Annotated in this window: 44 protein-coding genes (1 of these 44 running past the window's edge); 15 read left to right on the top strand and 29 right to left on the bottom strand. The window is 34.3% G+C overall.

Annotated elements, in window-relative coordinates; genetic code table 11:
• From rpoC to AAYQ19_RS15825, 3 genes are all read left to right on the top strand, one after another.
• Positions 1-3,570, top strand: the 3' portion of a protein-coding gene (gene rpoC / locus AAYQ19_RS15835) for a DNA-directed RNA polymerase subunit beta' (protein ID WP_223710060.1). 738 nt of this gene lie to the left of the window's left edge; only the last 3,570 of its 4,308 coding nucleotides appear in the window; its start codon lies off the left edge, out of view; it ends in the stop codon at positions 3,568-3,570.
• Between the two features lie 10 nt (positions 3,571-3,580).
• The gene (locus AAYQ19_RS15830; protein WP_008466913.1) at positions 3,581-3,892 is read left to right on the top strand and encodes a DUF3467 domain-containing protein; all 312 of its coding nucleotides are present in this window, start codon (positions 3,581-3,583) and stop codon (positions 3,890-3,892) included.
• A 328-nt stretch (positions 3,893-4,220) separates the two neighbouring features.
• Positions 4,221-4,976: a hypothetical protein gene (locus tag AAYQ19_RS15825; protein WP_343537558.1), complete on the top strand. Its 756-nt coding sequence runs from the start codon at positions 4,221-4,223 to the stop codon at positions 4,974-4,976.
• A gap of 59 nt (positions 4,977-5,035) precedes the next feature.
• Here the strand turns inward: AAYQ19_RS15825 and AAYQ19_RS15820 are convergent, their stop codons facing one another.
• Together AAYQ19_RS15820 and AAYQ19_RS15815 are read right to left on the bottom strand one after the other, a co-directional pair.
• A complete protein-coding gene (locus AAYQ19_RS15820) occupies positions 5,036-6,628 on the bottom strand; it encodes a peptide chain release factor 3 (protein WP_343537557.1) in 1,593 nt (530 codons plus the stop codon).
• Between the two features lie 149 nt (positions 6,629-6,777).
• Positions 6,778-8,217, bottom strand: a complete 1,440-nt coding sequence (locus tag AAYQ19_RS15815) for an alpha-amylase (RefSeq protein WP_343537555.1) — start codon at positions 8,215-8,217, stop codon at positions 6,778-6,780.
• A gap of 516 nt (positions 8,218-8,733) precedes the next feature.
• On the opposite strand from AAYQ19_RS15815, the gene AAYQ19_RS15810 reads away from it, so the two are divergent.
• Together AAYQ19_RS15810 and AAYQ19_RS15805 are read left to right on the top strand one after the other, a co-directional pair.
• Positions 8,734-10,161, top strand: a complete 1,428-nt coding sequence (locus AAYQ19_RS15810) for a peptidylprolyl isomerase (protein WP_343537553.1) — start codon at positions 8,734-8,736, stop codon at positions 10,159-10,161.
• Between the two features lie 78 nt (positions 10,162-10,239).
• Positions 10,240-11,193, top strand: a complete 954-nt coding sequence (locus tag AAYQ19_RS15805) for an AAA family ATPase (RefSeq protein WP_343537552.1) — start codon at positions 10,240-10,242, stop codon at positions 11,191-11,193.
• A gap of 58 nt (positions 11,194-11,251) precedes the next feature.
• Here the strand turns inward: AAYQ19_RS15805 and xrtN are convergent, their stop codons facing one another.
• Both xrtN and AAYQ19_RS15795 read right to left on the bottom strand, forming a co-directional pair.
• Complete coding sequence (xrtN, locus tag AAYQ19_RS15800) at positions 11,252-12,478, bottom strand: exosortase N (RefSeq protein WP_343537551.1); 1,227 nt, start codon at positions 12,476-12,478, stop codon at positions 11,252-11,254.
• On the bottom strand, positions 12,479-14,971 hold the full coding sequence (locus tag AAYQ19_RS15795; protein ID WP_343537550.1) for an XrtN-dependent VIT domain-containing protein: 2,493 nt from the start codon (positions 14,969-14,971) through the stop codon (positions 12,479-12,481).
• 419 nt (positions 14,972-15,390) lie between these two features.
• Here AAYQ19_RS15795 and AAYQ19_RS15790 point away from each other — a divergent pair, with 419 nt between their 5' ends.
• Both AAYQ19_RS15790 and AAYQ19_RS15785 read left to right on the top strand, forming a co-directional pair.
• On the top strand, positions 15,391-18,162 hold the full coding sequence (locus tag AAYQ19_RS15790; RefSeq protein ID WP_343537549.1) for a bifunctional aconitate hydratase 2/2-methylisocitrate dehydratase: 2,772 nt from the start codon (positions 15,391-15,393) through the stop codon (positions 18,160-18,162).
• A gap of 124 nt (positions 18,163-18,286) precedes the next feature.
• Complete coding sequence (locus AAYQ19_RS15785) at positions 18,287-20,551, top strand: aconitate hydratase (protein ID WP_343537548.1); 2,265 nt, start codon at positions 18,287-18,289, stop codon at positions 20,549-20,551.
• A gap of 73 nt (positions 20,552-20,624) precedes the next feature.
• On the opposite strand, the gene AAYQ19_RS15780 is transcribed toward AAYQ19_RS15785, so the two are convergent.
• Positions 20,625-22,001, bottom strand: coding sequence for a Kelch repeat-containing protein (locus AAYQ19_RS15780; RefSeq protein ID WP_343537547.1), 1,377 nt, complete (start codon positions 21,999-22,001; stop codon positions 20,625-20,627).
• A gap of 202 nt (positions 22,002-22,203) precedes the next feature.
• Positions 22,204-23,577, bottom strand: a complete 1,374-nt coding sequence (locus tag AAYQ19_RS15775) for a Kelch repeat-containing protein (protein ID WP_343537546.1) — start codon at positions 23,575-23,577, stop codon at positions 22,204-22,206.
• A 242-nt stretch (positions 23,578-23,819) separates the two neighbouring features.
• Here AAYQ19_RS15775 and AAYQ19_RS15770 point away from each other — a divergent pair, with 242 nt between their 5' ends.
• Positions 23,820-24,995, top strand: a complete 1,176-nt coding sequence (locus AAYQ19_RS15770) for a C40 family peptidase (protein WP_343537545.1) — start codon at positions 23,820-23,822, stop codon at positions 24,993-24,995.
• On the opposite strand, the gene AAYQ19_RS15765 is transcribed toward AAYQ19_RS15770, so the two are convergent.
• From AAYQ19_RS15765 to AAYQ19_RS15740, 6 genes are all read right to left on the bottom strand, one after another.
• Entirely contained in the window at positions 24,982-25,386 is a 405-nt protein-coding gene (locus AAYQ19_RS15765; RefSeq protein ID WP_343537544.1) for a response regulator, read from the bottom strand. The genes AAYQ19_RS15770 and AAYQ19_RS15765 overlap by 14 nt on opposite strands.
• Complete coding sequence (locus AAYQ19_RS15760; protein ID WP_343537543.1) at positions 25,376-26,800, bottom strand: sensor histidine kinase; 1,425 nt, start codon at positions 26,798-26,800, stop codon at positions 25,376-25,378. The genes AAYQ19_RS15765 and AAYQ19_RS15760 overlap by 11 nt, the downstream gene beginning before the upstream one ends.
• Positions 26,801-27,417: 617 nt before the next feature.
• Positions 27,418-28,011 carry a DUF4240 domain-containing protein gene (locus tag AAYQ19_RS15755; RefSeq protein ID WP_343537542.1) on the bottom strand — a complete coding sequence of 198 codons (594 nt, stop codon included), beginning with the start codon at positions 28,009-28,011 and terminating at the stop codon, positions 27,418-27,420.
• 54 nt (positions 28,012-28,065) lie between these two features.
• Complete coding sequence (locus AAYQ19_RS15750; protein WP_343537541.1) at positions 28,066-28,404, bottom strand: hypothetical protein; 339 nt, start codon at positions 28,402-28,404, stop codon at positions 28,066-28,068.
• 234 nt (positions 28,405-28,638) lie between these two features.
• Positions 28,639-29,037, bottom strand: a complete 399-nt coding sequence (locus AAYQ19_RS15745; RefSeq protein ID WP_343537540.1) for a DUF5958 family protein — start codon at positions 29,035-29,037, stop codon at positions 28,639-28,641.
• Between the two features lie 150 nt (positions 29,038-29,187).
• Complete coding sequence (locus tag AAYQ19_RS15740; RefSeq protein ID WP_343537539.1) at positions 29,188-30,021, bottom strand: hypothetical protein; 834 nt, start codon at positions 30,019-30,021, stop codon at positions 29,188-29,190.
• A 415-nt stretch (positions 30,022-30,436) separates the two neighbouring features.
• Here AAYQ19_RS15740 and AAYQ19_RS15735 point away from each other — a divergent pair, with 415 nt between their 5' ends.
• Positions 30,437-31,846, top strand: coding sequence for an APC family permease (locus AAYQ19_RS15735; RefSeq protein ID WP_343537538.1), 1,410 nt, complete (start codon positions 30,437-30,439; stop codon positions 31,844-31,846).
• Positions 31,847-31,953: 107 nt separating this feature from the next.
• Here AAYQ19_RS15735 and AAYQ19_RS15730 read toward each other — a convergent pair whose 3' ends face one another.
• From AAYQ19_RS15730 to dinB, 6 genes are all read right to left on the bottom strand, one after another.
• Positions 31,954-32,355, bottom strand: a complete 402-nt coding sequence (locus AAYQ19_RS15730; protein WP_343537537.1) for an MFS transporter — start codon at positions 32,353-32,355, stop codon at positions 31,954-31,956.
• A 222-nt stretch (positions 32,356-32,577) separates the two neighbouring features.
• Entirely contained in the window at positions 32,578-33,039 is a 462-nt protein-coding gene (locus AAYQ19_RS15725) for a DUF1810 domain-containing protein (RefSeq protein WP_343537536.1), read from the bottom strand.
• A gap of 161 nt (positions 33,040-33,200) precedes the next feature.
• Positions 33,201-33,827: an alpha-ketoglutarate-dependent dioxygenase AlkB family protein gene (locus AAYQ19_RS15720; protein WP_343537535.1), complete on the bottom strand. Its 627-nt coding sequence runs from the start codon at positions 33,825-33,827 to the stop codon at positions 33,201-33,203.
• Between the two features lie 44 nt (positions 33,828-33,871).
• Positions 33,872-35,260: an exonuclease domain-containing protein gene (locus AAYQ19_RS15715; RefSeq protein WP_343537534.1), complete on the bottom strand. Its 1,389-nt coding sequence runs from the start codon at positions 35,258-35,260 to the stop codon at positions 33,872-33,874.
• A 148-nt stretch (positions 35,261-35,408) separates the two neighbouring features.
• On the bottom strand, positions 35,409-38,468 hold the full coding sequence (locus AAYQ19_RS15710; RefSeq protein WP_343537533.1) for a DNA polymerase III subunit alpha: 3,060 nt from the start codon (positions 38,466-38,468) through the stop codon (positions 35,409-35,411).
• A gap of 4 nt (positions 38,469-38,472) precedes the next feature.
• The gene (gene dinB, locus AAYQ19_RS15705; RefSeq protein ID WP_343537532.1) at positions 38,473-39,654 is read right to left on the bottom strand and encodes a DNA polymerase IV; all 1,182 of its coding nucleotides are present in this window, start codon (positions 39,652-39,654) and stop codon (positions 38,473-38,475) included.
• An 87-nt stretch (positions 39,655-39,741) separates the two neighbouring features.
• On the opposite strand from dinB, the gene AAYQ19_RS15700 reads away from it, so the two are divergent.
• From AAYQ19_RS15700 to AAYQ19_RS15685, 4 genes are read left to right on the top strand one after another with little or no spacing between them, the layout of a single operon-like run.
• Positions 39,742-40,515 carry an XRE family transcriptional regulator gene (locus AAYQ19_RS15700; protein ID WP_343537531.1) on the top strand — a complete coding sequence of 258 codons (774 nt, stop codon included), beginning with the start codon at positions 39,742-39,744 and terminating at the stop codon, positions 40,513-40,515.
• Positions 40,516-40,522: 7 nt separating this feature from the next.
• Positions 40,523-40,843, top strand: coding sequence for a hypothetical protein (locus tag AAYQ19_RS15695; protein ID WP_343537530.1), 321 nt, complete (start codon positions 40,523-40,525; stop codon positions 40,841-40,843).
• A gap of 12 nt (positions 40,844-40,855) precedes the next feature.
• Complete coding sequence (locus tag AAYQ19_RS15690; protein ID WP_343537529.1) at positions 40,856-41,368, top strand: hypothetical protein; 513 nt, start codon at positions 40,856-40,858, stop codon at positions 41,366-41,368.
• Entirely contained in the window at positions 41,365-41,814 is a 450-nt protein-coding gene (locus tag AAYQ19_RS15685; RefSeq protein WP_343537528.1) for a GNAT family N-acetyltransferase, read from the top strand. Before AAYQ19_RS15690 ends, AAYQ19_RS15685 begins: the two co-directional genes overlap by 4 nt.
• Positions 41,815-41,823: 9 nt before the next feature.
• On the opposite strand, the gene AAYQ19_RS15680 is transcribed toward AAYQ19_RS15685, so the two are convergent.
• From AAYQ19_RS15680 to AAYQ19_RS15630, 11 genes are all read right to left on the bottom strand, one after another.
• Entirely contained in the window at positions 41,824-42,345 is a 522-nt protein-coding gene (locus tag AAYQ19_RS15680) for a 3'-5' exonuclease (protein WP_343537527.1), read from the bottom strand.
• Positions 42,346-42,421: 76 nt separating this feature from the next.
• Entirely contained in the window at positions 42,422-43,183 is a 762-nt protein-coding gene (locus tag AAYQ19_RS15675; RefSeq protein ID WP_343537526.1) for a phosphatase PAP2 family protein, read from the bottom strand.
• Positions 43,184-43,359: 176 nt separating this feature from the next.
• Positions 43,360-45,075, bottom strand: coding sequence for a sensor histidine kinase (locus AAYQ19_RS15670; RefSeq protein WP_343537525.1), 1,716 nt, complete (start codon positions 45,073-45,075; stop codon positions 43,360-43,362).
• Between the two features lie 217 nt (positions 45,076-45,292).
• A complete protein-coding gene (locus AAYQ19_RS15665) occupies positions 45,293-46,417 on the bottom strand; it encodes a sensor protein KdpD (RefSeq protein ID WP_343537524.1) in 1,125 nt (374 codons plus the stop codon).
• Positions 46,418-46,497: 80 nt separating this feature from the next.
• The gene (locus AAYQ19_RS15660) at positions 46,498-47,574 is read right to left on the bottom strand and encodes a porin (protein ID WP_343537523.1); all 1,077 of its coding nucleotides are present in this window, start codon (positions 47,572-47,574) and stop codon (positions 46,498-46,500) included.
• A 450-nt stretch (positions 47,575-48,024) separates the two neighbouring features.
• Positions 48,025-48,576 carry a K(+)-transporting ATPase subunit C gene (locus tag AAYQ19_RS15655; protein WP_343537522.1) on the bottom strand — a complete coding sequence of 184 codons (552 nt, stop codon included), beginning with the start codon at positions 48,574-48,576 and terminating at the stop codon, positions 48,025-48,027.
• A gap of 132 nt (positions 48,577-48,708) precedes the next feature.
• Positions 48,709-50,766 carry a potassium-transporting ATPase subunit KdpB gene (kdpB, locus tag AAYQ19_RS15650; protein ID WP_343537521.1) on the bottom strand — a complete coding sequence of 686 codons (2,058 nt, stop codon included), beginning with the start codon at positions 50,764-50,766 and terminating at the stop codon, positions 48,709-48,711.
• Positions 50,767-50,964: 198 nt separating this feature from the next.
• Positions 50,965-52,686 (bottom strand): potassium-transporting ATPase subunit KdpA, encoded by a 1,722-nt coding sequence (kdpA, locus tag AAYQ19_RS15645; protein ID WP_343537520.1) that lies wholly within the window; start codon positions 52,684-52,686, stop codon positions 50,965-50,967.
• Between the two features lie 82 nt (positions 52,687-52,768).
• On the bottom strand, positions 52,769-52,846 hold the full coding sequence (kdpF, locus tag AAYQ19_RS15640) for a K(+)-transporting ATPase subunit F (RefSeq protein WP_343538074.1): 78 nt from the start codon (positions 52,844-52,846) through the stop codon (positions 52,769-52,771).
• Positions 52,847-53,020: 174 nt separating this feature from the next.
• Positions 53,021-53,302, bottom strand: a complete 282-nt coding sequence (locus AAYQ19_RS15635) for a DUF7674 family protein (protein WP_343537519.1) — start codon at positions 53,300-53,302, stop codon at positions 53,021-53,023.
• A gap of 294 nt (positions 53,303-53,596) precedes the next feature.
• Entirely contained in the window at positions 53,597-54,952 is a 1,356-nt protein-coding gene (locus AAYQ19_RS15630; protein WP_343537518.1) for a sigma-54-dependent transcriptional regulator, read from the bottom strand.
• A 168-nt stretch (positions 54,953-55,120) separates the two neighbouring features.
• Between AAYQ19_RS15630 and AAYQ19_RS15625 the strand changes: the two genes are divergently transcribed.
• On the top strand, positions 55,121-56,329 hold the full coding sequence (locus AAYQ19_RS15625) for a polysaccharide deacetylase family protein (protein ID WP_343537517.1): 1,209 nt from the start codon (positions 55,121-55,123) through the stop codon (positions 56,327-56,329).
• Between the two features lie 100 nt (positions 56,330-56,429).
• A complete protein-coding gene (locus AAYQ19_RS15620; RefSeq protein WP_343537516.1) occupies positions 56,430-57,434 on the top strand; it encodes an LLM class flavin-dependent oxidoreductase in 1,005 nt (334 codons plus the stop codon).
• Positions 57,435-57,671 lie beyond the last annotated feature (237 nt).

Raw genomic sequence — 57,671 nt, 5'->3', positions numbered from 1 at the left:
AACGAAAACCGCGAAAACCGTCCAGAATGGATGATTATGAAAGTGGTTCCAGTTATTCCACCAGAATTACGTCCGCTTGTGCCACTTGATGGAGGTCGTTTTGCAACTTCAGATTTGAACGATTTATATCGTCGTGTAATCATCCGTAACAACCGTTTGAAAAGATTAATGGAGATTAAAGCTCCAGAAGTTATCTTAAGAAACGAGAAACGTATGTTACAAGAATCTGTAGATTCATTATTCGATAACACGCGTAAAGCTTCTGCTGTTAAAACAGAATCAAACAGACCATTAAAATCATTATCTGACTCGTTAAAAGGTAAACAAGGACGTTTCCGTCAAAACCTTTTAGGAAAACGTGTGGATTATTCTGCTCGTTCGGTAATCGTCGTTGGTCCAGAGTTAAAATTATATGAGTGTGGATTGCCAAAAGATATGGCATCTGAGTTATACAAACCATTCGTTATTCGTAAGTTGATCGAGAGAGGTATTGTAAAAACAGTAAAATCTGCTAAGAAAATCATTGACAAAAAAGAGCCTGTAGTTTGGGATATCCTTGAAAACGTAATTAAAGGACACCCAGTATTACTTAACCGTGCTCCTACTTTGCACAGACTTGGTATTCAAGCATTCCAACCAAAATTAATTGAAGGAAAAGCGATCCAGTTACACCCATTAGTATGTACGGCTTTCAACGCCGATTTCGATGGTGACCAGATGGCGGTTCACTTACCATTAGGACCAGAGGCTATTTTAGAGGCACAATTATTAATGTTGGCTTCTCACAATATCTTGAACCCTGCAAATGGTGCTCCAATTACTGTACCTTCTCAGGACATGGTCTTGGGTCTATATTATATGACCAAAGAGCGTATTTCTACAGAAGATCACAAAATTATTGGTCAAGATTTGACTTTCTACTCTGCTGAAGAAGTAAACATTGCATTAAACGAAGGAAGATTAGAATTGAATGCTCGTGTGAAAATCCGTGCAAAAGATTTTAATGACGCTGGAGAATTAGTGTACCAAATTATTCAAACAACTGCAGGACGTGTATTATTTAACGAAGTAGTACCTGAAGCAGCTGGATATATCAACGACGTATTGACTAAGAAAAACCTTAGAGATATTATCGGACACATTTTAAGTGTGACTGATGTACCTACAACGGCAGCTTTCTTGGATAATATGAAAGATATGGGTTATAAATTCGCATTTAGAGGAGGTTTATCATTCTCTTTAGGTGATATTAGAATTCCAGAACAAAAAACGAAGTTAATTGCAGATGCTAGAGAGCAAGTTGAAGGTATCTCAACTAACTATAACATGGGTCTTATTACAAATAACGAGCGTTACAACCAAGTTATTGACGTATGGACTTCAGCAAATGCTCAGTTAACAGAGTTAGCAATGAAAAATATTAGAGAAGACCAACAAGGTTTCAACTCTGTATATATGATGCTTGACTCTGGGGCGAGGGGTTCTAAGGAGCAGATTCGTCAGTTAACTGGTATGCGTGGTTTGATGGCTAAGCCTAAAAAATCTACTGCTGGTGGTGGTGAGATTATTGAAAACCCGATTCTTTCTAACTTTAAGGAAGGTCTTTCGATCCTTGAGTACTTCATTTCTACTCACGGTGCTCGTAAAGGTCTTGCGGATACGGCTCTTAAAACAGCCGATGCTGGTTACTTGACAAGAAGGCTTCATGACGTTTCTCAAGATGTTATTGTTAACATCGAAGATTGTGGAACTTTAAGAGGTGTTGAAGTTGCAGCGTTGAAGAAAAATGAGGAAATCGTTGAATCTTTAGGAGAGAGAATTTTAGGACGTGTTGCATTACAAGACGTTATCAATCCTCTTACTAACGAAGTAATGGTTAAATCTGGAGAGCAAATTACGGAATCAATTATGAGAACTATCGAAGCTTCTCCAATTGAGAAAGTAGAAGTTAGATCTCCATTAACTTGTGAAGCTTTAAAAGGTATTTGTGCTAAATGTTACGGTAGAAACTTAGCTACAGGTAAGATGACACAAAGAGGTGAAGCTGTCGGAGTTATTGCAGCTCAGTCTATTGGAGAGCCAGGTACACAGTTAACACTTCGTACGTTCCACGTTGGAGGGGTTGCTGGAGGTATCTCTGAGGAGTCTAGTATTGTTACAAGATTCGCTGGTAGACTTGAAATTGAAGATTTAAAAACAGTTAAAGGCGAAGATGGAGAAGGAAACTCTGTTGATATCGTAGTTTCTCGTTCAACTGAGTTAAAATTAGTTGATGAGAAAACTGGAATTGTTTTGAATACACATAACATTCCTTACGGATCTAGTATTTTTGTTAATGATGGAGATACTGTTGCTAAAGGAACTGTAATCTGTAAATGGGATCCATATAACGGTGTAATTGTTTCTGAGTTTACTGGTAAGATTGCTTACGAAGATTTAGAGCAAGGACAATCGTTCATGGTTGAGATCGATGAGCAGACTGGTTTCCAAGAGAAAGTAATTTCTGAGGCTAGAAACAAAAAATTAATCCCAACTTTATTGGTTTACGGTAAAGAAGGTGAATTGATTCGTTCTTACAACTTACCAGTAGGTGCACACTTAATGGTTGAAAATGGTGAGAAAATTAAAGCAGGTAAAGTATTAGTTAAGATTCCACGTCGTTCTTCTAAAGCGGGCGATATCACGGGAGGTCTTCCTAGAATTACTGAGTTGCTTGAGGCTCGTAACCCTTCAAACCCAGCGGTTGTATCTGAAATTGATGGTGTTGTATCTTTTGGAAAAATTAAGAGAGGTAACCGTGAGATTGTTATCGAGTCTAAATTTGGTGAGGTTAAAAAGTATTTAGTTAAACTTTCAAGCCAAATCTTAGTACAAGAAAATGACTTCGTAAGAGCGGGAGTTCCATTGTCTGATGGTGCAATTACGCCAGATGATATCTTAAGAATTCAAGGTCCAGCTGCTGTTCAACAGTACTTGGTAAATGAAATCCAAGAGGTTTACCGTTTACAAGGGGTAAAAATTAATGATAAACACTTCGAGGTGGTTATTCGTCAAATGATGCGTAAAGTAAGAGTTCAGGATCCAGGTGATACTTTATTCTTAGAAGACCAATTAATTCACACTAAAGATTTCATCGTTCAAAACGATAAATTATATGGTATGAAAGTGGTTGAAGATGCTGGAGATTCTTCAGTATTGAAACCAGGTCAGATTATTACGCCTCGTGAATTACGTGATGAAAACTCATTATTGAAGCGTACTGATAAAAATCTTGTTGTAGCAAGAGACGTAATCACTGCAACTGCAACGCCAGTTTTACAAGGTATTACAAGAGCTTCGTTACAAACTAAATCATTCATTTCTGCGGCTTCATTCCAGGAGACAACGAAAGTACTTAACGAAGCTGCAGTAGCTGGTAAAGTAGATGATCTAGAAGGATTGAAAGAAAATGTAATTGTTGGACACAGAATTCCTGCGGGAACTGGTATGAGAGAGTACGATAACACTATCGTAGGATCTAAAGACGATTACAACGAAATGATGGCTAATAAAGAAGAATACATTTATTAATTAGGAAACTATGAGTAATCCGAAACAACAACAAGAGCAAATTAATATTGAGTTAGACGAAACTGTCGCAGAAGGAATTTATTCTAATCTTGCGATTATAAATCACTCATCATCAGAGTTTGTTTTAGATTTTGTGAGCATTATGCCGGGTATTCCTAAAGCCAAGGTAAAGTCAAGAATTGTCTTGACACCACAACATGCTAAAAGATTATTGAGAGCAATAGGTGAAAATATCCACAGATTTGAAGCCGCTCATGGCGAAATCAAAGAAACGGAACAAGCACCAATTCCACTTAATTTTGGTCCTGCGGGACAAGCATAAATTTTAAAGCCCCATTTTTATGGGGCTTTTTTTATATTCTATTTGATTGTGCAGTTTATCCGATTTAATTTGTATTTCATCGACTAAATTTCTCCTTTAAAACAGATTCAAGTATTTTCGTGCAACCTAATTAGAAAAGATTTAATTTGGAATAATAACTCAGTAAGGTTGTCATTAATTCAAATAAAAAAAAGCGCTATATGAAATTATAGCGCTTTTTTTATAATAACTTAAGTAGATTTTTTGTTTTCTTCCCAACCTTTTCATGTAAAATGTACTCTATATAAGTAAAGTGATCTGTAAAAGATTTTTAACTTAAAGAAATATTATGAAAAAGAAATTCACCTTAGAAATAGCAAGTCCATGTTCTCAAAACTTTGATAAAATGATTCCTAATGCAAATGGCTCATTTTGTAATTCTTGTATGAAAAATGTAATTGATTTGAGTAAAAAAACGAATTCTGAGGTTGCCAGATTTATTTCTGAAAACAAAGACAGAAATATTTGCGCAAGATTAAAAACAACACAGCTAAAAGAGGAATTTCAATACAATGAAACATCAAAAATCAATAATTTAAAATATGCGGCTGTCGTAGCTTCTATTTTGTTAGCATCCAACATGACAGGACAAGAAAAAGTTACTGTTGAAACGGAAATTGGAGTTCCGCAACCAGCTAATTATATAGTTGGGAAAGTCGCAAACGTTCAAAACATAGCAGAGCAATCAATTATCATAAAAGGAAAATTATTGGAAGCAAAAACTAATAAGCCTTTTGATAGAAAAATATTTTCTCATTTAACACTATCTATAAACGGATCGGAGAGGGTAAAAGTAAATTCCAAAACTGGTTATTTTTCAATTCCCATTAAAGTATTGAGTGGGAGAGATACTCTAGAAGTTATTGTTCAAAGTTCTAATTATTATCTTTCTAAAACGATTCCATTTAATATTGAGATGGTTAAAGGCGGTATTTTGACACAAGATATAATTGTTAATGAGGAAGATCTTTCTCAAGCTGTTATACTAACTCTTGGTGGATTGGGAATTAATTATTTGCCAGAGAACAATTTTAGGAAATCTTAAATAAAAAAGGCTGTTTAAAATATTTATTTAACAGCCTTTTTATGTTTTCGTATATAGTATTAATCAAATTCAGAAGTAAAGAATAATTTTACACTTGGATATTTGCTTTGAGTCATTTGTATTGTAAAGTCTGAATCGGCTAAGAATACCAATTGACCGTATTTATCATGTGCCAAGAATTTTTGCTTGATACGTTTAAATTCTTTGAATTCCTCATTTTTAGCATCATCTGGTTTTACCCAGCAAGCTTTGTGCACAGGGAAATTTTCGTAAGTACATTTTGCACCATATTCATGCTCTAGACGATATTGAATTACCTCATACTGAAGTGCTCCAACCGTTCCGATAACTTTACGATTGTTCATTTCTAAAGTAAACAACTGAGCTACACCTTCGTCCATCAACTGATCAACTCCTTTTTCTAATTGCTTAGCTTTCATAGGATCAGCATTGTTGATGTATCTAAAATGCTCCGGAGAGAAACTCGGAATTCCTTTAAAGCTCATAATCTCGCCTTCTGTCAAGGTATCTCCAATTTTAAAGTTTCCTGTATCGTGTAAACCGACAATATCTCCAGGATATGAAATGTCAACGATTTCTTTTTTCTCAGCGAAAAAGGCATTCGGACTTGAGAATTTCAAGTTTTTCTTCTGACGAACGTGGTAATATGGTTTGTTTCTTTCAAAAGTTCCAGAAACGATTTTGATAAAGGCTAAACGATCACGGTGTTTCGGATCCATATTCGCATGGATTTTGAAAACAAATCCAGACATTTTTTCTTCTGTAGGCTCAACAGTACGTGTTTCAGAATCTTTTGCTCTTGGAGATGGAGCGATTGTAATGAAGCAATCTAATAATTCGCGAACTCCAAAATTGTTTAAAGCAGAACCAAAGAATACTGGTTGAATCTTTCCATCTAAATAATCTTGACGTTCGAATTTCGGATAAACCTCATCAATTAATTCTAATTCTTCACGAAGTTTGTTTGCCGCTTTTTCACCCACAATTTTGTCTAGTTCTGGATTGTTCTGAACATCCGAAAAAGCAATTGTTTCTTCAATATTTTTACGGCTATCTCCACTGAAAAGGTTAATGTTTTCTTCCCATAAGTTGTAAATTCCTTGGAAATCATACCCCATTCCGATAGGGAAGCTTAAAGGTGTAACTTTTAAATTAAGTTTTTGTTCAACTTCATCCATTAGATCGAAAGCATCTTTACCTTCACGGTCTAATTTGTTGATGAATACGATCATAGGAATGTTACGCATTCTACAAACCGCAACCAATTTTTCAGTTTGTTCCTCAACCCCTTTCGCAACGTCAATCACAACGATTACGCTATCAACGGCAGTTAAAGTTCTAAATGTATCTTCAGCAAAATCCTTGTGTCCAGGAGTATCAAGGATGTTGATTTTTTTGTCTTTATAATTAAAAGCAAGCACAGAAGTCGAAACCGAGATACCTCTTTGGCGTTCGATTTCCATAAAGTCACTCGTTGCTCCTTTTTTAATTTTGTTATTCTTTACAGCTCCTGCCTCTTGAATTGCACCTCCAAATAAAAGTAATTTTTCAGTTAAAGTCGTCTTACCAGCATCGGGATGCGATATAATTCCAAATGTTCTTCTGCGTTGTATTTCTTTTAAAAAGCTCATATTTCGTATAAATAGGTTGCAAAAGTACTATTAAATTACGGCTTTATAAAATATTCACTTCTTAATTTGGAAGTCTTTGCGCTTTCTAGATTTTTGGACAAAAAAATAAGGCTGTCATTACAACAGCCTTACTATAGTCATTTTTAAAATTACTGATTAATTGACCAAATTGAATATCCTTTTGGTGGACATTGTATTTTTACCCATTTGTCTGCCTGAGTAGTTGGGTACCAAGTTGAGTTTCCTGTAAAATCTTTAATTTGAGTATTGGCCCAATTCGTCTGAATCCATCTTTCTTGCCAAACGTCAGAATTGTTGATGTAAACTACTAGCCCCGGATTTCCATTATATCCATTTCTTCTCGCTACATATTCATCATTATCAGAATATAGGATAGAAGTTGTTCCGGTTGCTTTATTATTGTGAATCCAGATTAGATTGTTTAATTTGTTTTTGTCTAGCCATTCTTCATAATCTCTGTAGAAAATCGTTGGATAACCTTCATGCGTTAATATATAGGAGTATGCTAACATTTTGCTCCAAATTTCGTCGGTATCATGATTAGTTACAAAAGTTACTGCTTTGTATGGATTACGTTTCCACATCATATCATCATTCAATAATGCAAGGTTGTTTCCATCAAAAGCATCATTCATTTTATAGTAACATGCAAAGTCAAAAACAGAACTGTTGGCATTGTTTGCCCAGTCATTTAATACGTTTACATTAGAATCCCATAATTCTCCAACAGAAAATCCGCCTACATTGGCATTCCATGCATTTACAACCCATGCTCCAAAACCTTTTACATAGTCGAATCTCCAACCATCAAATTTCATGGTGTTTTTATAATATTTACCAACACCATCAGCTCTAAGCCAAAGCCAGTTTTGAACATTTGGTGCGGCATGGCATAAATCTGGAAAACCTCCAAAAGATCCTTCGTCATTATTTCCATAACTATTTTTGTAAAAATCATTATAGTTACGAGGAAATTTACCTGATGCAACTCCAGTAAAGTTTGTCCAAGTATTTGTTCCCGTAAACGGATTCGCTTCTGATTGCCCGCCACTATTGTGATTGATTACGATATCAGCATAAACTTTTATGTTTTGGGCATGAGCAGCTGTAATCAAATTTACCAATTCAGTTTTTGATCCAAATCTGGTTTCAATACTTCCGTTTTGGTTATAATCTCCAAAATCAAAATAATCAGTTGGGTCATATCCCATAGAGAAAGCCCCATTTTGTGCTTTTGAAGCAGGAGGAAGCCAGATAGATCCAATTCCTGCATTTCCCCAAGCTGTTACTTTGCTACTTACGGTATTCCACCAAGTTCCGCCCGAAGGGACATCCCAATAAAATGCTTGCATCATAACGCCACCACCGGGATTGTCGACGTATTTTCCTGTTAGTGACGATTTAACACCTGTACCAAAAGGTTTTCCATCGTGATGCGTAACATTAATAATTTCGAATTTCTGACTTTCAGCTTTTGAATCAGCTTCAATTGTCTCATTTTGAGAGCACGAGCATAATAATGCCGTCAGCATGCTCATAAACAAAAATTTTGTTTGTGGTTTTTTCATAATAGATTTGGTTAAAAATGGTTAAATGAGTTAGTAATTACGCAATTTAATGGCTTTAAAAAAAATGTATTCTTATTTTTTGCCTGCTTAAATTGATAATTGTTCACGAATGTAGGTTTTTTTTGATTCGATTTATTTTTGTCTGAAAATAGTTATACAACGAAAACGTTGTAGTGTTAAAAACTTTTTTTAGGATGCTTATAATTAAAGGATTATGGTTTTTGATAAAATAGATTTTGTAAATTTTACTTCTTTTAAAAAGAAATGTTTAGAAGGAACAAAAAGTGTTTTTTAATTTTTATAAAATGGCTATCAATATAATTTTTTGTTAATAGTATAGGCGATAGTTGTATTATGTAATTGAATTGTTATTTTTGTTCGTTAATAAGTAAAAGAACTAGAGTTTAATTGTTTACTGTTTTTGAAGTTCATCTTTTAAAATAAGGCAATTGAGAGTTTAGTTTTTAAAAAGATGATTCTAAAAACAGATCTTACATTTAAATTAAATCTAGAATAATGTTATTAAAAAAATTACAGCTAAAAACAATTGATTTCAAGCTTGTATTGACAATGTGTTTTTTCTTTTTTTTCAGCTCAATGGTTTCAGCTCAGGAAATTATTCCAGATGTTGTAGCTCAAAAACCTGCTGAGCCTCATGTTGGAGGACAAAAAATTGATGGTATTATTGCTACCGTTGGAGATTATATTGTTTTAGATTCAGATATTGATAAAGGCTTTTTAGAAATTGAAGCTTCTGGAGGTAGCACGAAAGGTATTACAAGATGTCAGATGTTAGGGAAACTTCTTGAAGATAAACTGTATGCACACCAAGCAATTCAAGATAGTATTATTGTGAGTGATGCTGAAATTAGAAGTATGATGGAAGACCGTTTAAACTATATGATTAAACAGGTTGGAAAAATTGAGAAAGTGGTTGAATATTACCACAAAAGTTCAGTTGAAGAATTCAAGACGTATTTCGCAGACATTTTGAAAGAGCAAAAGCTTTCAAATGAAATGAGAGATAAAATCGTTAAAGATGTTGAAATTACTCCAGAGGAGGTTCGTAGTTTCTTTAAAAAGATTCCAAAAGATGAATTGCCAACTTTTGGAGCTGAAATGGAAGTGGCGCAAATTGTAGCCGAACCAAAAGTTTCTAAAGAAGACAAGCAAAAAGTAATTGACAGATTAAATGCAATAAGACAGGATGTTCTAGATGGTGCTAGTTTTGCAACTAAAGCAGTTTTGTATTCACAAGATCCAGGATCATCTTCAAATGGAGGTTATTACAAAATGACTCGAAAAACTCCTTTCTTAAAAGAATTTAAAGACGTTGCTTTTAGTTTGCAGGAAGGCGAAATTTCACAGCCTTTTGAAACTATTTATGGTTTCCATATTATCATGATTGATAAAATTAAAGGTCAAGAAGTTGAATTACGTCATATTTTGATTTCTCCAACAGTTTCAGATGCTGCTTTAAAAGAGGCAAAAGAAAGGCTGATGAATGTTCGTACTAAGATTATGAATAAAGAAATCTCTTTTGCAGACGCAGCCAGAACAGAATCTGATGAAAAAGAAACAAGAGCAAATGGAGGAACTTTAGTGAATCCTAATACACAGGATACGCGTTTTGAATTGACTAAAATGGATCCGCAATTGTACAGCCAAGTTTCGAATTTGAAAGATACAGAGATTTCTCAGCCACTTTTGAATGTAGACGATAAAGGCAAAAAAACGTATAAAATAATCACGGTAACAAACAGAATTAACGATCATACTGCTGATTATGCTCAGGATTATACAAAAATCAAAGATTTAGCATTAAAAGAAAAGCAAATCGATGCCATCGCAAAGTGGTTTGACAAAAAAATTAAAGATACTTATATCAAAATTATTGGCGAATACAGAGATTGCACTTTTGCCAATAACTGGTTGAAAAAATAATTTTTATTAAATAAATAAAAAGAGTTAGTTTTATGAATCCATAGAGCTGACTCTTTTTTAATTTAAAAATATACTTAAATGTCTGACGTTACAGCAATTCATAATTTAGTTCAAAAACGAAACGAGTTAAAATCAGAAATAGGAAAAATCATTGTAGGCCAAGATGCCGTTATTGATCAAATATTATTGTGTATATTTTCGGGAGGACACGCCTTGTTGATTGGGGTTCCAGGTTTGGCAAAAACATTAATGATAAATACTTTGTCCCAAGCTTTAGGATTAGACTTTAAAAGAATCCAGTTTACGCCAGATTTGATGCCATCTGATATTTTAGGAAGTGAAATCTTGGATGAAAACAGACACTTTAAATTCATAAAAGGGCCAATTTTCTCTAATATCATTTTGGCCGATGAGATCAATAGAACGCCACCAAAAACTCAGGCCGCTTTGCTTGAGGCTATGCAAGAGCGTTCGGTTACGATTGCTGGGCAGAATTACAAATTAGATTTGCCTTATTTTGTATTGGCAACTCAAAACCCAATTGAACAGGAGGGAACGTATCCGTTGCCAGAGGCGCAATTGGACCGTTTTATGTTTGCTATAAAATTAGAATATCCAACATTTGAAGAGGAAGTTCAAGTTGTAAAGCGTACTACATCGGATGTTAAGACACAAATTAATCCATTGTTTTCAGCTCAAGAAATTATAGATTTTCAGCATTTGATTCGCAGAATTCCTGTTGCTGATAATGTTATTGAATACGCTGTGACTTTGGTAAGCAAAACGCGTCCAGATAATAGTTTGGCAAACGATTTTGTGAAAAACTATTTAGATTGGGGAGCAGGACCAAGAGCTTCGCAGAATTTAATTTTAGCTGCAAAAGCGCATGCTGCATTTAACGGAAAATTTTCGCCAGATATTGAAGATGTAAAAGCAGTTGCGGTTGGTATTTTAAGACACAGAATTATTAAAAACTATAAAGCAGATGCTGAAGGAATAACTGAGGAAGTTATTATTAAAAAACTTCTGTAAATGCTAGCATAAATATATAAAGGCCTGACAAAACTAAATTTGTCAGGCTTTTTTGTTTTTAGATTCTATTTGTTTCGTTGATCAAGCGAACAGGTTTATTAGAGAATAATTTGATTAAAAGAACCTCAGGGAGCGAGGTATATTTCTTGGCATTGCATTTATACCACCAATAAGAATTATAGTGAACATTGTTTTTCTCCATTTTTACAAGCCAGATTTTTTCGTTCGCTCTGATTATTTCTTTTTTTTCAATGATTTTATAGCCTGCCCCAGTCCAGCATATTAAAGGATTATGAGCGGGAGTTTTGATGTAAATAAGTTTATTTGAAGACGAAATCTTGAAAACTTCGCTATTAACCCAAACTCCATTTTGAATTGAATATTCAGGACTTATGTTTTCCAATAAATTATAAGGCTGTATTTTTTTGATTTCAAAACTAGTAGCGATGGTTATGATTGCTCCAATCAAAACGAATGAAACAGCATATTGTGTTTTTTTTGTAATTATTTCAGCTGTTTTGGGCTTGAAAAATCGGATAACAAATAGCATCGGAAGAATTTGGTAGAACACGAAGCAAAGAATTCCGATAGAATGATGCAAGGTGTTTTCTTCAGTGCATTTAAATAATATAAGCGTAATAATTCTGAAATAATTAGAAATTATATTCAGAACTATTACGACTGCACAAAAAGGGAAAATCTGCAAAATAGTAAAATGTTTTTGGTGTTTTTTTTCTTCCAATGTCAATAGAAATGCGCCAGACAATAATCCGGTTTTAAACATTGATAATCCCATACAAGCGGTATCTATGGTAATTTTTGCATTGTCGATGTAAAAATTTACGCCTTCTATTTTGCTGATCGGAATGAAATTCTTCAGAATTAAATAAACATAGTAGCAAAGAGATTGTTTGATCTCGGTTGTCAAATAATCAAAAAAAGTATTGAATATCGAAGAGAACAACAAGATGCAGATAAAAGCAATAAATGAAAATTTTTGGGTAACACTATAATACAAAAGACATACAAACAAAGCTAAAGCCAGAAAATGCACTGATTTTGTGTGAAGTCGATAACTAATAAATTCTAAAAGAATAATGGATCCTAAAAGTGGATAATTGAGATTAAGGTTCGTTTTTTTGCCTCCAAAAACAAACAATCCTATTGAAGCTATTGTCCCAAACAAATTATTGTTTAGCCCTGTAAGTACGATGCTGTAATTTAAAAGCCATAGACAACCAGCTAGTAGTACAGCAACTTTTTTGTAGTGAAGTGTTAGGCTCATTTATGCTAATTGTTTTTTATTTTTTCGGTAATAGAAATATAAAGCAGAGATTCCAATTACTATTAAAAGCCATTCATGCGGTTCTGGAACCGAGCCGTCATTATTTATAGAAGCGTTTCCTAATGTGTTCACATTCTTTTCGATGCCATTTTTTGCATAATCTTCATCTGTTTCTAAAACAATCAGAGAAGAAATTGGCGTTACGATATTGGCATCTTTTGCTAATTCAACGTATTGATTTGAAGCCAAAGAATCATTTTGGATTTTTACTTGTTCTTCTAAGACTTTTCCAAAAGCATACATCCTGTAAATATGATCTGGTCCATTGGTTTTAGAAGTTGCAGTCTTTGGGGTTTCGTGAATTGAAATTTGAGCAGGTTCAATATTGATGCATCTTTCATCTGTTTTGTACAATGGAAATTGATGTTTTTTGATCAGATCAAGACTTTTGTTCAAACTGCATTGAAAGTAATCAACGTACTTTTGTTCTTTTACTGTTTGCCAAAACGGATTAATATTAGTGCTGATGTTAATGACTTTTATGTTTCTTTCTTTTGTGCTGGTTTTGATTTTCTTTAGATAATTTGAATCTTCAAGTTCTTCAAAATTAGCAGAGAAAGTTCCTGATTTTGTAATGATCAAAGTGTTCTTGGCCAATTTATAAAAAGGAAGCAAAGAGTAGTGGTAGTCTTCAAAATCTAATTGAATGGCTTTGAAATTCTCGGCGTTGATTTGTGTTTTTTTGCCATTGACAAAAACGAAAAGATTGTTTTGGTTTAAATTTATAAAAGCTTCGATTTGTTTCGTTGTCCAATTATCATTCAGATCCAATATAATTTCAGAAGGAGAGAAAGGAATAACCGTTCGCTGTATGTTTTGAACGTCGTATACTTTGTCTTTCCAAATAAATTTCTGCGAATTGATTTTAGGCAAAGCCAAAGTCGCTTCCCATTCGTCTAATCCTTTAGATTGATTGATGAAAAAACCTTTTTCAAGGTCAAAATCTTTACTGGTTTCTATAGGGGCGTTTCCAATAGTTTGTATTCTTGAAATTGTTTCAGCATTTGAAATATTCGGCCCTTTTATAGAAAGGCTTTGGTATTTTAAAATATTATCTTCAATTTTCAAAGGAGTTGTAAAACCGCATTTGAAAGTTCTAGGCATTTCTTTGGTTACTGGAAAAACCCGAACCACAACTTTATTTCCTTCTTTCCATTGCATTAAAGAGGGATCTCGATATTCTACGCCTACAATTTGTTTGTATGCTTTTTTTGCTTTTTCCTTTGTTGTCAAAACGCCTTTTCGCTCGATTCCGTTGACCCAAAGTGAAAGTGAAGTAGCAACAGAGCCTTCAGGCAACTGAAAAGAATAAATAGCTTCTTTATTTCCCCGTGCTTTTTCGTCGCAGGCAATATCCATTGTGATTTCGGTATAAGCTAATCGTGTATTCGGGTAAAGCTTTACATCTTCTTTAATGGCTTTTGTGAATACATCTTCACCATTCCAAAGCTGTTCTTCGGTTTCTAATCTTTTATCAAAATTTGATTTGAGGATGCTTATTTTGTCATCATTTGTTAAGCCTGAATCTTCACAAAACAAATAAGCGATACTAATAAACGGATTATGGACTTTGGTTTCGTTGAATTGTTGGTTGCTCAATGAATTAAATCCGTCAAATGAGAAAAAATCATTTTTATTAAAGTATACAATATCTTTCTTTAGCAAAATCTCGTTGAAAAAATTAGGTTTTAAATTCTGAGAAACTGAAATGTATCGTGGTAAATCTTCATTAGAATTAAAAGAATTGATTTTTGCAGTTTCAATTATTTTATTGTTTTCCACAACTAATCCAATGGTGAAAATGGAAAACCCCATTAAGACAAGGCAAAATCCAGCGCTAAATGAAAGGAAATAAATTCTGTTTTTTGGTAAATAGATTATAACTGTTAGGAGGTGTATGATTAAAATTATTCCCGGCACGAGCCCATAAAATCCCATTCCGAGTGCTAGAATTCCAATAAATGAAAATGGTGTAAGCGGAATAAGGTATAAGGCAAAGTAAAAGATAATCCAAAATGAAATTCCGTTTACAAAATAAATTAGGAAGGTACGAGGCGTTTCAATGAAGTCTTGGTAAAGAATAAAATTTGTGAAGCAAAAGACAAAAGTGGTCACATAAACCCATATTGGCAAATCCTGAAAAACGGGAATGAAAACATTTAAACTAAAACAGCCAATAAGCCAATTCAACATTAGAAAAGGAATAAGATGAACGTATTTGTTTCTGTTTTTTAAAATGGAAAAAGAGATAATAGTTCCGTATAAAAACTCAATAATAAGACTAATTACTCCGATTGGTTCGAATTCGTAAAAAGATAATTTTTTAAAAGTTAAAGCTCCAATCAAAAATATGGTGCTAAAAATTGTAACCACAAGACTCGGTTGTACTCCTGGCTTTTGATAATAATTTGAGATTTCGGTTTTGTATTTCATAGTTATATGTTTTTAAAAGCACTTTGAATTACAAAGTTAATAGAAAATCTGAAAAACAAAATTTTTGAGCTATTTTTTTTAAGAAATTTCTGGATTTGAATTTTTGTATGAAAGTCTATTTTGAAGACGAAAAAAAGACAACTATAACGTTATAATTTGTTATTTAGAAAGGTTCTTAGTTAAAACAGATGTAAAATCGTACTTACGTTGTAACATTAAATTTCGACTTTGTTAAAGAAAAGATTTTAAAATATCAATAATTCATTTTTTTAATTTCAAATTGAGATTTTGTCAAAAACAAGTATTGAAAATCGTTTTTTAGCAATAATAATTTTTGAAAAGACGACTTCTATTAAATTTTTTTTAATTATGGTCTTTAATGTTTAAATTTGCCTCAAAAAAATAAATCCGCTTTTATTATGAATATTTATCAGGATTACCTTCAAGAAATTGAAGAAAGAAAAAATCAAGGGTTACACCCTAAACCAATCGATGGAGCTGAATTATTAAGTGAAATCATTGCTCAAATTAAAGATGTTGATAACGCAAATCGCGAAGACTCTCTTAAGTTTTTTATTTACAATACTTTACCGGGTACTACAAGTGCTGCAGGTGAAAAAGCAAAGTTTTTAAAAGAAATCATTTTAGGTCAATCAATTGTAAAAGAGATTACACCTGCCTTTGCTTTTGAATTATTATCACACATGAAGGGTGGACCTTCAATCGAAGTGTTATTAGATTTAGCTTTAGGAAATGATGCTGCAATTGCTCAACAAGCTGCAGATGTTCTTAAAACACAAGTTTTCCTTTACGATGCAGATACTGACCGTTTGAAAGAAGCTTTCAAAGCTGGTAACGCATTCGCGAAAGAAATTATTGAAAGTTATGCAAAAGCTGAATTCTTCACTAAACTTCCAGAAATAGCTGAAGAAATTAAAGTTGTTACTTATATCGCCGGAGAAGGTGATATCTCTACAGATTTATTGTCTCCAGGAAACCAAGCACACTCTCGTTCAGATCGTGAGCTTCACGGTAAATGTATGATTACGCCTCAAGCACAAGAGGAAATTCAAGCTTTACAAGCAAAACATCCAGATGCAAGCGTAATGTTAATCGCTGAAAAAGGAACAATGGGTGTTGGTTCTTCTAGAATGTCAGGTGTAAACAACGTGGCGCTTTGGACAGGAAAACAAGCAAGTGAGTATGTTCCATTCGTAAATATTGCTCCAATTGTTGGAGGTACAAACGGTATTTCTCCAATTTTCCTTACTACAGTTGACGTAACTGGAGGTATCGGAATTGACCTTAAAAACTGGGTTAAAAAAGTTGACGCAGACGGAAAACCAGTATTGAACGAAAATAACGAACCAATTCTTGAGCAAGCTTATTCTGTTGCTACAGGAACTGTTTTGACAATCAATACGCAAACTAAAAAATTATACAACGGTGATCAAGAATTAATCGATATTTCTAGATCATTTACTCCTCAGAAAAAAGAGTTCATTAGAGCTGGAGGATCTTACGCAATTGTATTTGGTAAAAAACTTCAAACTTTCGCAGCTAAAGTTTTAGATATTGAAGCTCCTGCTGTATTTGCTCCATCAAAAGAAATTTCTAACGAAGGACAAGGTTTGACTGCAGTTGAAAAAATCTTCAACAAAAATGCGGTTGGTATTGCTCCAGGAAAAGTGTTGCACGCTGGATCTGACGTTCGTGTAGAGGTAAACATTGTAGGTTCTCAAGATACTACAGGTTTGATGACTGCTCAAGAATTAGAGTCTATGGCTGCTACAGTTATTTCTCCAATTGTTGACGGTGCTTACCAATCTGGTTGCCACACTGCTTCTGTTTGGGATAAAAAAGCTCAGGCTAACATTCCTAAATTGATGAAATTCATGAACAACTTCGGATTGATCACGGCTCGTGACCCGAAAGGTGTTTACCACTCAATGACTGACGTTATCCATAAAGTACTTAATGATATTACAATCGACGAATGGGCGATCATTATCGGTGGTGACTCTCACACGAGAATGTCTAAGGGTGTTGCTTTTGGTGCTGACTCAGGAACTGTTGCTCTTGCATTAGCTACTGGAGAGGCTTCTATGCCAATTCCGGAATCGGTAAAAGTGACTTTCAAAGGAGATATGAAAGGGTATATGGATTTCCGTGATGTGGTTCACGCTACTCAAGCGCAAATGCTTAAACAATTCAACGGTGAGAACGTATTCCAAGGAAGAATCATTGAGGTTCACATCGGAACTCTTACTGCTGACCAAGCGTTTACATTTACAGACTGGACTGCAGAGATGAAAGCTAAAGCTTCTATCTGTATTTCAGAAGATGATACTTTGATCGAATCATTGGAAATTGCTAAAGGCAGAATCCAAATCATGATCGACAAAGGAATGGATAATGACAGACAAGTTCTTCAAGGTTTAATCAACAAAGCTGATAAGAGAATTGCAGAAATTAAATCTGGTGAAAAACCAGCTTTAACTCCAGACGCAAACGCTAAATATTATGCTGAAGTTGTAGTTGATTTGGATCTAATTGCTGAGCCAATGATTGCTGACCCAGACGTTAATAATAAAGATGTTTCTAAACGTTATACTCACGATACTATCAGACCGTTATCTTTCTATGGTGGAGAGAAAAAAGTAGATCTTGGATTTATCGGTTCTTGTATGGTTCACAAAGGAGATATGAAAATCCTTGCTCAAATGTTGAAAAACGTTGAAGCTCAAACAGGAAAAGTTGAATTTAATGCTCCTCTAGTAGTTGCTCCTCCAACTTACAACATCGTTGATGAGTTGAAAGCTGAAGGTGATTGGGAAGTTTTACAAAGATATTCAGGTTTCGAATTTGATGATAACGCTCCAAAAGGTGCTGCTCGTACAGAATACGAAAACATGTTGTACTTAGAGCGTCCTGGATGTAACCTTTGTATGGGTAACCAAGAAAAAGCAGCTAAAGGAGATACTGTAATGGCAACGTCTACTCGTTTATTCCAAGGAAGAGTTGTAGAAGATGCTGAAGGTAAAAAAGGAGAATCATTGCTTTCTTCAACTCCAGTTGTGGTTCTTTCTACGATCTTGGGTAGAACTCCAACAATCGAAGAATATACAGCGGCAGTTGATGGAATCAACTTAACGAAGTTCGCACCTTCTAATAAACAATTAGTTATGTAATCGAAAGATTATTTAATAATATTTTCAAAGCCCGAGTCATAAAACTCGGGCTTTTTTTGTAATAATTGTTCTATTTTTTGTATCTTGTGATGTTCAAAAAAACAATAATAAAACAAATAAATCTATGGCTTTTGATATTGAAATGATCAAAAAAGTGTACGAAAACATGCCGAGCCGCGTTGACAAAGCTCGCGAGATTGTTGGTCGTCCGCTTACTTTGACGGAGAAAATTTTATACAATCACCTTTGGGATGGAAATCCAACAAAGGCATTTGGAAGAGGAGTTGATTATGTTGACTTCGCACCGGATCGTGTAGCTTGTCAAGATGCAACTGCACAAATGGCATTATTGCAATTTATGCATGCTGGAAAATCTAAAGTAGCAGTTCCAACAACAGTTCACTGTGATCACTTGATTCAGGCAAAAGTCGATGCTGTAACCGATTTGGCTAGAGCGAAAACACAAAGCAATGAAGTTTTTGACTTCTTGTCTTCTGTTTCTAATAAATACGGAATTGGTTTCTGGAAACCAGGAGCCGGAATTATTCACCAAGTAGTACTTGAAAATTATGCATTTCCTGGCGGAATGATGATTGGTACCGATTCTCATACTGTAAACGCAGGTGGTTTAGGAATGGTAGCAATTGGTGTTGGTGGAGCAGATGCTGTAGATGTTATGTCTGGAATGGCTTGGGAGCTTAAATTTCCTAAATTAATTGGAGTTAAGTTAACGGGTAAATTATCAGGATGGACAGCTCCTAAAGATGTAATTCTTAAAGTTGCAGGTATTTTGACTGTAAAAGGTGGTACAGGTGCTATTGTAGAATATTTTGGAGAAGGGGCAACTGCAATGTCTTGTACTGGTAAAGGAACAATTTGTAACATGGGAGCTGAAATTGGAGCTACAACTTCAACTTTTGGTTACGATGATTCAATGAGCCGTTATCTTCGTTCTACAAATAGAGCAGAAGTAGCCGATGCGGCAGACAAAATTGCGCCTTATTTGACTGGAGACCCAGAGGTTTATGCTAATCCAGAGCAATATTTTGATCAAGTTATCGAAATCAATTTATCTACATTAGAGCCTCACTTAAATGGTCCTTTTACTCCAGATTTGGCTACTCCAATTTCTAAAATGAAAGAAGAAGCAATCAAAAATAATTGGCCATTGCAAATTCAGGTTGGTTTAATTGGTTCTTGTACGAACTCTTCTTATGAAGATATTTCCCGTGCCGCTTCATTGGCAAGACAAGTTGCGGATAAAAATTTGAAAACAAAATCACAGTTTACAATCACTCCAGGTTCTGAAGTTGTACGTTCTACAATTGAAAGAGATGGTTTTATTGATACTTTCCATAAAATTGGAGCAACTGTTTTTGCAAATGCTTGCGGACCATGTATTGGTATGTGGGATAGAGAAGGAGCAGAAAAAGAAGAAAGAAACACCATTGTGCACTCTTTCAACAGAAACTTCTCAAAACGTGCAGACGGTAATCCAAATACATTAGCCTTTGTAGGTTCACCGGAATTGGTAACAGCTTTGGCTATAGCAGGTGATTTAAGTTTTAATCCGTTAACAGATAAATTGATCAACGAAGAAGGCGAAGAAGTTATGCTTGACGCTCCAACGGGAGACGAGCTTCCTTCTAAAGGTTTCTATGCAGAAGATCCTGGATTCCAAGCTCCAGCTGAAGACGGTTCTGGAGTTACTGTTGTAGTAAACCCTACTTCTGAGCGTTTGCAATTATTAGCTCCATTTGACGCTTGGGATGGTAAAAACATTACAGGCGCTAAATTGTTGATCAAAGCTTTCGGAAAATGTACTACAGACCACATTTCTATGGCTGGACCTTGGTTGCGTTTCCGTGGACATTTAGATAATATTTCAAATAATATGTTGATTGGTGCTGTAAATGCATATAACCAAAAAACAAATTCGGTTAAAAACCAATTAACAGGTCAGTATGATGCTGTTCCTGCTGTTGCTCGTGCATACAAAGCGGCTGGAGTTCCGTCTATCGTAGTTGGAGATCACAACTATGGAGAAGGTTCTTCCCGTGAGCACGCGGCAATGGAGCCTCGTTTCTTAGGGGTTAAAGCGGTATTGGTGAAATCTTTCGCTCGTATCCACGAAACAAACCTTAAAAAACAAGGTCTTTTAGGATTGACTTTTGCAAACGAGGCTGATTATGACAAAATTCAAGAAGATGACACAATCAACTTCTTAGATTTAACAGAATTTACGCCAGGAAAACCATTGACATTAGAATTTGTTCATTCAAATGGTACAAAAGATATTATTTTGGCTAACCATACATACAATGAAGGTCAAATTGGCTGGTTCGTTGCGGGTTCTGCATTAAATTTAATTGCGGCTGGAAAAGCGTAATTGACTTAATTATACTAAAAACGCTCTGTTCCCACAGAGCGTTTTTTTTATTGTTTATATTTTTATAAAGTTGTCAGTTTGGTTTTGCAGCAGCAACTCCTTGTGATAAACTTCTAATTTTTACAGGTTGTGTGTTTTTAAATTCTTCTAAATCGATACTGAATACTTTGGAAGAAGGTACTTGGGAATAATTATTATCAAAACGTCCTCCTAAAAGAATTAATTTGCTGTCATTGTAATACATAGCCGAATACATCAATTGAATGTCAATATAGAATTCTTTTAATAGCTTTGTTTGTATATTATAGGTGTACATTTTTTGGTCTTCAAAAAAATAGATGATATTGTCAAAATAAGCAATAGCTGGTCTCTCTAGTTCTGAAAACAATTGACCTTCTATTTGCCATTTTTCGGTCACTAAATCAAAAGTTTCAATTTGCGAAATAGGCTTCCCATCATTGCCACCAATTAAATAGATCTTATCGTCAATTAAAATTCCAGTAGTTTCTTTTGCCGTTGGCATCGGATCGAGTTCGTACCAATTTCCTGATGTTATATTGTACAAATGAACTTTATTGGTGTATTCTTTTTTATCTTTTTCTGATCTTTTTATAGAGCCACCCATTGCAATAATATTGTCTTTGTAGGTAAACGAAGCAAAATCAACTGCCTGATGCGGATTTGTATTGTCAAATTTGATGTTCTGTTTGTCAATGTCAATGACTTCAATTTGATTTTCCAGATATTCCCAGCTACTTCTTGAGTTGACTAAAATTCTTTTTCCGCCCAAAATATAAATAGAATTATTGTAATAATGCATATTGTGGTATCCTCTTGCTTTTAAATTAAATTTCGAGGTTTCCCAGGTGTTTGTTTTGATGTCGTAAATAGAGAGGAATTTTTTATAATGTCTTTTTGGCTTAGGAAGTTGCATTTCTGCTATATAGTCGTTAGCATCATATCCTGCGCGTTCTGCTCGGCCTTTTTCTAAATAATTTATTTCAGTATAAGCATCGCCTCCGCTGACATAAATTTTGCCATCTTTCACAAAAGATCCAAAAGAAAAAATAGGATCTTTTAACGAACTTAATTTATTGAATGAAAGTTGTGGTTTTAATTTTTTGTTTTGAGCGATTGTTACCTCAGATAAATTTTGGATGTTTTCCTCAAGCGTTACTTTGAATTTATGTTTGATTAAATGCTGCATTGAAAATCTTGCTGTAGTGTATCCAATATGAGAAAACTCCAATATTTCGTTTGCATTGAGATTTGAAAAAATGGTTATTGAAAATTGACCTTTAGCATTGGTTATTGTACCAGTTTTTCCTGTTACGGCATAAATATTTACATCTTCAAGAGGTTCATTGTTAACTGTAGTAACAATTCCTTTGATATTTTGTGAGAATGATAATAGTGGAAGCAGGATAAAAAAGTAGAGTAATTTTTTCACAAGTTTTTGAAAGTTAGGTTACTATAGAGTCTTGAATTATGAAAATTATGTAAGAAATGCATTTGATAAAGTTATTGCAATTTTCATACCGAAAAGCCTAATTTGAAATAAAATTAGTGTTAAATTTCATAAAATACAATTGAAATATGAACAGGCTTCCCGTAGATTGTCCATTTATTGAATAATTAATTTTGTAATAAAATTAGTTTGGTTTAACAGAGGCAACTCCTTGTGATAAAATTCCAATTTTGTTAGGTCTAGTGTTTTTAAATTCTTCTAAATCAATACTAAATAATTTTGAAGATGGTACTTTAGAAAAGCTGTCTTCTAATTGTCCGCCCAGAAGATAAAGTTTGTTGTTGTCATAATACATAGCGGAAAATTTGAAATCAATACCAATTTCGTATTCTTTTAAAATAGTAGTTTTTATGTCGTAAGTGTACATTTTCTGCTTTTCAAAAAAATAAATTACATTATCATGAGATGCAACAGCAGGCCTTTCTAATTCGGAAAATATATGGCCTTCTGTTTGCCATTTCCCAGTTATTAAATCGAAAGTTTCAATTTCTGATAATGGTTTTCCATTATTGCCTCCTATAAGATAGATTTTGTCTCCAATCAAAGTACCGGTAGTTTCTTTTGCGGTTGGCAAATTAGGAAGTTCGTGCCATAGGCCTGTAGTGATATCGTAAAGGTGCATTTTGTTTGTGAAAACCTTTTGGCCTTTTTCGGTTTCGCTTAATGAGCCTCCTAAAGCAATGATGTTGTCCTTGTAGTTAAATGAAGCAAAATTGGCGGCTTGATGTGGATTTGTATAATCGGTTTTACTAGTTAAATTGTCAATGTTTACAACATCTATTTGATTCTGCAAGTATTCCCAAGAACTTCGGTTATTCACCAACATTTTTGTTCCGCCGAGAATGTAAATGGAGTTGTTGTAATAGTGCATATTATGATGCGCTCTTCCTGATAATTTTAATTTAGGTGTTGTCCAAGTGTCGGTTTTAATATCGTAAATAGAAAGGTTTTTTTTATAATGGCGCTTATCGAAGGTCTGTATGTAGGAGAGATAAAAGAGTATGGAGAAATCCGCTCGTTCCGATCTTAATTTTTCGTACCAATTTATGTCAGGATATCCATCTCCGCCCATAACATAAATTTTGTCGTCTTTTATGAAAGATCCAAATGAGAAAACGGCATATTTTAACGGCTTCAATTCATTGAATGCTAATTTCGGTTTTAATTTTAATGTCGACATTACAACTACTGGCGAAAGATTTTCGGTATTCTCTTGCAGGTAAACTTTAAAATTTTGTTTGGCTAAATAGCTTATTGAAATTCTTATTGTTGTGTAGCCCATATGAGAGATTTCTAGAACTTCATTGTTTTTGACTTTTGATTTTATATTTAATGAAAATTCGCCTTTTTTGTTAGTTACAGTACCAATTTTGCTGGTTACGGCAAAAACATTTACATCTTCCAGTGGTTGATTGTTTGCTGAGAGAACAATCCCTTTAGTGTTTTGTGAGAATGATAATAAGGGAAGCAAAATAAAAACGTAGAGTAATTTTTTCACAAGTTTTTGAAAGTTAAGTTACTATTAAATCTTGAATTCTGAAAATTATGTAAGAAACTGCATTTCATAAAGTTAGAACAATTTTTATACCGAAATTGTTAATTTGGATGAAATTAAGTGTTAAAAATTGTGCTTTTTTTACTTTAAAAAGTTAAATTCGCCATGCCCCAAACAACAAAACTGTTTTTTTTGAGTTTTATGAGAATAAAATTCAAGAGAGGCTGTTTGATAAAATGATTAGAATGATTAGTAGATTTATAATAGTGCTGTTTTTATTTAGTGTCAGTGTTTTTTCTCAGGACAAATACATCAAACATAAAATTTCAAAAGGAGAAAATATTACTGTTATAGCTAAAAAATATGGAGTCAAACCAAAGGATATTATCGAGGCAAACCCAAATGCTCCTAAAATCCTAAAACTTAATTCGGTTTTATTGGTTCCAAATAACAACAAGTCAGTTGCTTTAAAACCTGCAGATACTAAAGTTACCCCATTACAGCCTTCTGATAAAGTTGAAGTAGCAAATTCTGATTCTCATGAAGTGCAATCCAAAGAAACACTCTGGGGAATTTCAAAAAAGTACAATGTTTCAGTCGATGACTTGAAAAAAGCAAATCCGTCAATTGATACCGAAGGATTGAAAATTGGTCAAAAAATCAACATTCCTTCAAATACTGCAATAGTTGCCGAAAAATCTATTGAAACCCCTGAAAAATTAAATGAGGTTGAGGTTGTAGTTGAGGTTCAGCCAAAAGAAACCAAATATGCAATTGCCAAAAAATACGGAATTACAGTTGCAGAGCTTGAAAAACAAAACCCATTTATAAAAGGTAAACTTCCAGTAGGTTACGTTTTAAAATTAAAGATTCCTAAAGAAAAGGCAGATGCAATTGCGGCGCTAAATTCGGTTTCAGCTCCTGCTGAAATGAAGCCACTTCAGGAAGAAAATATTCAAATTGCTGATAAAACTAGCGTAAAAACAGATACAACGATGTTGCGTGTTAGCAATCATTCTGAATTAATTGATTTGCTGATTTTAAATGCAACACAAAATATAGGAACCCGTTACCGGTCTGGAGGCACAACAAAAGCTGGTTTTGATTGTTCGGGTTTGATGTTTTGCACTTTTGGAAATTTTGACATTAAACTGCCAAGAAGCTCGATCGAGCAATCTCGAATTGGTACAAAAGTAGGTAATGCCGAAGCGCAAAAAGGAGATTTGATTTTCTTTAAAACCAACGGACGAAGACATATTAATCATGTTGGCATGGTCGTCGAAGTAAGTGATGGAGAAATAAAATTTGTTCACTCGTCAACTCACGGCGGCGTAATGATTTCTTCTACAAAAGAGCCGTACTACGAAAGGGCTTTTTCTCAAGTCAATCGTGTTTTAGAAGAAGAAACTAAGAAGCTATAATGTTGATATAGAATTCATCTTTAAATTCTTCAATTGGAAAAGGTTTGCTCAACATTTTGCAGACATATTTGTTTCCTGTTATTTCATCAATTTCATCTTGATCTAAAGTAGACGAAAGAACATAAATTAAAGTCTCGCTCTTTAATTTTGGATCCAGTTTGTCGTATTCCTTTAAGAATTCAAAACCATTCATAAATGGCATTTGAATGTCCAGGAGAATAATCAGAGGCTTATTGGCTTCTGTGCTGTTCGCAAGCCATTCAAGTCCTTCTTGTCCATTATTAGCAATATGGATTTTATGAACCAAAAGTACTTTTTTCAGCAATTGTTTCATTACAAGCTGATCAATCAAATTGTCTTCGATTAATAAAAATGTTGGGCTAAATGGCATAATGATTTGGTATTGTTACGGTGAATTTGCTTCCAATTGTGGTTTCTGAACATACAGTTATTTGTCCTTTTATATTTTCAACAGCTTCTTTGACAATATAAAGTCCAAGTCCTGAACCTTTATTTTTGTTGGTTCCAAAATACATTTCAAAAATATTATCCTTAAATTCTTCTTTAATTCCGATCCCATTATCTGTTACTTCAATTTTATTAAAACCATCTGTCAATGAAGTTTTGATAGAAATAAACATTTCCTGTTTGCTTGCGTCTGCATATTTTATTGCATTTGATAATAAATTAGAAATAATGATTTTTAATCTTAAACTGTCACTGTGAATTTGGTCAACTAATAACTCTTTTGTGAATGTAATTCGGTTTGCGTTTTCAATATGCATCAGTTGAGAAATAGCTTCTTCAAATAATTCTTTCAAGCTTACAGGTTCCATGATTACTTGCGCCCGCTTGTTTTTTGAATAATCAATAATGTCGCTGATAAATTGATCTTGTTTGGCCAGACTTTGCTCCATTAAATTTAGGTATTCCTTGATTTGGCTTACATTATCCTCTAATTGAGTGACTTTTATCAAGCCTTTGAGAGAAGTGATAGGTGATCTTAAATCATGTGAAGCGCTATAAACAAAGCAGTCCAATTCGTGGTTTGCCAACAATAAATTTTCATTCTTTACCTCAATTTCTTTTTTTGATGACAATAGGCGTCTTACCATTATGGAATAGTAAAGACAAATACTGCATATAATGATAAGAATGAAAACTATATTGGTAATAATCAATAGATCTTTTATTTTTCGAGTTCCCGCTCCAAGCGTATTTGAAAAATTTCGTTCGTTAACTGTCAATCGATCGCTAATCGAACTGATTCGTTCAAGGTATTTTCTTTGTTCATCAATGGTAAGTGAATTGTGTTTGATTTTGGCATCGATTTCTGTTCCAGTTACAAACAATTCATAAATTAGATTATCTCCTTGTTCCCATTCGTGAATCGCTTTTGCTAAAAAAGGTACTTTTTTAAAGTTGACAAATACCCAAATAACATCGTCTAGATCATCTTTATGGTTTCTGCCTGCAATAAATCCTTGTCGAGCAATTTGGTTGTCGCCAGCTTTTAAAAGTGTTTTTCGTGCTATTCCATCACCTTGGGGTACACTTAATTCTTCTAAATATAGTTTCCATTGATTTGGGTCTCTCGTATAAAGGTAAGTGATAAGGTGTCGTGATGCATCTTTTTGTCCTTTTGAGTAATGTGATTCGCCATTAACATATGCTCTATTGGCAGATAATATTTTGATTGTGAAGAAATTGATGCAAATTAATAAAGCGCAGGTAATAAAAACAATTAACAAAAGAACGAAGACATTTGGAAAACGTATTTTTCTGAGAAACTGGATCTTTTGCATATTTCTTATTTTGTAGGTTAATAGTTTGGCTATTAGTGTCTAATTAACTTGTAAAAGAAAGTTTTTTTAGTCTCACGAATCTTTTGGGGAACTATTCATGGTATATTATATTAAATAAACAAATGTTAACAAAAAATAAGAAATTTTAAAACTTTAATCCTTCTAACCAAATTTAATAAAAATATATTTTGCTTTGACAAATGTGTTTTTATTTTCTGGTTATTTTAATATTTATATAGTTAACCATTTTATTTTTAATTATTTAATTAAATGTTAAAATGATTTTTGTAACCTGCACAACTATGATTTGATATGTTTTTTAGTAATCATTTTTGGAATAATTTGATTTCTGGGATATTGTTTTTGTTTAACGAATATCGAGTTTTTAAAAAATAAATTTTTAAAATTATTTGAGTTTGTCCATACAGTTTTAGCGAAAATAAAATTTTAATAAAATGTAAGAATTTAAAGGTGCTGTTTTTCTGCATTTTTGACTTTTATAAAAGAAAAAAGCTGTAGGTTTTGCCTACAGCTTTTCTTTAAAGTAAAGTTATTTCATTTGCAATATTTAGATTTTAAATTAATTTTTTAATGACTAAAATTTCAGCAATCCTATACTAAATATATTTGGCAGACAATTTAGGAAACGTTCTTTTTAAGTCATCATTGTCTTCGCTCCATTCATTTCCGGTTGTAATATGATTTTCCTGAAAGGGGTAAGGCATTTTTTGTCCAGTCAATTCTTCGAAAACTATTCCGGGTAAATAGCCAAAGCCTTCCCAATCAAATTCTTCAATAAGATGTGTTTCAATTTCTGCAAGTGACTCCGGATCAGCGATTGTTTTATAATAAAAGTCCTGACCTTGAGCAATTACCCATTCGCGAAAGTCATTGAAGCTATCGTCGCTACAGCCTCCATGAATGATGTAAATGGCGCCCCAAAGTTCCCAAGTGTTTGCTTGACCTCTAAAATTTCTAAAACTATTTCCAAATAAAATGAGTTCATCTGCTGTTAGTTTTCGGAGTTCGTTGGCTAATTCCTCTTGTTGCTCTTCAAAATTGCCACCAGAACTGTCTTTTGTTTTTTGAATTATTTTCCAGAATGAATCTTCATCCATCAAGTTTTCTGAAGGTGTATAATTTATATTTTGGTTCGGTTTTGAAATTTGGTCTTTTTCCTTATTACCAAAAATCTTATCAAATAGTCCCATTCGTATTTTGGTATTAGTTTATAAATGTTTGACACTTTTAGTGAAATAATTGGTTTAAGAATTCACATTAATCAATCCTCTGAAAAATTGAATACCGCCAAATAAGATTGCGCCCCAAAATATAAAACCGATGTTGGCAAAAGTTAAAATGGTGCCTCCGCAGAACCATAGCGCTCCGTAAACCATATCTTTTCTGGCTTTTTCATATTTGGCTTCCTTTATTTCGATTTCTAGATTTTCAACCATCAATGTGGCAATTTCGGGACTAATTCCTTGTTCGGTGAGTTTGATTTTTGTTTCATGTGCCGATTTGTTTTCATTTACAAGCAAATTTGCGGCATAATTGTAATGATAGCTTGAAACCTCTGATGTTTCAATTTCGGTAGTTTCCATAGATTAGTTTTTAGTTAGTTATAGATTTTGGTTTTTTGGTTTACGAATTCTGTTTCGATTTATGTTTTAATAAATGTTTTACATTCTACAGCTATCATGTTTAGCCGTAAAACATTTTTCAAAATGAAGTTTTCGTTTGATTCTCAAATATAGATAGTTGAGATAGAATAATGTTACGGGAAGACGTAATGAGGCTTTTTTTTCAAAAAAAAACTGCAAAATCAATTGCAGTTTTTAATAAAGTTCGTGCCAAAAATGACCACAGCCATCTTTGCATTCTGTGTTTCGCCTTTCTGTATCAGTTATTTTAAAAATCCACAACAAGGCGGTTATTACTTTTTTATTTTCTTCTTCTGGAAGAACAGCTAGTTTTTGAAATGCGATTTTGGTCGGAAACGCTTTTAAAAGTATTATTGGGGTGTAAGTTGGCTTTAAGGGAATGCTTTTCAATGCTACTTGATAAGCAGGCGAGTCATAGTTTACCTTATCCGGAATCGAATTGATAATGTAATTATGCAACGTTGTAAAAAGCTCTTTAAAATTATAATCATTTCCTAATAAAAGCTCTAAACCGGTATTGAAATCAATATGGTCTTGAGCAGTTTTATTGATTATTTTTTCTATTTTTTTCAAAATGTTTTGGTTCTTTTTGGGGAATTATATTCCAAAAATAAATAGTCGAAATAATATAAAATTACGGAAAGACGTAAAGAGAAGAAATTATTTTGAATGTAAAAGCTACAATTTTTTTACGATTGTAGCTTTTTGTGTTTATAAATGAAATTATTGCTTTAATGCTTCTGCATTTAAACTTATTGGAGGGCATCCATTATTGAAATAAATGGTTGCTTTAGCGGTTACTCGTGAAAGACAACCTGTATAATAAAATTCTTCATTTATTTTGTTGTCATTTAGAGTGCTAGTGAATGGAGGATATATAGTCCCGCTTTTTTTACCGTATAATTCGTCATCTCCTGAAAAAGAAGGCCCTCCTTCTAATTTTAAATCTATTTTGGAAACAGTATTTTTCCAATCTATAATACAATTAGAAGGTGAAATCAATGTAAGAAATCCTCCTAAATTTCCTGATGGGCTGCTGCCTCTGCATACAAATGATAGAGACATTGTAGGCGTGCAACAAGCAGCTCCACCGCCAGTAGATTTTACTATTGGTAAAACTGGTCCGCAAATTTGTCCTGTTTCATCAGTTCCAACTGCTTGTATAGATCCGCTTAGAAAACTAGAATCTGTCGTAACACTTGCGGTAGAACCCGTCCCGTTAATTGTTAGACTCCCACTTGGATTGACAGTGCCAGGAACTATACTCCACGTAACATTGCTTACAGCAGGAGTGCTGTTGTATTGATATGTAGTAGTTGAGCCTGCAGTTACAGATGAAAAGGCATTATCTGTATTGACATTACTTACTGTTGTGCCAGAGATGTAACAAGTGATTGTTCCGGAAGTTACCGCTGCTGTTTTCTTTGTCAAATTAGAGCTTTTTGTAGCGCTATTACTCTGTTGTGCTTGTGTTTCATCATTAGAACAAGCAAAAAAGATTGAACTAGTTGCTAATGAAATAAATAAGATGCCAAAATAAATTTTTAAATTTTTCATAATTTTTTAATTCCCTTTTGAAGTATAATTACTATTGAAGACGAAAACTTTAGGTACTAGATTTGGGTTAATTTTGTTCCGCCTTTCAGATTTTAACTTTAGATTTAGGCAATCCGCTCAACAAATTTATTTGCAGTTATATCAAAGTACCTGAAATTACTATTGAAACGTTAGGTTAAATTCTGAGGTTTAATTAATAGATTTAAATAAGTTTTTAGTTGTTTGTAATAATTGTTTTTTTTTGTAAAAAAAATACTTTGATTTAATCAAATTTATGTAAATCAAATAGTACAACATTACGTAAAACCGTAAACGGACATTTTTTTTTAGATTCCTTTCTTGTTTTTTTTAATCATTAGATAAGATTAGGATTTCAGAAAAAAGTATATCTTTAACCAACCCAAAAACCAAAAAAATGCAAGAAAACGACCAAGAAAATTTTAAAAGAGAGCTCGGATTATTAGACGGAACCATGCTTGTTGTAGGTTCTATGATTGGATCCGGGATATTCATTGTAAGCGCCGATATTGCGAGACAAGTAGGATCTGCAGGCTGGCTAACGCTTATTTGGCTAATCTCAGGATTGATTACAATTATTGCTGCTGTAAGTTATGGCGAACTTAGTGCCATGTTTCCAAAAGCAGGAGGGCAATATGTTTATTTAAAAGAAGCTTACAATAAATTGATTGCCTTTTTGTACGGCTGGAGCTTTTTTGCAGTAATTCAGACCGGGACAATTGCTGCGGTTGGTGTGGCTTTTTCCAAATTTGCGGCTTATCTATATGAACCTTTTAGTGACGAGAATATTCTGTATGAATTAGGTTCTTTTAAACTTAATGCGGCGCAACTAGTTTCTATTTTTACAATTATTGTGCTGACCTATATTAATAGTCGTGGCGTTAAAAACGGGAAAATTCTGCAAACTGTTTTAACCATTATCAAAATTTTATCCCTGCTTGGTTTGATCGTTTTTGGATTGACGCTTGCTGCAAAGGCTTCAGTTTGGGATGCCAACTGGGCAGATGGATGGGCAACGCGTTCTTATAATGCCAAAAGCGATTCTTGGTTGCCAATTAGCGGAACAGCGTTAATCACAGGAATTTCAGCTGCTATGGTTGGTTCATTGTTTTCAAGTGACGCTTGGAACGGAGTTACTTTTATTGCAGGAGAAATCAAAAATCCAAAACGAAACGTTGGTTTGAGTTTGTTTTTAGGAACTTTTATCGTAACGGTAATTTATGTTTTGACTAATTTGATGTATGTCGCTGTTGTACCACTTCAGGAAATTGCAACAGCAAAATCAGAGAGAGTAGCGGTTGTGGCTTCGCACTATATTTTTGGAGATATCGGAACGCTTATTATTGCGATCATGATTATGATTTCAACTTTTGCCTGCAACAACGGATTGATTATGGCTGGAGCAAGAGTATATTATACAATGGCAAACGATGGATTGTTCTTTAAAAAAGCAGCAGTTTTAAATAGATCTAGTGTTCCAGCATGGGCTTTATGGGCACAATGTTTTTGGGCTTCGGCTTTATGTTTGACCGGAAAATACGGTGATTTATTAGATTTCGTCATCATCATTGTTTTGATTTTTTATATCTTGACAATCTATGGAATCTTTATTTTAAGAAGAAAAATGCCAGATGCTGAGAGACCTTATAAAGCGTTTGGATATCCATTTTTACCGATGCTTTACATTATAACAGCAACTGCAATTTGTGTTTCGCTGTTGATTACAAAATTCTCAACTTGTGGTTGGGGTGTATTAATTATGCTGACTGGAATTCCAGTTTACTATTTGACGAAACCTAAAGAATAAATTTTTGTTTCAGGTTTACTGTTTCAAGTTTTCCTGAAATTTGTATCATAAAAAAGCGCCTTGTAATTCAACAAGGCGCTTTTTGTTATTTTGAATATTCAGAATTATTATTCAGATAAATCGTTGTCAATTCTTTCTGCTGTTGGTCGCAAGAAAATCAGATAAATCAAAATCAGTATTCCAAACAATATAAAATCGGGTTTCAAAAATAAAATCAGAAATGCAGCACCTTCAAGAACTGCCCAGCGCATGATTGATGCGGTTTGATAAATAGGAAATTTTTCTTCAAGTTTCAATTTCGGATTGATTTGCTTCAATTGAGATTTGAATAAAAAACTGCTCAAAACAAATGCTAGAACCGGAATAACAACATAAATTATCGAAGAGGAATCAATAGTAGGAATTCGTAATTTCTCAATCGAAAGGTCGCCTAAAATGTAATAGGCTACAATCGTACCTGCGCAAATGCCAAGATGAATGATTTGTAGGGTTTTAATTTTTTCAGACATGGTTTGGTTAATTAGGGGTTTGGTTAGTAATATGCAAGTTAAAAATTAATTCTCTGAAAATTCTTATTTAATGAGTTAAGAATCTGAATTGCAATGTTTTTTGCTGAAAATGAAAGAATAAAAGAAGAAACTCGCAATGAAAAATCTAAGGATATTGGCATAAAAAAAAAGACATTGCAATGAAGCAATGTCTCTTTTGATGCAAATAATCTGGAAACTGTTTTATAGTGCAACAGGCTCAGCAGATGATTTTATTGTTGAATTAATAATAGACAAAGTAAGTGGGTCAGATTCTCCTGAGAAGAAAGCTTCCAGAATTTCCTGAAATATCGGATTTGTGTTTTCAACTAATGAGAAAAGCGTCATAGACGAACGTAATTTGCGAGCGTCTAAATCTCCAAAAATCCCATCAGCTGATTTTCTTTTGAAAGTCAATAAAAGCTCTGAAATTTCAATTAAATGTTTTCCAAGAATTGGATGTTCCAAATAATCGGAAGCTTCTTTTAAATCATTAATGGCATAAAGATTCGCTGTATCGCTTTTTCCCAAACCTTTTATTTGCGGAAAAATGAACCACATCCAGTGTGTTTCTTTTTTCCCTTTGCTGATTTCAGAAAGAGCTGTAAGATAAAGTTTGTTCTGCGCATCTAAGAAACGCGATAAATCATTGTTAGAATAAGCCATTATGGTATTGTATTTTGAAAAAGGTTGCAAAAATAGTAAAAAAGATAGGGTTAGCCTAATAAAAGGTTCATACAGTGCATGTTTTAACTTTTTAAAGAAGGAATATCTTACGTAGTTTTAAATGAAAAATGCTTTTTTTTAAGAGTTCAATGTTATAAAAATCAAAGATTTCGATTGGTTCTTCTAAAGGTAAGATTGATCCTTGGCAAAACATCGCGAGCTGTTTTTGGAACATGATGTTGCCAAAAACTATTAGTCGTTCCTGCCATTAATAAAAAGGAACCATGGTGAAGCGGAATCTCGACCTGATCAATATCCTTCCTGAATTTATGTCGGAGTTTGAACATTCTTGTTTCGCCAAAAGTAACCGAAGCAATAATAGGATTTGGGCCTGTATTGTGTTCTTTGTCGCTGTGCCAGGCCACGCTATCGTTGCCATCTCGGTATAAATTTAAAAGTAAGCTATTAAAATCAACTTGTGTTTCTTTTTCAACACGGCCTCTGATGGTCAGTAGATCGTAAGTCCAGTCTGGGCCTTTTTGATCGGCGCCCGGATTATCTTTGTCTTCATACCAGGAAATCATTCGTGGCGCGGTTACTGTTTTGTCATACATTTCCATTTCATATTCTCTCCATTTGGTTTGATGAAGCAGTCTTTCATAAAAACGATCGGATTCTTTTTTAGTGAAAAAGTTATCGATTAAAATTAATTCGCAATCAGGCAAATCGTATATAATTTTACCACTGCTACCTGTGGTAAATAATTCGGTGTCGCTAAATAGTGTCATAATTCAGATTTTAGTTTTAAAGCTCTATTTTATATTTATTCGGATTAAGAAGCTTTACTTAAAAAGTGCTTATTAAAAAACACTTTACCTGGATGTTTTTCAGCGAAGGCAAAAATCAACTGTTCAATATATTGGTTGCTTTTATAAGGCGTAACATAGCTTTTGACATCTTCAGGATCTTGAATCGCAACATCTCTCGGAATATATCCCATTCCGTGAAAGTGTCCATTTTCAATCCAAATACAGCTTCTTTCATCTGAGGATCTTCCTTTGTCAATTATAGCAAAACTTGGTCGGTTGTTCAATAAAAAATCAATTGCATTATCGACTTGTTCATTATGGAGTGAAACATCTGGCAACTCTTTTATTTCATTATTGTAGAAAAAATCGCCTTCATCGGGTCTTGAATATTTACAGAAACGATGGTCGATTTCAAATTGTTCTGCGAGACTTCGCAATAAATGAATTCCAGTATGCTGGTTGTTGAATTCATGAATACAAGTCTGAAATTTGCTCATTTTTCCGAGTGCCAAATATTTATAGCCATTTCGAGCTTCGTATTGATAAATGCCGAATTTAGCTTCAAAACGTTTTAAAGCTCTGTTGTAAGTCGGCCAAAGTTTTTTGATTTCGGTACATTCTAAAAGAAGCGCCATCAATTCAGTCGCACAGACTTCAAAAGAAATTCCGTGAATATCTCTTAAAAAATGCTGTCTCTGCGGATTGATATTATTTCCAGTAAAATGCGATGTTACTCTTTTTTTCAGATTGATCGCTTTTCCAACATAAATCACTTTTTTTTGCTGATTATAGAAATAATAGATTCCAGGTTTAGCGGGCAAATTATTAAAATCGTCTGCAGGAAGATTTGGAGGCAATCGTTGATCTTCTGCTGTTTTCTTGATCATTTTGTCGATTTCTCCGGCATCGTCCCATTCCAATAAAAGCGAAAATAGTAAGGCAGTAGCATCAGCATCTCCGCTCGCGCGGTGTCTGTTTTCTAAAGATATATTTAAAGAGTTGCACAAATTTCCTAAACTATAAGAACCTAATCCGGGCTTGATTTTTCGTGCCGCTCGAACCGTACACAATTTTCTCGCAGACCATTTAAAACCCGCTTGTTCCAGTTGATGATGAACGAACGAATAATCAAAGTTGACATTGTGCGCCACGAAAACACGATCGGTTAGCATTTCCAAAACCTTTTCAGAAATATCATCGAAGATTGGTGCATTGGCAACCATTTCATTATTAATTCCTGTCAGTCCAAAAATAGAAGGAGGGATATCCTGTTCAGGATTTACAAGTGTTTCGTAACGATCCAACACATTTGTACCGTCATGAATAATAATGGCAATTTCCGTAATACGGCTTCCACTGGCATTACCGCCTGTGGTTTCAATATCGACTATGGCATATTCTTGCTTTTTCATTTGTATATAACGTAAAATGTTCTTTTTCTGATGTTTATGTTTTAATCTTGTAAAGTCTTATACATTTCTATTTTTTATTCTCGCAAAGTTTTTCTTCTTTGAGCTCTTTAATTAAAAACTTTGCGACTTTGCGAGCAATTTTCATCGCTTAAGAATTAAACTTCATTCGATGTCGAGGAAGATTAATTTCATGCCCTTGCGGATATGGCGCCCGATGCGTCAAACTAATATCTTCCTTAATTAGATTTTGTGTTTTATATTGATCTTTAGCGTCCATGTAGCGCGGATCTGGAATAAAAGGCATTTTTGCCATTTTGAGAATCGTAATGGTTGGAAAATGATAATCGACCTCAACATTTCCTAGCAAAAGATAACAGCCTCCGCCCTGAAAAGGATGTTTTGCCAAACTATCCGGAAAATGCGCCGTATCAAAATAAGTGCCTTCATGATCGATCCAAGTTCCAAAATACATTGAGCCTTTTTTCGTCGGGACGTGTTTTCTGGAAATTAAATACGCCAGCATTCTAACTTGTCTTTTATGATATTTTACCAAATCTTTCGCCATAATATCACCGCGATGTTTGGTTTGTAAAAGATCGAAAACCGTACATGAAATTGGAAAACTCAACAATTCGATTTCATCAAAAGCATCTTCAAAAATGGAACGTTCCAAAACCGGCAATTTGAATTCTTTAACAGGTTCTTGCAAAAGCATCAAATCTCGATTTTCGGGTTTAAAATTGTTTAAAAGCAAACTCGCACTAATCAAAAGCTGATTTTTAGTTTTTCCTGTAAAACGAAAAGCGCCTATGAAAATCAATATTTTAACGCCTTCAATCCCAATCGGAATGCGATTGATAAAATTTTCCAAAGAAAGATAATCGCCATTTTTAGTTCTTTCCGATTCGATTAAATGCGCAATTTTAGATTCTAAACTTTGCAAATGCATGAAACCGAGATAAATATCAGTTCCGTACAAAGTCGTTTGATATTCACTTTTATTCACGCACGGATTATGAACGGTTCCGCCCGACATTCTCGCTTCGTGTACATAAACTTCAGTTCTATAAAACCCGCCTTGATTGTTGATTACCGCTGTCATAAATTCAACAGGATAATTCACTTTCAAATACAAACTCTGATAACTTTCAACCGCATAAGAAGCCGAGTGTGCTTTGCAGAAAGAATAGCCCGCAAAAGATTCGATCTGGCGATAAATTTCCTGACTCAAAGCTTCTGGATGCCCTTTTTGAGCACAACTTGCAAAGAAATTATCTTTCACTTTTTGTAAAGCTTCGAGCGATCTTCCTTTTCCTGACATGGCACGACGCAGAATATCACCGTCAGGAGCGGGAAGCCCGCCGTAATGTTGGGCGATTTTAATCACATCTTCCTGATAGACCATAATCCCGTAGGTTTCGCCAAGTTGTTCTCTAAAAACGTCATGAAAATATTCAAACTGATTTGGATTATTATGGCGAAAAATATACTCTTTCATCATCCCAGATTGTGCAACTCCAGGACGAATAATAGATGAAGCGGCAACTAGAATTTTATAATTATCACAATTCAATCGACGTAATAATCCGCGCATCGCTGGGCTTTCGATATAAAAACAGCCAATTGTATCTCCTTTTGCTAAATGCAAATTACAAACCGCTTCATCTTTAGAAATTGAAGTATTGCGAATGTCGACTTTTACACCTCGATTTTTAGCGATCAGTTTTACGCTATCATCAATATGACCTATTCCACGCTGACTTAAAATATCGAATTTGTCAAAACCGATTTCTTCGGCAATATGCATATCAAAAAGTACAATTGGAAATCCTTTTGGAGGCATTTCTAAAGGCGTATAATTGGTAATTGGCTCTTCAGAAATAATGATTCCGCACGCATGCATACTGCGTTGGTTTGGATATTTTTCCAACATTTGTCCATAATATTGAACAAGCCTTACAATTTCGTTTGTTTCATGTAATGCCAATGGATTTTTTGCCAGCATATCCAATTCCTCTTTCGGAAGACCAAAAACTTTTCCGACTTCTCTGAAAATAGATCGGTATTTGAATTCAACATTCGTACCGCAAAAAGCGACGTGATCTCTGCCGTATTTTTCGAAGATATATTCTAAAATTACATTGCGTTCCTGCCAGCTCCAGTCAATATCAAAATCGGGTGGAGTTTTTCTGTTGAGGTTTAAAAAACGTTCAAAATACAAATCAAGTTCGATTGGACAGATATCGGTAATTCCGAGACAATAAGCGATAATGCTGTTGGCGCCACTTCCGCGGCCGATGTGCATAAAACCTAATTCTGTGCTGTGTCGAACAATATCCCAAGTGATTAAAAAATAACCGCTGAATTCTAGTTCATCAATTACTTTCAGCTCTTTTTTGACACGTGCTTCAGCTTGCGGATTTTCTTTTCCGTATCTTTTTTCAAAACCTTCCTCAGCTAATTCGGTTAGCTTTTTTAAATCGCCTTCACGACTTCCGGTAAAGAATTTTTTATTCTTTTTGACTGCAAAATCATATTGAAAATTACATTCGTCAATGACGTATTGTGTATTCGAAATAATTTCAGGATATTTTTCGTAGAAAGGCAAAAGAGCTTCTAGAGGTTTTATGAAATCTGAAGTTTTGCAATAATCTGCTTCGGTAAGTTTTGACAGAATAATATTCGTATCAATTGCCCGAAGCACTTTATGCAGATTGTATTCTCTTTTACAGCTAAAAGTTACGGGTTGTAAAACTACCATTTTAGTCCTTTTATTTTTATGTTTTGAAGTTAAAAGACCTGAAACTTCTTCGGGACGAACTCCGATAAATTCATTTTCATAAAGCGTTTCTGGAGCATCTTCTAAAGTATAAATAACAAAAGCCGATTCAAATTTAGGAGCTCGTAAAGGCAGAGTTTCTCCACTGAAATTATGATCCGTTAAAAAACGATTCATTTCGGCCAAACCTTCTGCGTTTTTAGCCAAACCTATATATCGAAATTGATGATTGCAACGAAATTCCATTCCAATCAAAGGCTTGATTTCTTTTTTCTCGCATGCTCTTATAAAATCATAAATTCCCGTTACCGTATTAATATCAGTCAATGCCATTGCTTTTATACCGCAAGAAATTGCCTGCTCGATAAGTTTATCAAGAGGAATCGTGCCGTAACGCAGAGAGTGAAAAGAATGACAATTAAGATACATGATTTTATTTATTGCGTTTTAAAATTTCGTCTTTAGTATTGGGTTTGAAATGTGCTCCGGCGCAACGCATCACGGCATCAAAACCGTAACGACTTTTCATTTTATCCATAGCTTCATAAAGCGCCAGCATTTCCTGAGTGTCTTCAAAAAGATCAATTTGATAGGTTCCACGAACTAATCCGCTAAAGCGAACACCAATTAAACGCAGACGCATACGACGCTGATAAACTTTTTCAAAAAGCTCCATTACGGTTTTAGTCAAAATATGATCGGCTGAAGTATAGGCAACTCGGCATTGTTTGGTTTCGGTATCGAAATTGGCGTACCGAATTTTAACCGTAACCGTAGAAGTCAGCCATTGCTCAGAACGCAATTGAAAAGCCAGTTTTTCAACCATTCCTAAAAGCACTCTTTTGAGTTTTGGAATATCAATGGTATCTTGAGAAAAAGTGTTTTCGGTCGAGATAGATTTTCTTTCACTATAAGGTTCTACAGGCGTATGGTCGATTCCGTTGGCTTTTTTCCAGAGTTCCAAACCATTTTTTCCAATCATTTGCTGTAAAACCTCAGCGGGCATTTCGGCTAAAGTCTGAATTTTTCGAACGCCAATTCGGGACAATAATTGAAAAGTTACGGTTCCGACCATTGGTATTTTCTGAATCGAAAGCGGATTTAAAAAGGCCTGAACATTTTGTTCGGGAATTTCAAGATTTCCTACTGGTTTGCCTTCGCCGGTAGCGATTTTAGAAACGGTTTTATTGATTGATAACGAAAAACTAATTGGTAATCCGGTTTCTTTAATTACTTTTTGTGCTAGTTCATTGGTCCATTTATAACTTCCGTGAAATTTATCCATTCCGGTAATATCCAGATAAAATTCGTCGACACTTGCTTTTTCTAAAACAGGCGCTTTTTCCTGAAGAATTTCGGTAACATCATGCGATAATTTTGAATACAATTCCATGTCGCCTTTCATGATTTTTGCGTCTGGACAAAGTTTCATTGCCATACGAATAGGCATGGCAGAACGTACTCCAAATTTGCGTGCTTCATAGGAACAAGAAGCCACAACACCGCGATCGCCTCCGCCAATAATAAGCGGAATTCCGTTAAGTTCAGAATTGGTAAGTCGTTCGCAGGATACAAAAAAGGTATCCAAATCCATATGTACAATTGCCCGTGCCATTTTTCCTTTGTTTTTGTATGAAACAAAATTAGTACAGATTAGAACATTTTGTGTATATTTGCTGTTCCAAATTATAACAAATTAATTATGTCCTTATTTTCAGACAACATCAGAGCATTAAGGGTTAAGCATAAAATATCTCAAGAGAAATTAGCTGAAAACCTTAGCATTACCAGAGGTAGATACGTAAAATATGAAGACGGAACTTCAGAGGCGCCGTATGATATTTTAAAGAAGATTGCATTATATTTCCATATGAGTATTGACTTGATATTATCGGTCGATATTCGTAAAATTGATGTGCAAAATTTGATAAAACTAGAAGGCAACCGACTTATTTTACCCATTCAAGTGGATAGTTTTGGAGAAAACTTTATTGAAATTGTATCTCAAAAAGCAAAAGCAGGATATTTAAACGGATATGCTGATCCAGAATATATTGAAAGTTTACAGCAGATTACACTTCCGTTTTTAGGACCTGGAAAACACCGCGGATTTCCTGTTGAGGGCGATTCAATGCCTCCGCATGAAGATGGTTCTATTATTATTGGCCGTTATGTGGAAAAACTGGGAGAGGTTATGGACGGAAAAACTTATATTCTAATTACCAAAAATGAAGGAATGGTCTATAAGCGTCTCAATAAAAACAAAAAAAACGCTTTGGTTTTAGAATCCGATAATAGTTTTTATCCGAATTATGAAGTGAAAGCTTCTGATATTTTGGAGATTTGGGAATACGAATGCAACATCGGTCGTTCAGATAAAAAACAAGAAACGACAGAAACTGGAGCAATGAAAGATTTACTTTTAGAATTGAAAAGAGAAGTTCGAGAGATTAAGAATAATACTTCGAATGCATAAAAATTATATGAATTCTGAAAGATACAAATGGACGATACGATTTTTAATCTTAACGCCTCTTCTTTTATTAATTGCAATGATTATAGCAGGTGGCGGACATGGATTTGTTCAACCCATTTTTGCTTTATTTCCATTCGCAACTTTTCAATGCATTTGGTCAAAAGATCTTTCTTTTATAAATTTTATAATTGCGGTTGTTCAATTTCCTATTTATGGTTTATGTATTGACAAATCAATCAATAAAACCAAAAACGGGATTATAATTTTAGTTCTTCATGTTTTACTTGCAGGATTGATTTTTGTGTTTGCTAGTGAGAATTGGAAATAAAAAATGTTAAATATGAGAATAATCTACTATTCATTTTTCTGCTCTATTTTTCTTTTAAGTTCTTGCAACGAGAAAAAAGAATTGGATAAATATGATAAAAATGGCAAGCTAATAGTTTATAGCGAAGAAGTCTACTTTAACATGTTGATGAAAAATAAAAAATTAGATGTTACTATTATTGATACATTTTGTATTAATCAAAAAGCTAAAGCTATTAAAGATATCAAAAAGGGAGAATTAATTTACTTTGGGTCTCACTCTTACGAGAAAATATTGTCCAAAATGTTGAGTCAATATGGTATTAAATACAAAGATCATCTGGGGCATTGTACAAGACTTGGCAGTTTTGAGCCATATTGTTATCAAATTGAAATGTGGAAAGAAATAGATAAAAGATATGGAGAGAATTTTATTGATTCCCTTTCTCAAATAGCAAAAAAGCAATTTGTCTTAGAAAATCCAGATGTTCCTTATATAGAAGATGGAATAGATTTAAGAGAAAAATATAAGAAGGAATCAAAATGAACATCCAAAAAGCTAAAATCGAAGATCATATCCGTTTAACGGAAATCACCAAAAAGTCAAAAGCCTATTGGGGATATTCTGAGGAACAAATTGAGAAATGGAGTAGCAATCTAACCATTACAGAAGATTATATAGAAAAAAATCCTGTTTTTAATTTGGTTGAAGAAAATCAGATTGTTGGCTATTATTCTTATTTGAAAAAAGAAGACAATCAGGCAAAATTGGACAACTTATTTATTTTACCTGAATATATAGGAAAAGGATTTGGTTCTTTTTTGATGAATGACTTTTTGGAAAGAATGAGAAATGAAAAATGCCAAAAAATCATTTTAGATTCAGAACCAAATGCCGAACAATTCTACCGAAAAATCGGATTTGTAAAAATCGGCGAATTTGAAACTTCAATCAAAAATAGATTCATGCCGATTATGGAAATGAAGCTATAATTCTTGAGTTTATTTTAAATCAATTTTCAGTTGCATTTCATTTTTCATATGCAATAATACCTCAGCATTTCCCATAGCATCATCAACAGGATTATGCGTATGCTTTGTTTTTCGAAGATGTTTCCATTGAGCGAAAGTATCATTTACTAAACCGCAGTACAAATCGCCAATTCTTCTTGATGAATATCCAAAAGGATTTCTATTTAAAAAATGATGAAAATACCAACAGATAAACATCCAGTCAAAACCATTATTGTCACTGATAAATATTGGTCTTCCTTTTGAATTTTCTTTTAACCATTCTTCAAAATTTAGCATTACCGTTTTAGGATCATCAAACCCTAAAGTTGTTTCTCTATCAAACCCTGAAATAGCTAAAGCTTGTGGATCAAATTTGTCAGAAATAGGCTTTAGTTGTCCGTAAAATGTTTTGTCTAATTTGTCATTTACAATGACGGCACCAAAAGATATCATAGAATAATCTCCCGGAATTGGTCCATCTGATTCGATGTCTACAACTATATAACTCATTTAATTTGTGATTTGTTTTTCTAACAAACTTAAAATATTAAATAAAGAATAATAGTATTTTATGATAAATTATGAATTAAAAAACCTTTGCAAATCCCAATCCATATTGTTGCCCATTATAAAAAGGCATTATCATAGAAGTTGATTTATTTTCGGCCGATGATTTAAACAGTTTTCTAGTGATATAGGGATTAATCCAATAAGCAATTTTCGTACTCAAAATTCCAATTCCAGCTCCGGCAGCAACATCGGTCAGCCAGTGGCGATTATTGTAAATTCTGAAAAGTCCGGTTCCTGTGGCAACGGCATAACCCGCAATTCCGTACCAAATCGATTTGTCTTTGTATTCCTGCCATAAAAATTCGGCGCCCATAAATGCCGTTGCAGTATGTCCAGAAGGAAAGGAGTTATTTGAACTTCCGTCAGGCCTTTCTTCATGTACAATCGATTTTAAGCTCAAAACCGTTGTCGCCATAATAGCGTATGAAGTCACCAATATGACCGAACGATCACGCATATTGTTTTTTCCTTTTACGCCAAAAGCATTCAAAGCATAAACAGAAACAGCCGGCGCGTATTGAGAGAAGTCATCAATTGTGATTTTTTCATCAATATCTTCCTTGACTTCGGCTCTGATTTGCGAGTTAAAACTCAAAAGCTGATCACTTTCTAAACCAATTACGCCATACCCAATCAAAACCGAAGGAATAATTAATTGTTTGTAACTGAATTTTAAATGATTTGACGTACTGTCAATTTTTGCGATAGAATCATTTTGTTGCGCATTCGCAGAAAATAATCCGAATAAAAATAGAAGGGAAATCGTTTTGTGCAACATCTTTAGTTTGTTGTTATATTTTGCAATATTAACGAATGTTTGTCCTTGGTATTTTGGGCTTAATTGAACCTTAAGCTAATATTAATCAATGCAATATAAATAGCAAATTCAATACTAAAGATACTATAATTTTTTAAATTTTGTAGGAAATATTTTTATTTTATTTGGGTAAATTTTTAAACTTTCAACGTAAACCAAAAAGTGCTTCCCAATCCTAAATTACTCTCAACGCCAACACTTCCATTTTGGGCTTCAATAAATTCTTTGCTGATCGCTAAACCCAATCCCGTTCCTGATTTCTGACTTCCCGGAATCTGAAAATACTTATCAAAAACTTTGTCTTTGTATCTTGGTTCAATTCCTTTTCCGGTATCAATAACCTGAAAAACCATATGATTATTTTCTTCTTTTAATTTGATGAGAATCGTACTTTTTTCAGACGAATATCGAATAGCGTTTGATAAATAATTAATCAAAACCCAGCCTGTTTTTTCAGCATCGGCTTTTACATTTTTAAGATTTTCATCAGCATCAACAATTAACTGAATCTGTTTTTGATCGGCCTGAATTTTTACAGCTTCAACAGCATATTTTACAATTTCATTCGGATTGCTTTTGCCAATGTTCAGCTGAATATTTCCAGTTTCTAATTGTGATAAATTCAATAATTCACCCGTAATTTTCAACAAACGCTGACTGTCGTCTTTAATGCTTTCAACCAGTTGTTTTTGGTCGTCGTTCATCTCGCCCGTTTTTGAATTTTCAAGCAATTGAAGACTTAATTTTATAGAGGCAATAGGCGTTTTTAATTCGTGTGAAACGGTGGCAATAAAATTGGTTTTAGCAAAATCCAGTTCTTTAAAAAGTGTAATATTTCGAAGAATAATTACATCTCCAATATTGATTTCTTTTTCTTCCCCTGTTGGTGTTATGGTGATATTATGAATTTCCTTTTCGAAATAACTTTCCTTTCCGTGAGCAAAAATTTTGAGAGGCTGTTTCTTTGGAGTTTCATTTTCTTTCAGAATTAAGGAACGAATCAAATCATTAGAAATCGCCAATTCAGATGCAGATTTTCCAATAATATCTTCTGATTTCAAACCAATAATTTTCAGCGCTTCATCATTCACAAACAAAACAATTCCTTCGTTGTCCAAACCAATAATCGGGTCGTTCATATTATTGATAAGCGTTTCCAATCGTTTTTTCTCAAAAAGAAGTTTGTAAACATTGCTGTCATGATATTCTTCCAACTTTTGAGCCATGGTATTAAACGATTTGGCAAGATCTCCAAATTCGCTGTGGCTTGTAAAATGGACACGTTCTGAATAATTTTTATTGGCAATTTCCTTAATACTCAGCGTTAGTTCCTTAATCGGATTTGCGATATTATTGGGAAGATTAACCAATAAATTGAAAGCAATTAAAAAGCATAAGCTGCCAACAATAGCAATGGACAAATTTGCTGTTTCAGCCGATTTTTTGGCGATATCGCTTTTCTGTTTTATGGCGTCAAGATTCAATTTCATAATAGCAAAAATATCTTGACGAATTTGAACTTTTATGTTCTCGTCAGCGGTATTTTTAGCTAAAAGAGCAAAGCTTTCTTTCAGTTTTTCAGTCGCTTGTTTTTCGCCTGGCTCTGTAATATTTTGAGTTTGCTTCTCGAGATTTTCCTCAAAATTCTGAATCGTTTCTTTAGAATTTGATTTCATTCCGTCCAAAGCAAAAATCATATTTCGCGAATATTCTAGCGTGTTGTAATTCGATTTCAGAATATTCTCAGTGTCCTGTTTAATCAAAAAAACAGAATAAGCACTCACTAACGAGAGAATGATGATCATTAAAAATAACAACCCAACACCCAGATTCAATTTGGTTTTAATTCTCATTTTATAAAACATTTTTTTTGAACCATATAAGTAATATAAGTAAATATTAGACTGTGTGTTTTCTTAACCGTAAAGGCGCAAAGGTTTCGCAATGCACGCAAAGATTAGATTTAAAAATTCTAGCGACCTTTGCGTAAAACCTTGCGTCTTTGCGGTTAAATTTCAACATCCCTTTAATTTAAATGAACTTATATCACTTATATGGTTTAATATTTTTTCATGACAAGATTACAAGGTCAACATTTGATAACGATAATTTATTCAGCAAACGCCTGAAAATTGTTGTAGACAAAATTACTTTAAATAAATTCAAATGCGGTTTCCCGATGCAGACAGTTGTAATTTGTTTTTCTTCTACAGTGGTCAAAATTGCATTGGCAATATTCGAATTTTCTAATTTAATAACTTCGGCACCCAATTGCACAGCGAGTTTAAAGTTATTAATTAAATGTCGTTGTTTGTCAAGCGCAATTCTTGTACTACTTTCTTGGGGTGTTTCGACATACAAAACATACCAAATTCCGTTATAATAACTTGCCAAACGCGCTGCTTTTCTAATTACGATTTTGGCTGTTTTTTCATTACTGCTAATGCAAGCCAACAATTTTTCATGACGTAAAGCATGCAGATTCGGAACTTCATTTTCTACTTTTCGAACGACCTGACTCGCCACTTCTTTCAAAGCTAATTCACGCAACTGCAGAATTTGTTCCGATTTGAAAAAGTTCTGCAAAGCCATCTGAATTTTATCTGCCGTATAAATTTTACCTTCTTTTAAACGTGCAATTAAATCTTCTGAAGTCAAATCAATATTTACCACTTCATCGGCTAAACGCAAAACGTTATCCGGAATTCTTTCTTGAACATCAATGTTTGTAATTCGTTTTACATCTTCATTTAAACTTTCAATATGCTGAATATTGACTGCCGAAATCACATTAATTCCAGCTTCCAAAATCTCCAGAACATCTTGCCAGCGTTTTTCGTTTTTGCTTCCCTCAACATTTGTATGTGCCAATTCATCAACGATAACCACTTCTGGTCTAAGGTTGATGATGGCCTGAACGTCGAGTTCATCGAGTTCTTTTCCTTTATAAAAAATAGTCCGCCTCGGAATAATCGGCAAACCAGACAATAACTCATGCGTTTCCTTTCGCATATGCGTTTCGATGTAGCCGATTTTGACATCGATTCCGTTTTTCAATAACGAATGCGCTTCCTGAAGCATACGAAAAGTCTTGCCCACACCGGCGCTCATTCCAATGTAGATTTTAAATTTCCCTTTTCGGGATTTCTGAATCAAATCCAGAAAATGTTGCGCGTTATCATTTTTCTGTTCCATAAAAATTGCTTTATGCCATAAGCAGTAAGCTTTAAGCAATTTGACTTTTCGGCCTATTGCTTAAAGCTTATAGCCTAAAGCTAGAAAGAAATCGCCAATGCTGTCGTTACAAAAGTATTCGTATCTGTTGGAAGATTGTTTTTAGTAAAAATTTCATCTTTGCTTGACAGATTTCGTGCTTCGATTCTAAACATAACATTATCAGTGATTAAGTAATCAAAGTTAGCTGAAAATCCGTAAGTTTTAAATCCGTTTGGAGTTTCTGTTGCGATAATTACACCTTTTTCATCACTGTAATATTCACCTCGCGCTGCCAATTGAATTTTATCCGTTGGTTTGTATTGCAGAATCAAAACAGGCGAAAACCAAGTATCATATTTGTTGCTGTTTTTAGCCGATTGCTGCGAACCAATATCAAAACCAGCAGTTAAATTTGTCTTTTCAGTTACTTTAAATTGTCCATAGAAATTATTGAAATAACGCCATTTTTTATCCATATCAGGCTGTTCGTTTCCTGCGTATGCACTCCAATTCAAAACCACTCTGTCCGTAGGTTTAAAAGTAATCTGCGTTCCAAAAGCCGGAGTTTGATTTCCATCGATTTTCTGAATTCGCTGCCAGCCGTTTAAATACATTGCAGCTAAATACCATTTTCCAGAATCAGAAGTATAGCCAATTTTCACACCCGCTTCATAATAAGGTGAATTTTCAGCCAAAATGCTTCTCGTTAAATTCGCGCAATCTTTTCCAATCGCACTTTCAAAACCAATATGCGAAGGCATAATTCCGGCATCAATCCATAAATCATGTTTTTGTGAAATCTTCACACCAACATTTGCTTCATAAATATTTTTCAATAAATCCTGCTCAGCCGACATATTATATTGTGCATAAGTTCCCGCCATCAGCGCAAAATTCCCTCGGACATTTCCCTTCGAATAATTCACTTTTGCCAAACCCAAATTTAGGTTCACTTCATTGCTTCGATTATAATTATAAAAAAAGTTTGGGCGTGTATGATTTTCCGGTTTCCCGAAATCATAACTATAATAAACGTCTACATATCCAGAAAACGTAAACGGACTTTTAGATTCTTCTTGTGCATGTAAATTGGTAAAACCAAAAGCGATTAAAGCAGTAAGTATTATTTTTTTCATTGTTAATTGTGGTATTCAACCCAAAAGGGTAATTAATTTATTTAAGTAGATTTTTTAGGAGCTATTTCCCGCTATCCGTTTCAATCTTTTGTGCCGAACCCCGGCACAAAAGGATTTCCACTACTATCGGGGCTAGGGCATTTGGGGTAAAAAGGCGTCTAGTATCCTAACAGGTTTCCAAAACCTGTTAGGTATTAATTTTTAAGTTTATTTTTCGGCTACAATTTGCGTCTAGTTTGTCATTTCGACGAAAGAGAAATCACACTAGAACTTCCACACAGAGAATTGACAATACTTTGACGAGCTACTTGCGGAGATCCCTCGTTCCTCGGGATGACAAACGGTGTGGTTACTGTGTTTCTAAAGAGAAATCATACCTAACAGGTTTTCAAAACCTGTTAGGAGAAAACTTAGAAACTTAGTATCTCAGAACCTTAGCATCTTAAAGCTTTAGCGAAGCTTATCAAGAGCCATATTCAGCTCCAAAATATTCACAGTTTCAGGCCCAACAACAGCCGTATTAATTTTAGATTCCACCAAAGCTTTAACTTTAGTTTCAGCTAAATTTCGTTCTTTGGCAATACGTTTTACTTGAACCAAAGCACCTTGAGGAGAAATATTCGGATCTAAACCACTTCCTGAAGCGGTAACCATATCAGCTGGAATTTCAGCTTTTTTCAAGTACGGATGAACAACAAGGAAAGTGTCAATTCTCTTTTGAACCAAAGCTAAATACTCCGCATTGCTTGGACCTTTATTGCTTCCGGCACTTCCTGCAGCATTGTAATCAACTGCCGAAGGTCTTCCCCAGAAATAATTCGATTTATCGAACTTTTGTCCGATTTTTTGATAACCAACCACTTTTCCGTTAACTGAAAGCGTTTCTCCTTTTCCTTGATTAGGAGCAATTTGTGCGATTCCGTAAATCGCAAGAGGATAAATAACTGCGAATAGAATTAAAGTAACCGCAGTAAGTTTTATGAGTGAAAAAATTGTTTTCATTTTTTTGAGGTTCTGAGGTTCTGAGATGCTGAGGTTCTAAGTTTTCTTCTAAGAACTTAGCAATTCAGAACCGATGTTTTTATTTTAGTTTTTGCAAACCTGACAGGTTTTTAAAACCTGTCAGGTTTAATTTTACATGAATAATGCGACTACTAAATCAATGACTTTTATTCCGATAAAAGGAACAATCAAACCGCCCAAACCATAAATCAAAAGATTACGTTTTAGAATCGCGCTCGCTCCAATCGGACGATATTCAACACCTCTCAACGCTAGCGGAATTAAGATCGGAATGATAATCGCATTGAAAATTACAGCCGATAAAATCGCACTTTCAGGACTGTGCAAATGCATAATATTCAAACCTTGCAATGCCGGAATAGCAGTAATAAAAAGCGCAGGAACAATGGCGAAATATTTAGCAACGTCATTCGCAATAGAGAAAGTAGTTAAAGTTCCGCGAGTCATTAAAAGCTGTTTTCCAATTTCGACAATCTCAATTAGTTTGGTTGGATCATTATCAAGGTCGACCATGTTTCCAGCTTCTTTAGCCGCTTGCGTTCCGCTGTTCATCGCTACACCTACGTTGGCTTGGGCAAGGGCAGGAGCATCATTTGTTCCGTCACCCATCATCGCAACCAAACGTCCTTCAGCTTGCTCTTTTCTGATGTAATTCATTTTATCTTCAGGCTTAGCTTCAGCAATGAAATCATCAACTCCAGCTTTTTCAGCAATAAACTTAGCAGTTAGCGGATTATCACCCGTAACCATAACCGTTTTGATTCCCATTCTGCGCAAGCGCTCAAAACGTTCTTTCATTCCGGTTTTAATAATATCCTGCAATTCGATAACACCTTGAATTTCGTTGTTTTTGATCACCACTAAAGGCGTTCCTCCATTAGAAGAAATTGAAATAACTTGTTGCAAAGTATCTTCAGGAAAAACATTTCCAGCTTGTTCTGCAATTTTTTTAGCTGCGTCTTGCGCGCCTTTTCGAATGTTAGTTCCATCTTTTAAAACGACACCAGAAGTTCTGGTTTCAGCAGTAAATTTGATGGTGTGCGAAATATCAGAAGTGGTTTGTAAAAAGCTGGCTTTTGCTTCATTTTTTACATCAATCATTTCACTTAATTCTAGAATACTTTTTCCTTCAGGCGTATCATCAGCAAGTGAACTCAATACAGCAGATTTAACGAAATCTTCAAAAGAAATGCCTTTTGTCGGGTAAAAATTGGTTGCTTTTCTATTTCCAATCGTAATTGTTCCTGTTTTATCCAAAAGCAAAACATCAATATCTCCCGCAGTTTCAACCGCTTTACCAGATTTTGTAATTACGTTGGCACGTAAAGCTCTGTCCATTCCCGCAATTCCAATCGCAGAAAGCAAGCCTCCAATTGTGGTTGGAATCAAACAAACAAACAAAGCAATAAAAGCAGCAATAGTAATAGGAGCGTGGGCATAATCGGCAAAAGGTTTTAAGGTAACGCAGACAATCACGAAGATTAAGGTAAAAGCAGCTAACAAAATAGTCAAGGCAATTTCGTTTGGCGTTTTCTGACGGCTCGCACCTTCAACCAAAGCAATCATTTTATCCAAAAAGCTTTCGCCAGGTTCTGAAGTTACTTTTACTTTGATTTTATCAGACAACACTTTTGTTCCTCCTGTAACAGATGATTTGTCTCCACCCGCTTCACGAATTACAGGAGCACTTTCTCCCGTAATGGCACTTTCGTCGATTGTAGCCAGACCTTCAATAATTTCTCCGTCTGCAGCAATTAAATCGCCTGCTTCACAAATGAAAATATCGTCTTTTTTTAATTGAGAAGAACTGATATTTCTGATTTCTCCATTTGGCATAATCTGTCTTGCAGGAGTTTCTTCACGGGTTTTTCTTAAACTGTCGGCTTGTGCTTTTCCTCGGGCTTCGGCAATAGCTTCGGCGAAATTGGCAAACAAAAGCGTTACAAATAAAATTAGGAAAACAATTAAATTGTAAATAAAACTGCCCTGATCGGTTGCGCCCATTAAGATCGAAACGCAAACGGCAAACATAATGGCGGTTCCAATTTCTACGGTAAACATTACCGGATTTTTAATCATCATTTTTGGATTCAGCTTCACGAAAGACTGCAATAATGCTTCTTTTACCTGTTTGCTTTCAAACAATGATGTGGATTTATTAGTTGTCATTTTATATTATATTTTGTTTCACTGAATAGATTTTTAAACACATAGAAACATAGATTTCGCTTTGCGGAAAAGGCGTTTCACTTGCATACATTCACATAGCTATGTGTGAAAACTAGTTTTTCTTTTGTACTCCTTTTATGGATTTAATTTCTATGTTTCTATGTGTTTAAAATATTTCAGCATTAAAAAAATGAGTTGTTATTTCAGTGTAAAATATTCTGCTAAAGGACCAAGAGCCAACGCAGGAAAGAAAGATAAAGCCGCAACAATAGCGATTACAGCAAAAATCATGATTCCGAAAATTGTGGTATCGGTTTTTAAAGTTCCTGCACTTTCTGGAATGTATTTTTTATTGGCTAATAAACCTGCAATTGCCAAAGGCCCAATAATCGGAATGAAACGGCTTAACAGTAAAACAATTCCTGTAGTGATATTCCAAAACGGATTATTATCACCCAAACCTTCAAAACCAGAACCGTTGTTAGCAGCGCTTGAAGTATATTCGTATAACATTTCAGAGAATCCATGATTTCCTGGATTGTTCAACCAGCCCGTTGCATTTCCGCTGAACCAATAGCCCATTGCGGTATCATTCGCAGCAAAATAAGAAGCCAAAGCTGTTCCTGCTAGAATCAATAAGGGATGAAGAATAGCAATAAAAGCAGCAATTTTGACTTCTCGGGCTTCGATTTTCTTTCCGAAAAACTCGGGAGTTCGACCAACCATTAAACCAGAAATGAAAACAGCCAAAATAATGAAAATATAAAAGTTGAGGTAACCAACACCGCATCCGCCATAAAATACATTGACCATCATGGCTAATAATTGCATAGCTCCAGAAACCGGCATTGAACTATCGTGCATACTATTTACAGAACCTGTAGAAATTACCGTTGTCGCAATACTCCAGAAACCTGAAATAGCGGGACCAAAACGAACTTCTTTTCCTTCCATTGCTCCGTTTAATTGAGAAATTCCCATTTTTTCGATAGCAGGATTTCCGCTGATTTCACTTGACATTGTCGGAATTACCAAGAGTAAAAATCCAACGGTCATGACACCAAAAATGATGTAAGCGAACTTTTGTTTTTTAAGAAAGAAACCAAGTGCGAAAATCATCGCAAAAGGAACAATCATTTGAGCCCAAAGTTCAACTGCATTGGTAAAATAAGTTGGATTTTCTAAAGGATGAGCAGAGTTAGCTCCGAAGAACCCGCCACCATTTGTACCTATATGTTTGATAGCGATAAAAGCAGCAGCTGGTCCGCGAGAAACTTCAACGTGATCGCCTTGTAAAGTAGTAATAGCATCTTTTCCTTCAAAAGTCATCGGAGTTCCGCTGAAAACTAAAGCAATAGCTACGATCACTGAAAGAGGCAATAAAATACGAGTACAGCTTTTTACAAAATAATTGTAGAAATTCCCCAGTTTATCTGTTGTTCTTTCGCGCATAGCGGTAAAAACCATTACAGCAGCAGCAATTCCGACACCAGCCGAAACAAATTGTAAAAACATCAAGACCATTTGCGATAGGTATGAAACCCCGCTTTCACCAGAATAATGCTGTAAGTTGCAGTTTACGACAAATGAAATAGCCGTATTAAATGCTAAATCTGGCGACATCGACGGATTGTTATCTGGATTTAATGGTAAAGAACCTTGAAAAAGCAGCACAAAAAAGCAGAGAAAGAACCAAACCATATTGATGCTCAAAAGTGCTTTTAGATGCTGTTTCCAGTTCATTTCTTCAGCTGGATTGATTCCGCTGATTTTAAAAATAAATTTTTCAAGCGGATTGAAAATCGGGTCAAGAAGTGTTTTGTTTCCTAAAAAGACTTTAGCAATATATTTTCCGAAAGGAATCGCTAAAACAATAGTTAGGAGAAAAATACCTATGACACCTAGTAATTCTGTATTCATAATTTTTATTTTTTGTGAAATGCGAATCGTAAAATGTAAAAAGAGAAACTTCTAACTTTTTACATTTCACTTTTTACATGATTTAAAATTTTTCAGGTTTAATTAATACATAAACCAAATACATGAAAACGGCAATTGAAACTATAAAAAGTGCAGTCATGATTTAGATTTTTTCAAAGAATTCAACAGATAGAAAACAAATGGCAAACAGTAAAACGGCTAGGCCGAGTAAAAGAAAAGTGATCATAAAGAGGAATTTTAGATTTAAGATTGTAGATTTTAGATTATCGTGTGTAACGATTAAACAATTAAACAGTTAACCGATTAAACTTTTTTAAACTCCAGAAGCATTAACCTGCTTGATATATTCTGCTTTAAGCGTTTGCGGGAAAAGATGCGAAATATTGCAGTGGCGCATTTCCATAAAAGACGAAACCGAAAAAACATACACATTTGAAATAGCATTTTTAGTTTCGATGCTTCCAGTAATAAATAACCGTTCAGCAAGCGCTAAACATTTTTTAGCCCGAACGATATTACCGCTGATAATATTTTTTTTAGTTATCTCGGCAAAGCGTTCAGCTTGTTTGTAAATAGAATTAACTTGATTTTTCATGAGAAGGAATTTTTATGTTCTTCCTCTTTATGCCAAAATATATTCCGAAAATGTAGAGTAGAGTGTAAGGTGTTGTAAAATAAGAAGTTGTTGTTTTGTGCCAAAAATCAGGCATAAAAAAAGCCTATCATTTTGATAAGCTTTTCTCGTTTTGATATGTTTCTGTTTCCATATTGGAAGCTCCAGCGGAGCGAAATATTTATAGAAACAAATACGTATAATTGTTAAAGCCCCAGCGGAGCGACATATTAAATATTGATGTTGAAATTTGATATTGCCATTGGAATTTGGAATTTAAATTTTGGAATTTTCTATTCCATATTCTTCAATTTTTCGATACAAAGTCGCAATTCCAATTTCCAATAATCTAGCCGTTTCAGCCTTATTTCCTTTAGTATAATTCAAAACCTTTTGAATATGAAGTTTTTCAATACTCTGCATTGAGAATGCCGACATAGATTTTGAGTTTTTTTCTGTTTGATGCTGAATTTCATAAGGCAGAACATCAGAAGTCAAAGTATCGCCATTGCTCAAAATAACCGATCTTTCGATAACATTTTTGAGTTCGCGGATATTTCCCGGCCAAGAATAATTTTCTAATTTTTCTAGAAAATCAGCTGAGGTTTGTAAAGTTTTTTTATTCGTTTTTTCCGAAAACTGTTTCACATAAAAATTAGCCAGCAACGGAATATCTTTTGCTCTTTCGCGAAGAGAAGGCAGTTTGATTTCGAAAATATTCAAACGGAAATACAAATCAGAACGGAAACGATGCGCTTCACTTTCTTCTTTTAAATCTCTGTTTGTAGCTGCAATTAATCTGAAATTTGATTTTTTAGAAGTTGTGTCTCCAACGGGAATATATTCGCTGGTTTCTAAAACACGCAATAATTTTGCCTGAAGATCAATTGGCATTTCTCCAATTTCATCCAAGAATAAAGTGCCGCCATTTGCTTCTTCAATAAAACCTTTTTTATCTTTTAAAGCTCCTGTAAATGCACCTTGTTTATGTCCGAAAAGTTCGCTTTCTAAAATTTCTTTGCTAAACGTACTGCAGTTTAAAGCCACAAAAGACTTTCCTGCACGATTGCTGTTTTCATGTATTGATTGAGCGAAAACCTCTTTTCCAGTTCCCGTTTCTCCAGTCAATAAAACAGTCGAATCGGTTTTGGCAACTTTTTGAGCCAGATCGATAACCTGTTCAATTCCTTTTGATTTTCCGATTATGGTACTGAAAGAATATTTATCGCCAATACGTTTTTCAAGTTGTTTTACTTTTTTCTGCAAATGCACTTTTTCGACTGCTTTATAAAGAAGCGGAATAATTTTGTCGTTATCATCGCCTTTTACAATATAATCGAAAGCACCATTTTTCATCGCTTGAACACCGTCGGGAATATTTCCGAAAGCGGTCAACAAGATAACTTCTGTCAAAGGAAAACTACTTTTTATGTTTTGAACAAAATCAACGCCGTTTCCATCAGGCAATTTTACATCACACAAAACAACATCAATATCGGTTTGCTCCAGTTTTTTAAAACCAGATTTTAAATCTTTCGCTTCAAAAACTTCAAATCCTTCCGATTTAATAATACGAACCAGCAGACTTCTCAGTTTTTCTTCGTCGTCTATAATTAAAATTTTGTGTGTCATTTGCAGAGATGCTAAATCAAATTTTGGTATTCGATGTACAAATTTAGCTTTAAAATCTGTTCACTTTTTTGATTCTGTAGAAATTATTTTTAGGTTAATAATTAGTTTTAAAATATTTGTTTCAAAAAGAAATGTACTTTTAGAACCAAAATGAACCACTAAAAAATCATGTCAAAACGAATTCTCCTTATCCTAACTGCTCTAATTTTTGGCAGTTTCAACGCTTTTTCAAACGGAATTATCGAAAAAGATTCCTCAAAACCGAAAACCATTTCATTCAAAATAAAACTAAAATCGGCCGATAATGTAAAAATTGCCGTTGCTCCTTTAAAATATAACAAACATTTGGCTTATAGTTTTACGCTTGATGATGGTTACAGATCGGCTTATCTGACTGCTTTTCCTTTATTGAATGGAGGAAAAATCAGTAATTCATCTATAAACGAATGGAAAATAGATCAAGGTGGAGACGGAACAACTTCAGAAGGACTTTTCTATTCAGACGGAATGGGAAATAAAATTCCGTTTAAATTGGCATTAGCAATTAATGGAGGTTCAATACGCGATTTGCCCGAAAATCGCGGACATCTTTCGTGGGCTGAGGTAAAAGAAATGTACAATGCTGGTTGGGATATTTTGAATCACGGTTTTCATCATGCTACAAAACATGGAACAAATTATTTGACAGAAGTGAATGAAAATAAAACTTCGATAAAACAGAATATAGATTTTACAATGTCTCATTTTGTAGTTCCTGGCGGAGAAGGCGATGAGAAATATTATTTGGAATATGAAAAAGAGGCACTTAATAATGGACATTTTTCGGTAGCGTCTTATTATGGTGTCGGTCCAGTTTTTAAAGTGGATTCGAAAGTAGATTTAGATAAAATGATTTCTGCCCGAACTTTTGTGCAGAGTTCAAAAGATACCATCACTTTTAAAACGATGGATCGTTATCTAAAAACTTTAGATTCGATAGTGAAACAATCCAATACCGTTTGGTTTAACGAATTCACGCACGGAACAGGAAATACAAATCTTTGGAATCTAAGCATGCGTTTTCCAGAATTCAAATATTATATGACAACACTCGCCAATAAATACGGTTTAAAAGGGAATGACTCGATCTGGATGGCGCCGTGGCAGGAAGTTTATGAATATATTTGGTTAAGAGATCGAATAAAAGTCGATTTTCAGCAGAAAAATAAAGAAGTAACCGTAACCATTCAGCTTCCAGAAATTCCGGAAACTTTCAGAAATCGTCATATTTCATTGAATATAGAAACTTCATCAAAATTTGAAATCGAATCCACTAAGAATTTGAAAATTAAAGATGACGGAAAAACAACCCATAAACAGATTTTAATACAATTGTAGGGGTGGTATTTGTAACTACAAATATTATAATTCTATTAACATTAGAAAGGAAAAGGCATTCGCATAAATGACTTAATTTTGCATTTTAGCCTTAATTTATATGAAAAAACCAATTTCAGTCTCAATATTAGAGCTTGCAATTATCACTCAAGATAGCAACGCAAGCGAAACATTTCAAAAAACAAAAGACATTGCGCAATTAGCCGATAAAATCGGATATAAAAGAATTTGGCTGGCAGAACATCATAATATGGCACACGTTGCTAGTACAGCAACTGTAGTTTTGATTGGTTATGTCGCAAGTCAAACCGAAAATATTCGTGTGGGTTCGGGCGGAATCATGCTTCCGAATCATTCACCTTTAGTAGTTGCAGAGCAATTCGGGACATTGGAAACACTTTATCCTAATAGAATTGATTTAGGATTAGGGAGAGCGCCAGGAACGGATCAACCAACTGCCGAAGCAATCCGAAAAGACTTTTTTGAGCAAGCACAGCGATTTCCTCAAAATGTGACAAAGCTTCAAGAATATTTTTCAGCCGAAAATGCAACTGGAAAAGTTCGTGCGTTCCCAGCCGAAGGTCTAAACGTTCCAATCTGGATTTTAGGATCAAGTATGGAAAGCGCAGCTTTAGCGGCGGCTTATGGATTGCCTTATGCTTTCGCTGGACACTTTGCTCCACGTTTAATGATTCAGGCTTTTGAATTTTATAGAGCAAATTTTCAAGCATCAGAGTTTTTAGATAAACCCACAACAATGGCATGCGTAAATATTATTGCGGCAGATACGAATGAGGAAGCCGAGTTGTTGTCGACAAGTTTGTATCAAATGTTTTTAAATCTAATTAGAAACGATCGCAAAGGTTTACAACCGCCAGTTCCATCGCTCGATGATATTATGAGTCAAGATGAACGTTTGCATGTTAATCAAATGACAGCAGGAACTTTTACAGGTAATAAAGAACAATTGATGATTGATTTGAAAAAGTTCATCAATTATGCCCATATAGATGAATTAATGGTAACCAGTCCTATTTTTGATCATCAAGCAAAATTAAAAAGTATTGAAATCACCAAAGAAGTTATAGACTCTTTGAATCAATAATATATATTATAGTATAGTTTTTCATTTGTACTATATATAAGAGTAATTCTCTTTCGCAACCCGACAGGTTTTGAAAACCTTGTCGGGTTTGTTTTTGTATGCATATAATATATGAGTACATCTTGCCCGTGCGAGCGGAGCCGAAGCCCTTCGTTTTTGTGATTCGGGATTTCAGGATTGGATTTTGGCAATAATAAGGAGCTTATTCCCGCTATCCGCTCCAATCTTTTCATGGCG

The sequence above is a fragment of the Flavobacterium mesophilum genome, assembly GCF_039581405.1.
Taxonomy (GTDB): domain Bacteria; phylum Bacteroidota; class Bacteroidia; order Flavobacteriales; family Flavobacteriaceae; genus Flavobacterium.
Note: the sequence above shows the minus strand (reverse complement) of the source record. Positions and strands in the feature narration are given on the sequence as shown.

Coding starts and splice junctions, on each gene's coding strand:
- AAYQ19_RS15620 (WP_343537516.1), top strand. CDS start 56,430: ATGAAAAAACCAATTTCAGTCTCAATATTAGAGCTTGCAATTATCACT.
- kdpA (WP_343537520.1), bottom strand. CDS start 52,686: ATGAATACAGAATTACTAGGTGTCATAGGTATTTTTCTCCTAACTATT.
- AAYQ19_RS15740 (WP_343537539.1), bottom strand. CDS start 30,021: ATGAAAAATTTAAAAATTTATTTTGGCATCTTATTTATTTCATTAGCA.
- AAYQ19_RS15680 (WP_343537527.1), bottom strand. CDS start 42,345: ATGAGTTATATAGTTGTAGACATCGAATCAGATGGACCAATTCCGGGA.
- AAYQ19_RS15830 (WP_008466913.1), top strand. CDS start 3,581: ATGAGTAATCCGAAACAACAACAAGAGCAAATTAATATTGAGTTAGAC.
- AAYQ19_RS15735 (WP_343537538.1), top strand. CDS start 30,437: ATGCAAGAAAACGACCAAGAAAATTTTAAAAGAGAGCTCGGATTATTA.
- AAYQ19_RS15815 (WP_343537555.1), bottom strand. CDS start 8,217: ATGAAAAAACCACAAACAAAATTTTTGTTTATGAGCATGCTGACGGCA.
- AAYQ19_RS15710 (WP_343537533.1), bottom strand. CDS start 38,468: ATGTATCTTAATTGTCATTCTTTTCACTCTCTGCGTTACGGCACGATT.
- AAYQ19_RS15765 (WP_343537544.1), bottom strand. CDS start 25,386: ATGCCATTTAGCCCAACATTTTTATTAATCGAAGACAATTTGATTGAT.
- AAYQ19_RS15670 (WP_343537525.1), bottom strand. CDS start 45,075: ATGAGAATTAAAACCAAATTGAATCTGGGTGTTGGGTTGTTATTTTTA.
- AAYQ19_RS15660 (WP_343537523.1), bottom strand. CDS start 47,574: ATGAAAAAAATAATACTTACTGCTTTAATCGCTTTTGGTTTTACCAAT.
- AAYQ19_RS15820 (WP_343537557.1), bottom strand. CDS start 6,628: ATGAGCTTTTTAAAAGAAATACAACGCAGAAGAACATTTGGAATTATA.
- AAYQ19_RS15755 (WP_343537542.1), bottom strand. CDS start 28,011: ATGGGACTATTTGATAAGATTTTTGGTAATAAGGAAAAAGACCAAATT.
- AAYQ19_RS15805 (WP_343537552.1), top strand. CDS start 10,240: ATGTCTGACGTTACAGCAATTCATAATTTAGTTCAAAAACGAAACGAG.
- AAYQ19_RS15715 (WP_343537534.1), bottom strand. CDS start 35,260: ATGAAAAAGCAAGAATATGCCATAGTCGATATTGAAACCACAGGCGGT.
- AAYQ19_RS15795 (WP_343537550.1), bottom strand. CDS start 14,971: ATGAAATACAAAACCGAAATCTCAAATTATTATCAAAAGCCAGGAGTA.
- AAYQ19_RS15720 (WP_343537535.1), bottom strand. CDS start 33,827: ATGACACTATTTAGCGACACCGAATTATTTACCACAGGTAGCAGTGGT.
- AAYQ19_RS15730 (WP_343537537.1), bottom strand. CDS start 32,355: ATGTCTGAAAAAATTAAAACCCTACAAATCATTCATCTTGGCATTTGC.
- dinB (WP_343537532.1), bottom strand. CDS start 39,654: ATGGCACGGGCAATTGTACATATGGATTTGGATACCTTTTTTGTATCC.
- AAYQ19_RS15785 (WP_343537548.1), top strand. CDS start 18,287: ATGGCTTTTGATATTGAAATGATCAAAAAAGTGTACGAAAACATGCCG.
- AAYQ19_RS15665 (WP_343537524.1), bottom strand. CDS start 46,417: ATGGAACAGAAAAATGATAACGCGCAACATTTTCTGGATTTGATTCAG.
- AAYQ19_RS15725 (WP_343537536.1), bottom strand. CDS start 33,039: ATGGCTTATTCTAACAATGATTTATCGCGTTTCTTAGATGCGCAGAAC.
- AAYQ19_RS15760 (WP_343537543.1), bottom strand. CDS start 26,800: ATGCAAAAGATCCAGTTTCTCAGAAAAATACGTTTTCCAAATGTCTTC.
- AAYQ19_RS15770 (WP_343537545.1), top strand. CDS start 23,820: ATGATTAGTAGATTTATAATAGTGCTGTTTTTATTTAGTGTCAGTGTT.
- AAYQ19_RS15790 (WP_343537549.1), top strand. CDS start 15,391: ATGAATATTTATCAGGATTACCTTCAAGAAATTGAAGAAAGAAAAAAT.
- AAYQ19_RS15700 (WP_343537531.1), top strand. CDS start 39,742: ATGTCCTTATTTTCAGACAACATCAGAGCATTAAGGGTTAAGCATAAA.
- AAYQ19_RS15685 (WP_343537528.1), top strand. CDS start 41,365: ATGAACATCCAAAAAGCTAAAATCGAAGATCATATCCGTTTAACGGAA.
- AAYQ19_RS15675 (WP_343537526.1), bottom strand. CDS start 43,183: ATGTTGCACAAAACGATTTCCCTTCTATTTTTATTCGGATTATTTTCT.
- AAYQ19_RS15625 (WP_343537517.1), top strand. CDS start 55,121: ATGTCAAAACGAATTCTCCTTATCCTAACTGCTCTAATTTTTGGCAGT.
- AAYQ19_RS15635 (WP_343537519.1), bottom strand. CDS start 53,302: ATGAAAAATCAAGTTAATTCTATTTACAAACAAGCTGAACGCTTTGCC.
- AAYQ19_RS15825 (WP_343537558.1), top strand. CDS start 4,221: ATGAAAAAGAAATTCACCTTAGAAATAGCAAGTCCATGTTCTCAAAAC.
- AAYQ19_RS15695 (WP_343537530.1), top strand. CDS start 40,523: ATGAATTCTGAAAGATACAAATGGACGATACGATTTTTAATCTTAACG.
- kdpB (WP_343537521.1), bottom strand. CDS start 50,766: ATGACAACTAATAAATCCACATCATTGTTTGAAAGCAAACAGGTAAAA.
- kdpF (WP_343538074.1), bottom strand. CDS start 52,846: ATGACTGCACTTTTTATAGTTTCAATTGCCGTTTTCATGTATTTGGTT.
- AAYQ19_RS15655 (WP_343537522.1), bottom strand. CDS start 48,576: ATGAAAACAATTTTTTCACTCATAAAACTTACTGCGGTTACTTTAATT.
- AAYQ19_RS15690 (WP_343537529.1), top strand. CDS start 40,856: ATGAGAATAATCTACTATTCATTTTTCTGCTCTATTTTTCTTTTAAGT.
- xrtN (WP_343537551.1), bottom strand. CDS start 12,478: ATGAGCCTAACACTTCACTACAAAAAAGTTGCTGTACTACTAGCTGGT.
- AAYQ19_RS15630 (WP_343537518.1), bottom strand. CDS start 54,952: ATGACACACAAAATTTTAATTATAGACGACGAAGAAAAACTGAGAAGT.
- AAYQ19_RS15750 (WP_343537541.1), bottom strand. CDS start 28,404: ATGGAAACTACCGAAATTGAAACATCAGAGGTTTCAAGCTATCATTAC.
- AAYQ19_RS15810 (WP_343537553.1), top strand. CDS start 8,734: ATGTTATTAAAAAAATTACAGCTAAAAACAATTGATTTCAAGCTTGTA.